The sequence below is a fragment of the Clostridium sp. genome, assembly GCF_036646415.1.
Taxonomy (GTDB): Bacteria; Bacillota; Clostridia; order Clostridiales; family Clostridiaceae; genus Clostridium_J.
Window position 1 is genome coordinate 1 of sequence record NZ_JAVXMF010000002.1, and the last position, 57,671, is coordinate 57,671.

A 57,671-nucleotide genomic window follows, 5' to 3' on the forward strand; every position below is an offset into this window, starting at 1 on the left:
CTTTATCAAACTCAAAGCTTGTGGAATATGATTTGCCTGCTATATAGTTTTCTTTCTTACTGGTTTTATTAGTTTTATCATAATCATATTTAAACCAGTTCCCATTAGAATCCTCTGTTTTCACTAATCTATCTGATAAATCATAGGTATATTTATGAGTAATTCCACTTCTTGAATCTACTAATTTAGCTAAATTACCCACATTATCATATACATATCTTGCTGATACTATTTCCTTAGTATAATTATTACTCGTAGCATCTATATTGTTATTACTTGGTTCATCATTTTCTAATTCTAATGACATGGCTTCTATTGGTGGTTCTACTGGATCAAGTGGTATTCCTGGTTTTACTGGTCCTGGATCAATTATTTTTGGTGGTAATGGTGGCTTTTCTGGGTGTGGTTCAGTTATTATTGGTGGTTTTTCTGGGTCTGGCTTTGGATTTGGATCTACTACTGGTGGTTTTTCCGGATCAGGATTAGGCTCAGGCTCAGGTTCTGGCTCTGGCTCTGGATTTTGAGTGCCTGTATCTACATAGTCAGATATATTACTTTCTAACCTCTTCATAGTTACTCGGTTTAAATTATCATAGGTGTAAGCTACTGTATTTCCATTACCATAGATTGCATTTTTTAATACTCCAGATACATTATCGTAGTCATTAGTTATAAGTGTGCTACTTCCCACTTTTACAGATTTCTGATTTCCATTTCCATCATAAGTAAAGTTATAACTTGCACTATTACTAGAAACCTTTAATAATCTATCATTACTATCTTTTACTGGAGTAGCTCCTAATCCAATAGATCTACTTCCTAAATCTCCAGTACTGTTACCATTTATAAGGAATGTTTCTCCAGTCTTTGGAGCTCCATACGGCTTATATCCAGTTGTATTTCCTTTTGGATCGTATATATTTGACGTATATTACTCTAAGTTTTGAAGAAATATAAAAAAGCCAGTTAAAGTGACTTAAATCACTCCAACTGGTACATGAATAACTCTATAATTATTTATTATTTAAATTCTTATCTACTTTTTCTAGATAATTTGTCTCACTTACGATATTTTCTTCGAAGTTTTTCACGGCATTTCTTGTATAATTACCAAGAGCCTTTGCATTTATTCCATAGAAATCATTACTATTAGAGTTTTGTAAATTATTGTTATTGACGTTATTATTATTGAGTTTATTATTTTCACCCATTAATATCACCTCCCGAAATTATTGTTAGTAATTAAAATAAATTTATTCATTAACGTTAAGTTTGCTTGTAAAAATTCACAAAGGTATATATATTCTTATATTATCTCTATTTACTTAAAATATAATAAATAGTTCATTTATATATTTTTATTAAGATTATCATAGATAATTGTAGATTTATGTTGACATTTATGAATTTTTTTTATAGAATCAAATAAACAAATCTACTTTTAAGTTGGTCCAGAGAGGCCAAGAAGGGAGAGCTAATGATGGCTATAACTATAATTATTTTAGAGAGAAACCCATAGGATAATGATTAAAACAACAGTTCGTTTGTTTTATTTATTATCCTTTTTGTTATGAATTTATAATTTTGATTGGAGGGTTTTTCTTGAACACAAAGAATATTAAGGCAAAACTTATATTAGAAAATGGAATTGAATTTGAAGGCAATGCTTTTGGGTACATTGAGGATACTGTTGGTGAAGTGGTTTTTAATACTTCAATGACAGGATACCAAGAAACGCTTACAGACCCATCTTATTATGGTCAAATAGTAACTATGACCTATCCCTTAGTTGGTAATTATGGAATTAACCTAGAAGATTTAGAATCTTTATCACCTAAGGTTAAAGGATTTATAGTAAAAGAAAAATCAAATAATCCTTCTAATTTTAGATGTGAGATGGAACTTGATGGTTATCTACTAGAGAATAAGATTATGGGCCTTGAAGGCATTGATACAAGAGCGCTTACAAAAATACTAAGAAATCATGGTTCAATGAAGGGATTTATAACTATTAAAGATTTATCTTTAAATGATGTTAAAGACCGATTAGAAAAGTTTCATAATGATTATGCAGTATATCAAGTATCTACAAAAGAAGTTTATGAAATTAAAGGAATTGGTCCAAGAGTTGCAGTTATGGATTTCGGTGTTAAATCAAATATACTGAGAAGTTTTAAAGAAAGAAACTGTAACCTAACAGTATTCCCAGCTACAGCAAAGGCAGAAGAAGTATTAGCTTCTAATCCTGATTTAATCTTTCTATCAAATGGACCTGGAGATCCTATGACTTTAGGTAATATAATTGAGGAAATTAAAAAGCTGGTTGATAAAAAGCCAGTATGCGGAATTTGTCTTGGACATCAGCTTCTAGCATGGGTTTTTGGTGGTAAAACAGGCAAGCTTAAATTTGGTCATAGAGGATCAAATCACCCAGTAAAAGATATAATAGGTGATAAAGTATATATAACTAGTCAAAATCATGGATACTACGTAAGTGAGTTACCATCTGATATGGAAGTTACTCATGTTAGTGTTAATGATGGCACGCTTGAGGGTATGAGACATAAAACACTACCTATTGCAAGTGTTCAGTATCATCCTGAGGCATCCCCTGGTCCTAAAGAAAATGCGGTTATATTTGATAAATTTTTAGAATTAATAAAATAAAAATACATTAAGAAAGACAGAGAGCTTTCATGTAGGAGGAATAATTAATGAGTAAAAGAAATGACATAAAAAAGGTATTAATAATAGGGTCTGGTCCAATCGTAATAGGACAATCTGCTGAATTTGACTATTCAGGAACACAAGCTTGTAGAGCACTTATGGAGGAAGGAATAGAAACTATATTAATAAATTCTAATCCAGCAACTATAATGACCGATAAAGAAGTAGCAGATAAAATATACATAGAGCCACTAACCACAGAATTTATTGAGAAGATAATAATAAAGGATAAACCAGATAGTATTTTATCTGGAATGGGTGGACAAACTGGTCTAAACCTAACAATTGAACTTGAGGAAAAAGGTATTCTTGAAAAATATGGTGTTAAGATTATAGGGACCTCTGTAGAATCTATAAAAAAAGGTGAAGATAGAGACCTATTTAAGGCATTAATGGAAAGAATAAATGAACCAGTTATTGAATCAGAAATAATTAATGATATAGAATCTGGAATTAAGTTTGCAAATAAAATTGGTTACCCTGTTATTGTAAGACCAGCATATACACTAGGTGGAACTGGTGGTGGTATTGCAGATGATGAAGAATCACTTATTGAAACATTAGACAGTGGTCTTTCACTTAGCCCAGTAAATCAAGTACTTCTAGAGAAGAGTATTAAAGGTTGGAAGGAAGTAGAATACGAGGTAATGCGTGATTCTAAAGGAAACTGCATTACAGTGTGTAATATGGAAAACATAGATCCAGTTGGTGTTCATACTGGAGATTCTATAGTTGTAGCCCCTTCTCAAACCTTATCAGACAAAGAGTATCAAATGCTTAGAACTTCTGCTTTAAAGATTATAGATGAAGTAGGAATTATAGGTGGATGTAACGTTCAATTTGCACTAAACCCTCATAGCTTCGACTATGCTGTAATTGAAATAAATCCTAGAGTTTCTCGTTCTTCTGCATTAGCTTCAAAGGCGACAGGATACCCTATAGCAAAGGTTGCTGCTAAAATTGGTCTTGGATATACCTTAGATGAAATAGTAAATTCAGTTACCGGCAAGACTATGGCATCCTTTGAACCAGCTCTTGACTATGTTGTAGTTAAAATTCCAAAATGGCCTTTTGATAAATTTAAAAGTGCCACTAAAGCTCTTGGAACTAAAATGATGGCAACTGGGGAAATTATGGCTATAGGTTCAAACTTCGAAGCTGCTTTTCTTAAAGGAATTAGATCCCTTGAAATCGGAAAGTATGTACTAGATCATAAACCATCTCAAGAAAAAACTTTATCAGAACTTAAAAGCAGTGTAATGGTACCTGATGACGAGAGAATATTTGACCTAGCTGAAATGCTTAGAAGAAAATATATTGTTGAAAAACTATCAGAAATTACAGGAATAGATACCTTCTTTATAAATAAGCTCAAGTGGATAGTAGAGCAAGAGGAATTCTTGAAAACTGCTAAGGTAGACGACCTTCATAGAGACTACCTTAAATTATTAAAGAAAAAAGGGTTCTCTGACAAAGGTATTGCAGATTTAATGAATATCAGTCCTGTAGAATTATATACTCTTAGAAAACTTTACAATATTATGCCAACATATAAGATGGTAGATACTTGTGCTGGTGAATTTGATGCTATATCTGCATACTATTACTCTACCTATGAACAATTTGATGAAGTTGTAGTATCAGATAAGAGAAAAGTAATTGTTATCGGTTCAGGACCTATCAGAATTGGACAAGGAATAGAATTTGATTATTGCTCTGTTCATGCAGTTAGAGCTCTTAAGAAAAAAGGCATAGAAACAATAATTGTAAATAATAATCCTGAAACTGTATCTACAGATTTTGATATATCTGATAAACTGTACTTTGAGCCATTGACCGAAGAGGATGTTTTAAACATCATAGATAAGGAAAAGCCAGAAGGTGTAATACTGCAATTTGGTGGTCAAACTGCAATAAAATTATCTAAACTTCTAAGAGAAAATGGTATTAAAATTCTAGGTACTGATGCAGATGGTATTGATAGAGCTGAAGATAGAGAAAGATTTGAAGCAATGCTTGAGGAACTTGATATCAATAGACCTAAAGGTATGGCTGTATGGAATGTTGAAGATGGTATACTTGGCGCTGAAAAGCTTGGATACCCTGTTCTTGTAAGACCTTCTTATGTACTTGGTGGTCAAGGTATGGAAATTACTTATAGAGAAAAAGAACTTAAGAGATATCTAGAAAATGCATTTAAAAGAGATAGTAAAAATCCAGTTTTAATAGATAGATATTTAGTTGGTAAAGAAATAGAAGTAGATGCAATTTGCGATGGTAAGGAAATATTAGTTCCTGGTATAATGGAACACCTTGAGAGAGCTGGAGTTCACTCTGGAGATTCTATAAGTATATACCCTTCTCAAAATGTATCAGAAAAATCTAAGCGTACTATTTTTGAGTATACAAGAAGAATTGCTTTAGAACTTAAAGTTATTGGTATGATAAATATTCAATTCATTGAATTTGAAGGAGAAATCTATATTATAGAAGTAAACCCTAGAGCTTCTCGTACAGTTCCATATATAACAAAAGTTACTAATGTTCCGATAGTGTCTTTAGCTACTCGTGCTATGCTTGGAGAATCCTTAAAAGACATGGGTTATGAAGAAGGAATTTGTCCTGAACCTAACTTTGTAACTGTAAAAGTACCTATATTTTCAACTGAAAAACTGCCAAAGGTTGAGGTAAGTCTTGGGCCTGAAATGAGATCTACAGGAGAAGTACTTGGAATAGGACATACTTTTGACGAGGCTATGATGAAGGGTTTTATTGCAGCTAAAAGACCAATTCTTAAATCAGGAGATAAACTATTAGTTACAATAAACAGTAGTGATAAGGATGAATTTTTAATTTTAGCAAAAGAAATGAACTTATTCGGCTGTAAAATGGTTGCTACTAAGGGAACTGCAAAAATGCTTAAAGCTGAAGGAATAGAAACAGAAATAGTTAATAAAATTGGTGAAGATAAACCTAATATAGTTGATGCTATTAGAAGTAAATCTATTAACCTGATAGTAAACACTCCAACAAAAGGAAACGATTCTCAACGTGACGGCTTTAAGTTAAGAAGAACTGCTGTTGAATCTGGGGTATCTATTATGACATCACTAGATACTCTAAGAGCTATGGTAACAGTTATGAAGCGAGGACTTAAAGTTAAAGATTTAGATGTATTTAACCTTGGAAAATAGTTTATTTACCTTTAAACTGTGATATAAGAAAAAGCAATAGATTAATGCAATCTATTGCTTTTTCTTAATTAAGATAATTATATTTTTCTATAATTCCCTTAGCAAATTTTATAACCTCAATTGGATTTCTTCCAACTCCAACCTCTCCTGCTAACATAACTCCGTCAACTTTGTTTTTAATAAAGTTATATATATCGTCAGCTTCAGGAATTTTAGGATTAAATGAATTTCTCATAGAATCTAGTACATAAGTTGCAATTATAAGTTCTTTTTTCTTTAATTTCATCTTTTCTATAATTTCATCCTGTACAAAAGGAATTTCCATTATATCAATCTCTGAAAGTAAATCTCCCCTACCTAACATTACTCCATCAACATTATTTAGAATCTCATCAAAGTTATCAATTCCTTCTCTGCACTCTATTTTAGCCCAAATTTTCGGTATATTGACATTAGGATTATACTTATTAACTTTCTCTATATATTCCTTTAAATCAATTATATCAGTTTCCCTAGTAACATATGAAAGACATATTACGTCTACTCCATTTAAAAGGCCAAACTCAATGTCCTTTTTATCCTTCATAGTTAGCCCCATACCCGTTCTATCCATACCAGGAGCATTTAATCCTTTTTCTCCCCTGACCATTCCACCAATTACAACCTCTGCCTTTATAGCATCTTTATCTTTAAGCTTTCCAATAATCTTAAATTTCATGGTTCCATCCTTCATTAAGATAGTTTTAGCCTTATTCAGCCATGAAAACTCACCTTGAAATGCAACGGGAATAAGTATGTGTTTAGTACTATGTCTAACATTCTCTTTATAGAAATCTTCACTACAAAAGTATACTGTCTCACCAAAGTTTACTCTTAATTGCCCATTAAATAAAGAAGATACTCTAAGCTTATTACCTTGTAAATCTTGTATAATTGTAATATTGGGATATTTATATTTCATATATTGGATTTGGTCCTTGGCCTTCTCATACTCAATATGAGAAAAATTTAATCTCATAGAATCCATTCCTGCATCTATGAATTTATCTAGGTCACTTAATGACTTAACATTTGGACCTATTGAACATACTACTTTCATTTCATCACCTAAATCATTTATTTGCTTTAACTGTATATTATCTACTTAAATGTTTTTAACATTTATTGTTTTATAGATATATTTAATTATGCATTAGGGTCGCTATACATGAACCTTTAAGTTTTCTTTTCTTATATTCATTATACACCAAAAAGAAATTATTAATTCCCTTTTCATACCTAATATGTCTTAGTATAAATCTATCATTTTTAACAGTAACAAACAAGAGGGTTGCTGAATAATCTTTAATTTCAACCTCTTCAATTTTAGTATGATTATATAACTAAATTCTTATTTGTTAAGATACCATACTACATTAAATATATTAATATGATAATCTTAATTGGTTTAGGTACTTAAACTTAACAATCTAAAATAAAAACTACCGCAATAGATTTATCTATTAACAGTAGTTTTCTAATTTTAAATTATGCCTAGTGCTTCTTCTGGAGTGATGTATTTTCTGTCTTGTTTTAAGCCTGTCTCCTCTAAAGTTAAGCTTCCAAGATAAAAACAAAGTCCTTTTCTAAGGTGCGGATTTTCTACAAGAGCTTTCTTGGCACCTTTGTTTGCAATTTCTAAAGCATATGGTACTGTAGCTGAGCAGATAGAACAAGTTGCAGTTCTTGAATATGCCGATGGAATATTATCTACACAGTAGTGCAATATTTCCTCTTCAAAATAAACAGGCTCATTATGAGTTGTTGCATGACAAGTTTCCACTGCCCCACCAATATCACAAGCTACATCAATTATAATTGTATCCTTCTTCATAGTTTTAAGCATATCTCTAGTAATAATATGATCCTTTCTCCATTTAGGCCATGACACACAGTTCATTAACACGTCTGTATCTTTAATTACTTCATTTATAGTTGAAGGATTAGAGTGTAAAAACTCTACATTCAATGGCAATTTTCCCTTTGCATTTTCTAATATGTCATAATCTATGTCTAGTACAGTTACTCTATTCCCAAATCCAGCTGCAAGTTCAGCAGCGCCTATGCCAGCAGATCCAGCTCCTAATATAGTTATATGTGGAGTTTTAATTCCATTAACTCTTGCCAACATCTTTCCACTACCTTGATTTATCTTTTGACTATAGTTACATGCGGCAATAAATCCACCCTTACCACCAATCTCACTCATTGGCCTTAATAATGGGAAATTGCCGTATTTATCTTGAACATCTTCGCAAGCTATTCCAATAATTTTCTTATTTAGGCAAGCATCTGTTTCATCTCTATAAGCATTTGAATGAAAGTATGTCATAATTATTAACCCTTCTCTTAAGTATTCAAACTCAGATGGCAGTAGTTCCTTTACTTTGAAAACCATATCAGATCCATTATACACTGTAGTTTTATCTGTTATTATAGCTCCATTAGCTACATACTCCTCATCATAAAATCCACTTCCTACTCCTGCACTCTCCTCTATTAGTACTACGTGTCCATTACTTACAAATTCAGCAACTCCCGATGGTGAAATAGCTACAGTATATTCACTAGTTTTTATCTCCTTTGGAATACCTATAATCATATACTACCTCCTAAATAATTTATTTAATTAATTGACAACTTAACCCCTTAAATATTAATAAAAGTGATTTAAAAAATCCTAGGTATTGTTTAAAAAGCTTAAAGTAATCTTACTTTAAGCTTAGATTAAGAAATTGGAATATAGTTCCTTAGGTTAATGATGTAATGTCATTATAGTTAGTGTTATTATTAATAGAATTATCTATTATAGCATTGTAAAAATTTAAAAGTGTTGTGTTTATATATGGTATAAGCCATAGAAATCCTATGCCTAAGGAAAGAATGCATAATAAACTCCATCCAATAAAACTAAGATGCAACACAAATAAACTCCATACATTACCATTCATTAGTTTGAAGCTATATTTAATACTTTCCCATATGCCTCTATTGTTATTTTCACATATAAGTATTAGAGCTGGGAAAAAATATAGACTTAAAATTATGATTGGAATAAATATTATTAATGTTATTATAGACATTACGATATAAAAGGATGTAAGAGATGGATTAGTGGCATTAAACAACCCACTGTAGATTATAGAATTCAAATATTTAATCCCAATTACTGCTATAATTATACCGCAAATAATGGCAACAGGTAACATTAAAATTTCCATTAAAAGTTGAATCCCTAATCCCTTTGAATAAGTTTTACCGCTCACAAAAACATCAGAAAAACTAACTTTTGTGCCTCTTGAGAGTTTAAGATAAAATGAGTTTATCATAATAGAAATACTAAATGCTATAAAGGTATTTATAATAGTAGACAAAAAATTTCTAGATAAATCTTCATTAATCTTGAAATTGATAAACACAAGTATTATTTGAACTATTACAACAAATAATGTTATAAGTACAGGTGTAGTCCACTGTCCCCTAAGTTGTTCTTTTGATAGTTTTTTTAAAGACTTTCGATTAATCATTTCATTCCTCCTTCAATTTTTGATAAATAAATATCACTAGCTAGAACCTTAGTATTAATTAACTAAACTTTTGGGATAAGTTTTCCTCTTATACTACTATAAATATTAGTTTTACAGCTATTATATTCCTAAAATTCTGATAATGAGTTGTGTTAAATGATATTATATTTTTTCAACATACTTTTTATGTTTTAATTGTCCATGATTATTTAGTAGTGAAATTTCAGCCATAATACCTAAAGCTATATCTTCTGGTGTTTCTCCCCCTAAATCTATACCTATTGGTGAATAAACCTTATCTAAGATTTCCTTACTATATCCTTCATCTATAAGCTTGTTCATAAGACTATTAATCTTTGTTTTACTACCAATCATACCAATATAATTAGCAGCTGTCATTAAAACTGCCTTTAAAGCAATCTCATCATGAACATGACCTCTTGTTACAATTACTACACTACACTGATTATTTATTGGATACTTTTCAAGGTTTTCTTTTATATCTCCCACAATAAGTTCACTGGCAACCTTAAATCTATTATTATTACAATAATCTTCCCTATCTTCAAAAACCACCACATCATATAATAATGTATGGGCTATATGATGTAATGGCAGAGCTATATGACCTCCTCCAACTATAAGAAGTTTATTTTTTGGTGTTAAAACTTTTATATATACCTCCACATCACCACCACAAGTCATCCCTAAATCTTTATCAGATTTACTTAAGTTAAAATTGAATCTTCCACTCTTTTTTGACTTAATACATTTAATACTTTCTACTTTAATCGCATTTTCAAGAGCACCACCACCAATAGTCCCTAAAATAGTTCCGTCACTTAGAACACCCATCATAGTTCCTTCGCCTCGAGGCGAAGACCCACACGCCTTTGTAATAATCGAAAGAGCCACTTCCTTACCTCTTTTCACTTCATTGCTTATTTCTTCTAAAAGTGTATATTTCATATGAATTAATACCTCCTATTTACAAAATGGACAAACCGGATAATGACAAATATCACATCTTAAGCATAATCCACCATGAGACATTTCACTAATTTCTCTTCTCGTAATTTTATCATCTGCCATTATTCTAGGGAGCAAAGCATCAAATACGGTTATATTAAAAAACATGCCACAAGCGGGAACTCCTATTATAGGTATATTGTTATTATATGCTAGCATAAACATAGCTCCTGGTATAACTGGTGATCCATAGGTTACAACTTCAGAAGAAACCTGCTCAATAGCAATTGGTGTAACATCATCTGCATCCACCGACATACCTCCACTACATATTATCAAATCACATCCCCTAGAATTAAATACTTCTATTGCCGCAGTTATTTTATCTAAATTATCAGGTACAAATGTTATCCCCTCAACACTAGCTCCATAATTTGTTACTTTATTTTTAATTAAAGGTGCAAATTTATCTGTTATAACACCCTCATAAACCTCAGTCCCCGTAATTACAATTCCTACACTCTTTTCCACAAAAGGTTTTATATTAATAATTCCTGATTTATTAATAAGTATATCTTTTACTTCTTGGATATATTTCTTTTCTATAACCAGTGGTGTTACCTTTATAGCAGCAACTATATCTCCTCTTTTTACTACTGTGTTATTATGAAGTGTACTAACAACTATATCCTTTATACTATTAATCTCGTATAATAATTCTAAGTTTATCTTCAAAAGACCAGTCTCTGATGCTAAAAGATTAATCTTTCCCTCATTGGGCGCTTTAAAGAAAGTGTTCAATCCTTGTACTGCTTGTACAATTTCTTTTGCTGCATCATCCTCATGTAGACTTTCAGAATTCATTTCCAAAACATAAATATGATTTTTACCCATAGCTTTCATTTCTACTATGTCTTCGGCTTTAATTATATGCCCCTTTTTGAAACGTGCCCCCTTAAACTCCTTAGGAACTATCTTTGTTAAATCATGAGCAACTACCATTCCTAGAGCATCTTCCACTTTTATACTTTTCATTAAAACACCCCCATGTTATTTTACATTAGATTATACCATCTTATGTAAAATAGTACCACCTATTACAAAATCATTGTAATAGGTGGTACTAACATTATGTGATCAACAATTTAAGCTACATTCTTCTCTTGATTTTTTTCTTTTATATCTTTGAAGTTAAATATTATATTTAAGATAACTCCTAGAAGTGCAGCAAGACTTACTCCAGTTATATTAACAGATTCTCCTATAGGAATTCCTAAAGATATCCCTGTATATTTTTCTAAGTTTGTAGTACCAATCCCGATTAGAATTATTACTACTACAATACATATGTTTTTCCAATTAAAGTTTACTTTTCCACTTTTAAGTGTTTTGAATCCTATTAATGAAATCATTCCAAATAGCATGATACTTATACCACCCATAACCGAGTTAGGTATAGATAAAAGTAATCCACCTAATTTTGCAACAAATCCTAATATAATTGCAAATATTGCTGTTATTCTTATGATTGATGGATCATAATTTTTAGTTATTGCTAAAACACCAGTATTCTCTCCATAAGTTGTATTTGCTGGCCCACCGATAAATGAAGAAAACATAGTTGCAAGTCCATCTCCAAGTAAAGTTCTATTAAGACCTGGATCTTCAATAAAATTCTTGCCTACAACTTGGCCATTTGTAATCATATCACCTACATGCTCCATTAGTACAGCTAGTACTACTGGTACTATTATCAATATAGATGCAGTATCAAATTTTGGTAATGTAAAGTTTGGAATTGCCAATAGTGTTGCATCTTTTATCGTACTCGTATCTACCATACCTATTACTAAACAAACTACATATCCTGTAGATACAGCAATTAATATAGCAAGTTGCTTTGAAAACCCTTTTCCAAAGAAGTTTATTGAAAGGGCTATGGCTAAAGTTATTCCTGCAATTAAAAAGTTATCACTAGCCATACCAATTGCAGTAGGAACGAGATTTAATCCGATAACTATTATCATTGGTCCTACTACTTGAGCCGGTAAATATTTTTTTATAGTTGAAACTCCTATTTTTTTAACTATAAAAGATATAAACACATAAATAAGTCCTGCAACTAAAAGTCCCCCCTGTGCATAGGCTAAATCTCCACCATTAAGTTCCGCTGCTGATATTATAACAGGTATGAATGCAAATGATGATCCAAGAAACACTGGAACTTTTCCTTTTGTGCACAGATGAAATATAAGAGTACCACATCCTGCTGCTATAAGTGCTACAGATGGATCAAGCCCTGTAAGTACAGGAACAAGAACTGTTGCTCCAAACATAGCAATCAAGTGTTGCATCGCAAGCACCATTCTTATTAACTGTTCTTTTACTGATCTTTTGCTTAAAGCATTTTTTCTTTCTTTAGTAAATGATATTTCTGACATATAACATCCTCCTTAATATTGACAATATCAGGAGAAATTTCTTTCTCCCCTTTCAGTCTCTCAGTACTGATTAAAAGGTATATAAAATAAAAAACTTCTTACATAAATGCAAGAAGTTATAGATACACAAAGTCATATTATATTACTATAATATATATGTAACTTCTTGTCAGTCTCTCTGGACTGATTTAAAGAAATATTTTATTAATGTAATTATACTATTAATTGTTATTAATAGCAACAGTTTTTTTATAACATCAAATTTCACACTTTAGTAGAACATCTTGAAAAAATTTGTAAATAGGTTATAATAAAAACATAGTACATAGGGTAAATAATTATGGCTATTTTTATTTAATTAATTATGGGGGTGTATGTATGAATGCATGTTACGCAAACAGAACGTCAAATCTAAAAGCTTCTGAAATCAGAGAACTTTTAAAACTAACTGAAAAACCAGAGATTATTTCTTTTGCTGGAGGATTACCAGCGCCTGAACTTTTCCCTTTAGAAAAAATAAATGAAGTAATGACAAAAGTAATACAAGAAAAGGGACAAATGGCTCTTCAATATGCTTCTACTGATGGATATATTCCACTTAGAGAAATTATTGTAAAAGAAAGAGTTGCACCTACTGGAGTAAAATGCGATATATCTAATATAATGTTAACTAATGGATCTCAGCAAGGTTTAGAGTTTTCTGCAAAGCTTTTCATAAACGAAGGTGACACTATTGTTTGTGAAAGTCCAAGCTATTTAGGAGCAATAAATGCTTTTGCAGCCTATCGTCCTAAGTTTTTAGAAATACCTATGGATGAAAATGGAATGATTGTTGACGAGTTAGAAAAAGCATTAGAATATGATAAAAATATAAAAATGATCTATACTATCCCTGACTTTCAAAATCCAAGTGGAATAACTATGAACCTTGAAAGAAGAAAGCGTATAGCAAAATTAGCTGCTAAGTATGAAATTCCTGTTATTGAGGATAGTCCTTATGGAGAATTAAGATTTGAAGGTGAAAAACTACCTTCAATTAAATCCTTTGATGAAGCAGGATATGTAATTAATTTAGGTACCTTTTCCAAAACATTCTGTCCCGGGTTAAGACTTGGTTGGATTTTAGCAGAAAAAGAAATAATTCAAAAATATATATTAATTAAACAAGGTGCTGACCTACAATGTAATACGCTTTCTCAAGTTGTTACATCAGAATTTATGAAAACTTATAGTCTAGATGAACATATAAGTAGTATAATTAAAATCTATAGAATAAGACGAGATTTAATGTTAAATACTATGAAAGAATGTTTCCCTGAAGGTGTTAAATATACTTATCCATCTGGTGGGTTGTTTACTTGGGTTGAACTAAGGGAAGATTTAGATGCAGCTGTTATAATGGAAGATGCGCTTAAAGAGAATGTTGCCTATGTACCAGGAAGCTCTTTCTTTGCTAATGGAGGAAGAAAAAATTTCTTTAGATTAAACTACTCTAATATGCCGGAAGATAAGATTGTAGAAGGTATTAAGAGATTAGGTAAAGTTCTTCATAAATATTATATGCAATAAAAGTATCTTCATGTTCTATTGCAAATATTATTATAAGAAATTCATAAACAAATAAATTTCACTTAATTTAGGAGGATTTACAATGGAATTTTCAAAAAGAATACTAGCAATGGGATACTCACCCATTCGCAAACTTGCACCATACGGAGCAGAAGCTGTGAGTAAAGGAATAAAAATATATCATCTTAATATTGGTCAACCAGACATAGAAACTCCAAAAGAATTCTTAGAGGGAATAAACGGCTATAGTGAAAAAGTGCTTAAGTATGCACAATCTCAAGGTATAAATGAAGCAATAGACAGCTTCATTAAATATTATAAAGAGTGGAATATTGATTTTGACAAAGATGAAATTCTTGTTACTAATGGAGGATCTGAGGCTATTTCTTTAGCACTAACAACTATATGTGATGTAGATGATGAAGTAATAATTCCAGAACCTTTTTATACAAACTATACAGGTTTTGCTCAAGGAGCAGGTGTAAGAGTAGTTCCATTTATAACTAAGGCAGAAGATGGGTTTCATTTACCTTCAAAAGAAGTTATAACCTCTAAAATAACACCTAAAACAAAAGCAATCATGGTTTCAAACCCTGGAAATCCTACAGGAGTTGTGTATACAGAAAAAGAGATCAGAATGCTTGCGGATATATGCAAGGAACACAATATATTCTTTATTGCAGATGAGGTTTATAGAGAATTTGTATACGATGATTTAAAATATACTTCCGCACTTTACATGGAAGATATTGAAGATAGAGTAATACTTATTGATAGTATATCTAAACGCTACAGTGCTTGTGGTGCTAGAATTGGATTAGTTGCATCTAAGAATAAGGAGCTAATTAGTCAAATTATGAAGATGTGTCAAGTTAGACTCTGTGTTCCTACTATAGAGCAATTAGCTGCAGCAAATTTAATCAATACTCCTAAAGAATATTTTGTTAATGTAAAAAAAGAATATGAAGATCGAAGAAATATTATGTTTGATAAACTTTCAAAGATGCCAGGGGTTATTTGTAAGAAGCCAACAGGTGCATTTTATATAATAGCAAAGCTACCAATAAAAAGTGGAGAACATTTTGCAAAATGGATGTTAACAGATTATAACTATAATAACAAAACTGTTATGATGGCTCCTGCAGAAGGTTTTTATGCCACTGAAGGACTTGGACTTGATGAAATAAGATTATCATACTGCTTAAATACTGAAGCTCTCGAAGATGCTATGAATATTCTAGAAAGAGGTTTAGCTCAGTATATTACAATTGAAAAATAATTATAAAGAAATAGAAATTAAGGTAATCGCCTTAATTTCTTTTTCTTTATTTATAGAAATAGTATAACTTTTTATAAGAAGTCAACAATTAATATTTAATTTGCTTCTTTTGTACTCATAACATGTTTCTAAACTATTAAATCCTTCTGATTTATATAATTTTACTGCATTAACATTGTTACTATCACATTTGAGATAGATTTCATTAAATCCCAAACTGCAAGCAATATTTAACATGTGTCTAAGTAACAGCTTTCCATATCCTCTACGTCTATATTGAGGTAATATACCAAAATTAGCTATATATATTTTATTATCTTTCTTTATAAGTTGGCCATAACCTACAGGTATGTGGTAATACTTAATAAAAATGCATCCCTCAGGAATATAATGTTTTTGATATTTTTCATATATTATATCCTCTTCATTAATTTCTTGCCTATTAATAGAGTCAAACACTAAATTTTGAATTGAACACCTATACCCTTCATCCTTTCCTTCTGTAAATGTAGAAAAAGAAATCCCTCCATCATCAACTACCTCTTTTACTACATCTATATTATTTTTCATTTCAGCTATAGTTTTTTCTACAACAAACCCTAAATTTACTAGCAAATTCTTATCAAGGTTATTATTATCACTTATAGCTATTGAATCATAATCATTAAAAAACTTAAATAACTCTTTATAATACTCTATAGTGCTATATTCAGAAATTATTTTTATACAATGAATCTTATATGATTGATGTTGTAATTTAGTAAACCACATAAAGCCAATGTATTTATCATATAATTTAATAAACTTAATATTCTTACCAAATAAGAGTTTTTTAAATATATTTTTGTTATTACATATCTCTATAAGTTCTTCCTTATACTCATTAGTTATATTGAAATTGTGTATTAAATTTAAATTTGAATTATTTAAAGTCTCCAATTTATACATAAATCCATCTACCTTTACTCTTGAATCTATATATATTATAATCTAAAATTACATATTATAACCATTTTTTATATATTTGTGTAAGTATTTTTTTAAATTATATTTTAAAGAATTATATTCATAAGTATAAAAAATAAGGTATATTCTATAACTTAATTTATAGAATATACCTTAATAAATTTTACTCTGCGTCTACTTCTTTGATGCTAAGACCTATTTTTCTGCTATCTCCATCAACTTGAGTTATAACAGCTTTAACTGTTTCTCCTACTGTTAGAACATTTTCTATTTTTTCAACTCTCTCTTTAGTAATTTGAGATATATGAACAAGACCATCGATTCCAGCCTCTAACTCAACAAAAGCTCCAAAAGGTGCAAATCTTACTACTTTTCCTACAACAACATTTCCTACTGGATATTTATCTACTATATTGTTCCATGGATCTTCATTTAACATTTTAACACTTAATCCAAGTTTATTATTTTCTTTATCTGATTCTAGAACTATCGCTTTAACAACATCTCCAACTTTGAAAAGTTTAGATGGATTGTTAACTTTGTTCCAAGACATTTCAGAACTGTGAAGTAAACCATCAATTCCGCCCACTTCAACGAAAGCTCCAAATGCAGCTATTCTTTTAACTACACCCTCTACAACGTTGCCTTTTTCTAAAGAAGTCCATGTAGCTTCCTTTTTAGCTTCATTATCTTTAGCTAGTATTTCTCTTCTTGAACCAACTATTTTCACTCTATTTCTCTCTCTTGCAAATTCAATGATTTTAACTTCTAAAGTTTCACCTATATATTTAGCTAAATCATTTACTCTATTTAGTTCAATATGAGATGCAGGTATGAATACTCTTTCGCCCTTAAATAGTGCTACAAGTCCACCTTTTACTTCTTGTTTAACTTCTACTTTTATCACATCTCCATTATCAAATGCAGCTTTAAGTTCTTGTTGTTGTTCTACTCTTAATATTTCGACTCTAGATAATACAACTAAACCATCAGTATTTTTTCTATTAATTACTTTTGCTTTAATAATATCTCCAACATTAATTTGCTCATTTAAAGGAGTTTTTACATCTCTTGAATATTCTTCAACAGTCATTATAGCTTCTGTTTTTGCTCCTATTGTTAAGTAAGCTTCTTTTGCATTAACTTTAAATACTTCACCTTCTAATATTCCACCTACTGATATGTTACTAGTGTCGTTAGAATATTTATCATAAAGGTCCATATCCTCTTTGCTTATATCGTTTTGTTTTTTCATTTTATTAATAGCCTCCTCAATTATATACTCTGGAGTTGAGGCTCCAGCAGTAATTCCTATTTTATTTATATTTTCTTTTCCTAACATACATAAAAATGTTGAATCTACTTTTTCAGCATGATAAGTATTTTTACAATTTGTTTTGCAAATCTCGTAAAGTTTTGTGGTATTTGAACTATTATATCCACCTAAAACCAACATTAGGTCAACTTCCTTTGAAATCTTGTCAGCAGACGCCTGTCTTTCCTCTGTGGCATTACAAATAGTATTAAAGGCTACAATCTCTTTAGCAATAGAAACAACTTTATTTAGAACCTTTTCCCAATTGCTTTGTGTTTCTGTAGTCTGCGAAACCACACATACTTTACCACGAACTATTTTTATATTTTCTCCATTTTTAGATATAATTGCTGAGTTATTACACCAACCATTTATGCCTATAACTTCTGGATGATTTTCATCCCCAACAATAATTATATTATATCCTCTGTTATAATACTCCTCAACCTTTTGTTGTATATTTTTAACGTAAGGACAAGTTCCATTTTCTATTATAACACTATTTGAACATAAATGTTCAAGTACATTTTTTCCTACTCCATGAGAACGTATTACAACGATTTCTTGTGGTTGAAGATTATATGCTTCTTCAATTTCAATTGCATGTATGCCCTTTTCTTCTAAGTTCTTAACTACATCGCTATTATGTATCAAAGGTCCTAATGTATATATCGGTTTATTGTACTTTTCTCTTAGTCTTATAGTTTCATCGACTGCCCTTCTAACTCCAAAACAAAATCCTGCCTTATCTGCAAGAATTACCTCTGGCATAATATCACCTCTGTCTCACTATTAACTATACAATATTTCATTTCAAAAACCTAGCTATTATTTAACTAATAGAGAAAAATCTTTAAATTATTACTTTTATTTTTTAATATACTTAGATATTTCTTCTACAACTTCTTCTATATTCATTAAAGAAGAATCTATCTCAATTGCATCATCAGCTTTCCTTAATGGGTCAATTTCCCTATGTGAATCTATGTAGTCTCTTTTCTTTATATCTTCTAATATATTATTATAATCTACTTTTATATTCTTAGCTATAAGCTCATCATATCTACGTTTAGCTCTTTCTTCTGCTCTTGCAGTTAAAAATATCTTCAAAGTTGCATTTTCAAGTACAACTGTACCAATATCTCTACCATCCATAATTACATCATAATCTTTAGCTATTTCCTGCTGCATGCGAACTAAATTTCGCCTTACTTCTAGTACAGATGCATATTTAGAAACATTATTTGTAACTTCAATATCAGTTAAATTCTTAGTGACATCAACTCCATTCACTATCAAATTATCATTATGAAAATGCATATTTAACGTTTCAATAAGATTGCATAATTTATCCACTTCAGTTGAATCAATTCCTTTTTTCATAGCAAATAAAGTAACTGCTCTATACATTGAACCTGTATTTATATACATCAATTTATATTTTTCACCTAATAATTTTGCAATAGTGCTTTTACCAGCCCCTGCAGGACCATCAATCGCTATTGATGTTTGCATAGTATCACCCCTTGTTTAAATTATATTTTACAGCTTACTTCCAGCTATAAATCCAGTGGATAGGGCTATTTGAACATTATACCCACCTGTGTATGCATCTACATCTATAACTTCACCGGCAAAGCTAAGATTTTCAATGAGCTTTGATTTCATTGTTGACGGATCTATCTCTTTAGTATCTATTCCACCTGAAGTAATTATAGCCTCTGATACTGGCCTTAGTCCTTTTACATTTAATGTGAAATTAGAAATGAGATTAACAAAATTCTTACGTTGATCTTTAGTTATAGTATTTACCTTTTGATCTTCTGAAATTCCACTTAGCTTAACCATAATAGGTATTAATTTTTGGGGAAATAAGTCATCTAAGGCATTTTTAAAATCCTTATTATTATACTTTAAAAAATCCTTTTGTATTCGTAAGTCCAATTCTTTGTCACTAAGTGCAGGTTTAAGATTTAATTCCACAGTATACTTATTTCTAGGCATTATAATACTGCTGGCACTAAGCACTAAAGGTCCAGATATCCCAAAGTGAGTGAATAACATTTCTCCCTGTTCTTTAAATACTATCTTACCAGATTTATTCCTAACGGTTAACTGTATATTTCTTAAAGATAGACCTTGGATGTCAGTTACCCATGGTTCTATAATTTCTAAAGGAACCAAGGAAGGCTTAATCTCTACAATATTATGACCTAACTTCTTACTAAATCTAAAACCATCACCATTAGAGCCTGTTTGAGGATAAGAAGCACCACCTGTAGCCAATATTACATAATCACAACTTATAAATTCACCATTTTCAAGAAGTATAGAAGTTATTCTATTGTCATGTGACTTTATCTCTTTAACTGCAACCCCTAACCTTACTTCTATATCTTTTTCTCTTATGTCATTTTCAAAAGCTCTTATAATATCAGAAGATTTATCTGACTCTGGGAAAACTCTGTCTCCTCTTTCAATCTTAAGTTTTACTCCACGTTCATTAAAAAACTTAATGGCATCTTCATTTGTAAAGCTGTAAAGTGAACTATATAAAAAATAAGGGTTAGTTGGTATATACTCAAAAAATTCACTAATATCTTTTCCATTAGTAACATTACATCGACCTTTACCAGTAATGAATAATTTTTTGCCAAGCTTATTATTCTTTTCTAGTAATATGACCTGGTTTTTTTCGCTAGCTGTTATTGCAGCCATCATTCCACCAGGCCCTCCACCTATAACTACTACCTTTGCCAAAAAATCACCACCTGTGTCTTATTTTGCATTATAAAAATATCTCTATACTATAATTTAATATAAATCCCATGATTATTCAATGTATTTATTTAGTGAAATAAAATATTTTCATTTTTTCACATAGAAAAGGAGAGAATTTTAAAATTCTCTCCTTTTAATATTAAAAGCAAATTAATTTAATATTAAAAATTTCCTTGAGCATACATCGCTTCAGCAACTTTCATGAAACCAGCAATATTTGCACCAGCAACAAGGTTATAGCCATGTCCACATTGTTCTGCAGCTTCCATAGCATTTTTATGAATTGTTACCATGATATGATGAAGTTTTGCATCTACTTCTTCTGCTGTCCAAGCAATTCTCATACTGTTTTGTGCCATTTCAAGTGCAGAAGTAGCAACTCCACCAGCATTTGCAGCTTTAGAAGGTCCAACTATTAATCCCTTCTCTAAGAAGTATTCAACAGCTTCATTTGTACAAGGCATATTAGCAGCCTCACATACAAATTTAACTCCATTATCAACGATTTGTTTTGCGTGCTCAAGATGAATATCATTTTGAGTTGCACAAGGCATTATGATATCAACTTTAACTCCCCATGGTTTTTGTCCAGCGAAGAATTCACATCCAAACTTATCTGCATAATCTTGAACTTTATCTCTTCCTGAATTTCTCATTTCAACTAAGAAATTAATTTTCTCTTTTGTAGTTATTCCTTCTTTATCATAGATGTATCCATCTGGTCCTGATAAAGTAACAACTTTTCCACCTAAGTCAGCAACTTTTATACATGCTCCCCAAGCAACGTTTCCAAATCCAGAAACCGCAACTGTTTTACCAGTAAAATCAGTTCCTTCATGTTTAAGCATTTCTTCACAGAAGTAAGTAACTCCAAATCCTGTTGCTTCTGGTCTTATTAAACTTCCACCATAAGTTAAACCTTTTCCAGTTAAAACTCCATTTTCGAAAGCTCCTCTAATTCTTCTATATTGACCGTATAGGTATCCGATTTCTCTTCCACCAACACCGATATCTCCAGCTGGAACGTCTACATCTGGTCCTATATGTCTATAAAGTTCAGTCATAAAGGCTTGGCAGAATCTCATGATTTCAGCATCAGATTTTCCTCTTGGATCAAAGTCAGATCCACCTTTACCTCCACCTATAGGAAGTCCAGTTAATGCATTTTTAAGTATTTGTTCAAATCCTAAGAATTTTACAATTCCTAAATAAACTGATGGGTGGAATCTTAAACCACCTTTGTAAGGTCCTATAGCTCCGTTAAATTGTACTCTATATCCTCTGTTTACTTGAGTCTTACCATTATCATCGGTCCAAGACACTCTAAACATTATTTGTCTTTCAGGCTCACAGAATCTTTCTAGTAGGTTTGACTCCATATACTCTGGGTGATTTTCAAGAACAGGACCTATAGAGTTTAAAACCTCTTCTACAGCTTGTATAAATTCTGGTTCTCCATTGTTTCTCTTTTTAACGTTTTCTAGCACTTGTCCAATATAAGCTTTAGTATCCATAGTAATATTACCTCCTAAAATTTAAACAATATTGATATTTATTTAATTTACCTTTGATAAATTTTTCAAAAATCTCAAGTAAATCTTTACAATTATATATATTCGTCGTAAACGTTTTTTTTCCTTCTTTTTAAAAATATTTTAACAGATTTATTGCAAAAATTAAAAACGATTACATACCTTTATTTACATAATAGAATATTTTCATTTATAAATCAACATATATTTTGAAATTTTAAAATTTACTGATATCTTTATTGTTTTTATAAGAGTAAATTTGATACTCTTGCCATACTTGTTCAAGATCTGTGAATGTTTTCGAAATCTTATCCTTTTCTTTTAATCCAACAGCTATAATAAGAGCATTAATAACGCTTAACGGCGCAACAAGTGAATCTACAAACGAAGCCATATTGCTTTCTGCTATAAGTACGTAATCCGCTTTTGTTGCTAATGGTGATAAAACACTATCTGTAATTGCAACTACATCTGCTCCTCGTGCCTTTGCATAATTCAGTGCCTCAACAGTTCTCATTGCATAACGTGGAAATCCTATTCCTATAACACAATCCCCTTCACCTAAGGTTAGCATTTGCTCAAAAATATCACTCATTCCATAGGAAACGATTTTCACGTTATCAAGTATTAAATTCAAATAAAATCCTAAAAAGTCAGCAAGAGCTGCAGAACTTCTTAATCCTACAATATAAATTTTCTTAGATTTTAATACACTGTCTACAGTATTCTCGAATGCATCATAATTAATTTTTTCCATAGTAGATCTTATATTTTCTATATCTGATTTTAAAACTCCCTTTAAAGCATTATTAGGAATAATAAAGTCATTAGATAACTCAATTCTCTGTGCAGTAGTAAGTTTATTTTTAATTAATTCTTGTAGAGCATTTTGAAGTTCTGGATATCCTTCATATCCAAGTTGGTTTGCGAATCTAACAACTGTGGACTCACTAACACCTACACTTACCCCAAGTTTAGCAGCAGTCATAAATGCAGCTTTATCATAATGTTTTAATATGTATTCAGCAATAAGCTTTTGTCCTTTACTTAGTCTTGAAAATTTAGTCTGTATCAGTCTCATTAAGTCTATGTTATTATTTTCCATGCGCAACTCCTTTTTTAAAAGATTTTTAAATCTATAATTCATTTTTCAGTAAAATGAATTATACACTTCATATTAACATATGATAACATATCCTTCAACCTTAAAATTTTATAATTTTATTCTCCAAAAATAATCACCCCTTAAGAGGTAATTATAACCATGTTATATGATTTATTAATCCACATTAAACCTTGTTATATCATAGTGTGCATGCCATATTACTTTTTTTCTATAACTAATAAATATGGTGCGTTTTCACTTCTATTAATCACCCTATGAAGCATAACACCAAAACTATTTTTAGGCAGAGAACTTGCATATTTAAGCAATTCTTCACTTTCACGCTGTCCCTCATTGTGACCAACATATACAGCTATTAATGCAAATCCACCATTTTTTAATATTTTCAAAGTTTCTTTAATACTTTTCAAAGTTGACTCTGCTAGAGTTGTAATTTCCTTATCTCCCCCAGGAAGAAATCCTAAATTATAAATTGCAACATCAATTTCTTCCTTAATATATTCTTTTATGTTTTCATGAGAATCTAAAATAAGTGTTACATTATCTTTATTTTTCTTTCTATAATTTTCAATTGCAGAAAGTTGAATATCAAAAGCATACACTTTTTGAAAATTTTCACTTAGAAAATCACAATCTCCTCCATTACCTAATGTCTCATCTATGGCAACTCCATTATATTTTACAAAATTCTTTATAATATAATGTGATAAGTCTGTAATATTTCCTAAATATTTAAACACTTCCTATTTCCCCACCTTTTAAATATTGAACTTCTTCTATGGTTAAATGTCTCCATTGTCCTTCCTTTAAATTATCACCTAATGATAGTTTACCTATGGATACACGCTTTAGCATAAGCACTTTATGGCCTACCGCTTCACACATTCTTCTTACTTGTCTATTCTTACCTTCATGAATTGAAATAGCAATTTCACAGCTTTCTTTATATACGTTGAGTAAAGTACATTTTCCAGGAGCTGTAACATAGTCTCCAATATCTATTCCCTTTTCAAATTTAAACTTTACTTCATCATCTATTAATCCTTCTACTATAGCTATATAAGTTTTATCAATTGCTACTCTAGGATGAATTATATTGTTATAAACCTCTCCATCATTAGTAAGCAATATAAGTCCAGAGGTATCATAATCCAATCTTCCAACTGGATAAATCCTTTCATTTACATTAACTAAATCTAATAGTGTCTTACGACCTCTATCATCTTTAACAGCAGAAATATACCCTGTAGGCTTATTAAGTGCTATATATACCTTGTTTTCTTCTGGTGTTATTAATTTATTATCTAACTCAACTATATTAGTAGACGGATCAACTTTTGCTCCTAATTCATTTATTATAATTCCATCAATCTTAACTCTACCTGATAATATTATTTCTTCGCATTTACGTCTTGATGCAACACCACATCTAGCCATGTACTTTTGTAATCTTTCTTCCATTGTAAACTTCCCTTCATATCCTATTAAAATGAATTATAATTTTAATTTGTAAAAAAATCAATAAATGATACAAATATTTATTATAAATAAGACATTAACATTGCATATAAACATACAATGTTAATGTCTTATAAGAAAGATATGAACTATAGGTAAATTAATCCTATTTTAATTGATTAAGTTTTGAATCCGGTTGTTGCTCCATATAGCCTGTCTTTGAATTTCTACTTTCATTTGATTTATCATTCATAGAAGTAAGCTCACCATTCATCTTAGGCGCTTTTTTAGGTTTGTTTTGTTTATTTTTAGCCAACTCTCTCACCTCCCATTAAATATTATTTTCAAAATTCCAAGAAATATACGACCTGATTCTATTTTATTAGATTTAACATATACTCTTTATCTATTAGTATTACACTTGGTATTATAATTTGTCATAATTAATAAATAATTTTACATAATAAGCTTTATTGAGAAAGTTAGCAATAAGTGATATATTAGAAATATAGTTATGAATAAGTTTGAGAAAATAAAATAGATAATTATTTAAGGGGGAATTATGTTGAACAATCCTATATTTTTCATGCCTACAAGGGTAATTTGTGAAAAAAATGCAGTACTAACCCATGGTCATATTATGAATACCTTAGGAAGTACTGCTTTAATAGTAACTGGGAAAAATTCATCTAAGCTAAATGGATCTTTAAGTCACGTACTAAACTGCTTAAAAAACAACAATATAGAAAGTCATATTTTTGACGAAGTCGAAGAAAACCCTTCTACAGAGACAATAGAAAAAATTAAATCTTTTAGTAAAAACAAAAATATAGATTTTATAATAGGAATAGGTGGAGGCTCTCCAATAGATGCTTCTAAGGCAGTTGGAATACTGATTAACAATCCAAATATTAAGGTATCGGAATTATTTTCAAATGAAAACCTTAATTCTCTTCCTATCGTTGCAGTTCCAACTACTGCTGGTACCGGAACTGAAACTACTCCCTATTCTATACTTACAGATCATAGTGTTAAAAATAAAAGAGGAGTTCTATCAAAGATTTTCCCAGTTATTTCCTTTGTAGATGCCTCGTATTTAATGGATACGCCTAAAAATGTAACAATAAATACTGCAATAGATGCACTTTCTCATTTAATCGAGGGATATTTATCTGCTGCTTCTAATCACTTTAGTAATGCTCTTGCTGAGAGTGGTATGAGCATATTTAAAAATTGTATTCCACATCTTTCAAAAAATGATATTTCCTTTGAAATACGTGAGAACCTAATTATAGCATCATCTATAGCTGGTATGGTTATTTCCCAAAGTGGAACATCTATACCTCATGGTATGGGATATCCTTTAACTTATTATCATAATGTGCCACATGGAAAAGCAAATGGAATACTATTAAAAGAATATCTTTCAGTATATAATGAAAATAACTCAAATAAGGTTAATAGAATACTTACTCTATTAGACTTTGCAAATATTAATGAATTTGGGGAATTTGTAAGTGAACTACTTGGTGATAAAATAAATATTTCCGTAAAAGATTTGGAAAACTATTCTACTTATATGAGTTCTAACGAAGCTAAGTTGAAGAATCACCCATATAAATTAACATATGAAGATATATTAACAATTTATAAAAATAGTATAAAATAAAAACAAACAAAAACAACTAAGAATAATTACCTTCTTAGTTGTTTTTGTTTATTATATTAAATTAAAGTTTCTTACTAACACCTTGCATTATATTTTATGGTAAATGCTCTGTACTAACTTACTCGTCCATTTTATTTCATTTAATAGACATATTATAAGTACCGCTACAATATATTACTCATTAGATTTCATTACCCACAATCTCTTTGTAGGTAATTTCAAGTTGAGCTAGGATAGCCTTTGCAATTGCAGTTCCAAAGTTTTTTTGTTTCTCCATTGAATTTATAATTATATTATTATTTTCATTGTCTAAAAAAGCACATCCTATTATTATAGCATCCATCTTTGTTTCTCTTATAACCGCAAAATAATCTTCTCCTCTACTCCCCATTTTATTATAAGTTTTAACTGCACGTTGACCAATTTTCATCATTTCGCTACTTATTTTATTCGTAAGCTCTAATCCTTTACCATTATATATAGAATAAATAACCTCACCTCTATCACCACCACCTATATTGCAATGGATAGAAACAAAATAATCTGATTCATTATTATTAGCCATTCTAGCTCTCTCAGAAAGTCCAAGATACTTATCTGTAATTCTCGTCATTTGTACCTCAACTCCATGACGAGAAAGCTCTTCGCCACACATTTGAGCTATAACTAAAACTATATTTTTTTCTATTAGATTTCCATAAACAGCTCCGGGATCGGCACCACCATGCCCTGGATCTAAGGTTATCTTATACATATCACTTCTCCTTTTCACCAATATATTAATTTCATATATAATATTCTTAGAATATTATATATGTGATTAATATATTGGTAAAGAACATTTAAAATTTAAGTTACACTTACTATACATATAAAGTTTACATTACTTTTTGCTATAAATTTTATCAATTACACTGTTATATATTGAAATATTGTATTGTATAGCATCCAGGTAATCTGGCTTTATTCTATTATAATGATCTATACCTTCATCTGTGATTTTATAGAGACGTTTATTTTTTCTATCAAAGTCTTCCCATTTAGCTGTAAGATATAAATTTTCTTCTAAATCTCTGAGTAACGGATATACTAAACCATTAGATACCTTAGTAAAGTTAGAATTTATATAATTTACTATTTCCAATCCATACTCTTCCTTTTTTTCATATATTAAATAATGAAGAATGTATAATTTAACAAGTTTTGTAGTATTAATCCTATTATCTAAAGTTGCAACTCTTTTTCTACTTTCGCCTTTCATATCTAGTCCTCCTTTTTAATTATATTTTTATTATACTTTACTATTTCAATTATGACAATTATTATTATGATAATATTCTTTGTATATGATTATAAAGAATATATAAACATAGTTACATATAAGTTATTGCCTATATGTAACTATGTTTTATTATAGATATTCCATTAAATCTTCTATAACCTTTTCCAGTTTCTCTTCAATATGAATCTTTTTCTCATAATATTTATTAAGTTCTTCATAATTATCAGCTAGTTCATTCATTTTATTTGTAATTTCTTGTATCTCATTTTCTAATTTAATCATTTCATCTTCAAGATTTTTTCTTAACTTCTCTTTTTTCTTGGAAGGATCAACTTGTTTTTCTCTCCTTACATTTACCTCTTTAATCACTTTTGGAAGAGTCTTTTCCTTATTTCTCTCATCATATTTAAGCCTATAGTAATCATAATCACCTAAATAATTTATAAACTCATTACCTTCAATTGAAATTATTCTGTTACTAATCTTATTTATAAAGTATCTGTCATGAGACACAAAAAATATAGTTCCTTTAAATTCCTCTAATGCAGATTCTAAAATTTCTATAGAATCTATATCTAAATGATTAGTAGGCTCATCTAAAATCAACAAATTTACATCCTCATAAATAAGTTTACTAAGCTTTAATCTAGTTTTTTCCCCTCCAGAAAGATTTTCTACTTTTTTAAATACATTTTCACCAAAGAACATGAACTTTGCTAAATACTCTCTCGCCTTACCCTCTAAAATTTCAATATTGTCCCTAAAACATTCAATAACTGTCATAGTCTCATCATTGAATGTTATGTCTTGGGGTAAATATCCTATCCTTACATTGGCTCCAACTTCAATCTTTCCATGATCTACTTTTTCTTCTCCTAGTAATATTTTTATAAAAGTAGACTTTCCACTTCCATTTGGACCAATTAAAGCTATCTTCTCTTTAAATCTAACTAAAAAACTACCATTATTAATCAAAGTTTTATCCTTAAATCTCTTATATGCTGATTCAACCTTAATAACATCCACACCTGAACGTTCTCCCTCTATAAAAGTCAACTTTATATTTTCTTTTTCAAGTTTAGGCTTATCAACTCTTTCTACTTTATCTAAGCGTTTTTGCATACTCTGGGCTCTTTTTATAAATTTAACATTATCGGCTCGATTTCCCCAATCCATTAATTGTTTTATTGTATTTTCCATAGCTTTAATCTTCTTTTCCTGTTCCTTAAATGCTTCAAATTGCAACATCATATTTTCTTCCTTTTGTTTAATGTAATAGGAATAATTTCCTTTGTATATAGTGCATTCTTTATCTTCTACTTCTACAGTTTTAGTCGTAACATTATCAAGAAAGTAACGATCATGTGATACCACAATAACAGTCCCTTTATAACTCTTAAGATATTCTTCAAGCCATTCTAAAGACTCCATGTCAAGATGATTTGTTGGTTCATCAAGCAATAATATATCTGGATTTTCTAAAAGAATTTTACCAAGTATAACTCTAGTTTTCTCTCCTCCACTTAATACCTCAAAAGGTTTTTTAATAAATTCTTCATTAAATTTTAATCCCATGCATACTTTACTAAGCTTTTCTTCCATATTGTAGCCACCAACAGCTTCATACATTCCTTGAATATAACTATATTGTCTTAAGAGTTTATCCAACAATTCTCCATTCTGATCTCTCATTTTATCCTCTAAAACTTTCATGTCTTTCTCTAGGATATAAATATTTTTAAACGCAGAATGAAGTACATCTTTAACTAAACTGCTTTTTTCGTAAGTAGGAATCTGTTGAAGATATCCAACTGTAGATCCCCTACTTATATCTATTGATCCTCCATCAATATTCTCTTCTCCGGATATTAGTTTTAAAATTGTGCTTTTCCCACTTCCATTTCTACCAACTAATCCAAGTCTATCTCTATTATTAACCTGAAATGTTATATTGCTTAAAACCTCATTGGATCCAAAGTACTTTACAATACCATTTAATGATAATTCAACCATTATAAACGTCCCCCTTTAAACAATCTTATGTAACTTAAGAATTTAAATTTACTCTCATAAATTCAAATTCTTATTATAAAACAAACCATCCTATAAAAAATCCGGGCAAGTATTCTTGTCCGGTGTAAATTTACAAATAACATATTAAAATTATAATTCAAACCATAGTTAATATCAATAATATTCCAAATTTTTAGTCTTTCCATAACTTTATAACGAAATTGATTACACTAGTCAAATGCTAATATAACTTATTAATAATAATTTTAAATTATGAATTTTCATTGTATAGTTTCACATTGAAGAATAAATTATATTAATAATAATCTACCTGATATATAATATAATTATATTAATTTCTATATACGATTATATACATAAAAATTACAAATTCAAACAATATATAAACGTGAATGTATTTTAGATTATTTTGAACTTTCTTTTAAATAATGTCAGTAATTATTTAAAATATGGTCATAAATTCAGATAAATCATTTTGTAAATTACTTAGGAAGAGGTGTTTTTATGAATATATCAGCAGAGTTTCATTGCCATACTACAGCATCTGATGGAAGACTTACTCCATCTCAAGTTGTAGAATTAGCTAAGGAACGGAATGTAAAACTACTTGCCATAACTGACCATGACACTACTGAAGGTATTGAAGAAGCTTTATCTAAAGGTAAAGAACTTTCTCTTACTATTATTCCTGGCATTGAGTTAAGCTGTAATCATAATGGTGAAAGTATTCATATACTAGGCTACTTTAAAGACGATGGCTACAAAAATAAAGACTTATTAGATTTACTTCATAACCTAAAAGTAAATAGGGAAACAAGGGCTATAGCTATTGTTGATAATCTTGAAAAATATTTTAATATAAAGATTGAAGCAGAAAATATACTTAAATTAAGCAATGGAGTAATTGCAAGACCTCATATAGCACAAGCCATAATTCAAGCAGGCTATGATTATGACTTTCAATACATATTTAATAGATTTATAGGCAACGATAGTCCTGCATATGTTCCCAATAAGCATATATCAATAGATGAAGGTATTGATATGTTAAAAAAATATAACTGTGTAGTAGTACTTGCGCATCCAAAGCTTATACGTAAAACTCCTATTAGAGAAATTTTAAAATATGGTTTTCATGGTATTGAAGCTGTATACTATCAAAACTTTAAGAGAGAGACTGATGAATTTACATCTCTTGCTAGAGTGAACAATATGATTATAACTTGTGGATCTGACTTCCATGGAATATCTCCAGATGACACAAAGCATGGAAATATTGGAGATATGAACCTTTGTGAAGATGCCTTCAATAAATTTATTGCTTTGTATAAAAGTTAAGATAATTATGTATACTAAAGTAAAATCCATTTCGGAGGAGATAAAATGGTTTTTCTTGAGTGTTCAGTTCAAAGTTGTGCAAATAATAGTTGTAATCATTGCAGTTTAAATGAAATTACCATAAGTAGTACTAACACTTATGAATCTAAAGGTATAACTTGCGAAAATTTTATAAATAAATATAAAGTTCTTACAAATTCAATAAATAAAAGTAATCCATATACCCATATAAATTGCAGAGCTAAACATTGTATTTATAATACTAATTTTAAGTGTATTGCTTATTCTATTGATGTTTCTAGCTATACATCAAAAAAAATAGAAGATACTCAGTGCTCTAGCTTTTTCTATAGAACAACCTAATAAAAAAGGTGAAATAGCATGCTATTTCACCTTTTTTATGAACTTATGTATATTTATAGAAAGTTTAAATTGTAATTCATGTATTAAATTAACTGCAAAAACTTAGTTTCACAATAAACTCAATAATTGAATTTAATTTCATTGTTGCATTTTATACACGAACTATGTATAATCATACAAGTCGTAGAAAAATATCGAAAGGATGTGTTTCTTAATGGAAACTAGCAAGGTAATCGTATCATCCAAAAATAATAAAGATTTAGTAACAATATTAAAATTTATACTACTATCTGCTTTAGGGATATTTTTATTTATGATTCCTATTAATAAAGGCGGAGAAATTATCATTCCTGTTGCAACATTATCAAATTTACTACAATTAACACTTGGAAATTTAATTTTTTATGTAATAACAGCAATTATAATAATTACTGCAATTGTTACATCTGCAACAAAACTTTTTAAACCTAAATTTATATTAAAAAATAAATTTTTAAATGCTCTATTCAATGTAAATAACATATGGTCTACTATAAGAATTTTAAGTGGAATATTCATTGTATGCGCCATGTTTAAAATTGGACCTGAACCCATATGGTCAGAAAGTACTGGTGGAATGGTTTTATCTGAATTACTACCTATATTATTTTCTGTATTTCTATTTGCTGGTTTATTCCTTCCACTACTTTTAAGCTTTGGACTTTTAGAATTTGTTGGTTCATTATTAGTAAACGTGATGAGACCGTTATTTAACCTACCTGGAGCCTCTGCTATAGACTGTATAGCTTCATGGCTTGGTGATGGAACTATAGGCGTACTTTTAACTAGTAATCAATATGAAGATGGTTATTATACAGAAAGAGAAGCATGTGTTATTGGGACAACCTTTTCACTTGTATCAATTACCTTTAGCTTAGTAATTGTTGATACTATAGGTCTTAGTCATATGTTCATTCCATTCTACTTAACTGTTACTTTAGCTGGATTAATTGCAGCAATATTAGTACCTAAACTACCACCACTTTCAAAAAAGAAAGATGTATATCATAATAATATTGATAACACTAAAAATGATTCACTTCCTGATGGATATACTCCATTTAAATATGGTTTGGAAAACGCTCTTGAAAAAGCTAATAAATCATCAATAAAAAAAGATGTTTTTGAAAAAGGTATTTTAAATGTTTTAGATGTGTGGTTTGGCGTGATTCCTGTGGTAATGGCTGTAGGAACATTAGCATTAATAATTGCTGAATACACTCCTATATTCCAAATCTTAGGACTACCGTTTATACCAATTTTAAACCTTCTTCAAATCCCAGAAGCTACTATGGCATCAAGTACTCTAATTGCTGGTTTTGCTGATATGCTTCTACCTTCAATAATGTCAAGTGGAATTCAAAGTGAAATGACAAGATTTATAATAGCTGCAACTTCAATAACTCAGTTAATATATCTTTCAGAGGTTGGCGCACTACTTCTTGGGTCAAAAATCCCTGTAAACTTTAAAGATTTATTTATAATTTTCATTGAAAGAACCTTAATAACTTTACCAATAATCTCGATCATAGCTCATTTTATATTTTAGTAAAATTACAATATAATCTTTAAATTTAACTATCACAAATTCTTTCCACATATATATACTTCACCACTCATTTATATAGCTAAAATCCTAATAGATATACTCTTGTCTATTAGGATTTTAGCTTAATTTTATATAATTAATACTTTCAACTTTTTAATATTTTCAGTATAATCAAATTTATAATCAAATTTATAACATTTAAAATCAATTATTCTTATTTACTATCTAGAGTATTAGTACTTGTATTTTAAAATTTTATAGGAGGTATACCCTTATGTGGATTGATAACTTAATTAATATAGAAGATATAAAAATAAGAGATATTTCTACTCTTATAATTTATCCTAAAAATTCCCCCCCCAAAAACCCCTGTAATCTTTTTTTACCATGGATGGAGTTCAAATAAAAATGTTCATAAAAACCTAGGTAATTTTTTAGCTTGTAATGGATATATTGTTGTTATTCCCGATTCTATAAATCATGGTTATCGTGGAACTCTTGACTACTGGGAGAGTGAGAGTGATACTGTTATAGTACAATTTTGGCCTACAATAATAAATTCAGTACAAGAATTCCCTATTCTATTAAATTATATTAAAGATAATTACAATATTGATGAAGATAGAATAGGTGTAGCAGGCCATTCAATGGTTTAACAAATACCTGTAGTTTATATGATTTAGAATTATATAAACTAGAAAAAGCGTGAATAAATTTATATTCAACGCTTTTAGTTTATATCCATACATTACAATGTATAATTAACTTTTTCATACCTAGCTAAACTTGTTATTTAATATCATTATGTTAAATAGTATATTACTTTTTCCTTTTAAACTTCATAACACTTTTAGTAACCTTATATCCAATTCCTATGGCTCCAATAATCATGCCTACTACTAATGCTGAGGATAATTTTTCATTATGCTTCTCTAGTTGTTTTAACTCTATATTTTTAAATTTTTTCTTAATATCATCTTCATTAAAATCCATATGACTCACCCCTTCTTATACTAGGTCTTATAATGGTATTATACCACTTTTTATATATTATTACACAATATTTATATAGTAAACAACCCTTATGAATTTTATTCTTTATTAAATTACTACTATATATTATAATTATTAGTATACATTATTATAATGGAGGAATTATTATGTTTAGAACAATTATATGGTTTGGTCATTTTGCCATAAGTCTTGGCGTTAAAGCTATAAATATATTTAAAGTTAAATCTTTAGACAAAAAAGGTAAAATAGAAGAAAAAGAATCCTATATTCATGAGGTAACTTCAAAATGGGCTCTGTCTCAATTAAAGTACAGTGGTGCTAGAGTTAAAGTATACGGTGAAGAAAACATTCCCAAAAATATTCCTGTAGTTTTTATCAGCAATCATCAAGGTAATTTTGATATACCTCTACTTATGAGCTACATAAATAAACCTAAAGGCTTCATTGCTAAAATAGAAACCTTAAAAATACCAATAGTAAGAACTTGGATGAAATATATTCATTGTGTTTTTATGGATAGAAGCAATCTCAGAAAATCAGCTGCTGCTATTATCGAAGGTGTGAAAATAGTTAAAGATGGACATTCTCTAGTTATATTTCCAGAGGGGACAAGAAGTAAAGGTGGTCCACTTGGCGAATTTAAATCAGGTAGTTTTAAACTTGCAACAAAATCTAATGCACCTATTGTTCCTATAACAATTAATGGTTCCTATAAACTTATGGAAGCTAACGGTAACAAAATTAAAGCTGCAGATGTAAATATATTTATACATCCACCTATAGAAACTAAAAATCTTACAAAGCAAGAACAGGAAAATCTTCCAGGTATGGTTAAAGAAATTATAGAAAGCAAACTCCATAATAAAGTAATTTAATCTCTATAAAGTTTTAATTTTATGCCAATAAAATCTATAGCACCTATTATTGAACTGAATAGGTACTACCAAAACTTGAAATTAACACTAAATTAAAGTATTATCATAGAGTATATTAGTTTACTTAGGAGGTATGAAGGAATGAAATATGTTACTTCAGGAGTTTGTTCAAAGGAAATTACCTTTGATGTAGTTGATGATAAGATCAAAAATGTAAGCTTTGTAAGAGGTTGTGCTGGAAACCTTTTAGGAATAGGTAGCCTTGTAGAGGGTATGGATATAAATGAAGCTATATCTAGACTTAAAGGAATTACTTGCGGTTCTAAGGACACATCATGTCCAGATCAATTAGCAAAAGCATTAGAAGAATATAAATCTCAAAACTAAAAAAGGCTATCTTAGGTTAATCTAAGATAGCCTTTTCTTTTGTCTAATTACTTTTATCTAAGACTAAATCACCCATTACAATTCCAATAATTTCATTCATAGAATTCATTATTGGTACTGATAATGCTATACAATACCCATCTGTATCTGTAGATATATAAGGATCTGATTTGTAGTTTTTTCCTCTTATTCCTTCTTTGAAATAAGGTCTATGAGAATAATTGCAGTATAATTCTTCTTTACTACCATCTAGTGTTATACCTTTAGTGTCACCATTTATATTCATCACAGAAAATAGATAGAAGAATGGATATTTTTTTATAAACTCATCTAAAACCTTATTACAATTGTTTTTATCCAAAGACTTTACTCTCTTATCACTTGCAATATCAGTTAGTATATTAGTTGCGTTTCTTATATACTTCTCAGTATCATCATCTACGATATAATTTTTAGCAAAAGTAGAAATTGTATTTTTAATATCTTTATTCATAATAACTAATTCATCAATATTGCTTGATACTTCCTTCATTTCTCTCAATTGTAACCTAGAACGATCTGCAGTGTTTTGAACATGAATTGTAGTATTTGATACAAAGTCTGAAATTCCATTTATCGTGGACTCTATGCTTTTTAAGTTATTATTTTGATCCTCAATTGCCTTGTTTATTTCTTGAATTGATTCTAGCGTATCCATACTCTTTTCAGATATTTTTTTAAAGTTTTCACTGGTACTTTTAGAGTATAGAATAGATTCATTCATAACACTTAAATCTTCCTCCATAGTTGCTGCAATATCAAAAATATCCTTCTGAACCTTATCTGTAATTTTTTGAATTTCATTTGCTTGCACAGATGACATTTCAGCTAATTTCCTTATTTCCTCTGCAACTACTGCAAACCCTCTTCCTGCATCTCCTGCACGAGCTGCTTCAATTGATGCATTTAATGATAAAAGATTAGTTGTATTACTTATATCTTTTACTGTATCTGATATGGCTTGTATTTTTTGAGCACCTACTTCTAACTCCTTTAATCTTAGAGATAAATTTGTTTCTAAACTTAACGACTTCTCCATTTTTCTAATGAGAATATCAAATTTACTCTTACTCTCGTTTACTGATTCCTTCATTTCCAAAGCAATTCCTTCAACATTACTAGAGTTCTTAACTATTTTTTCATGATAGATAACAATATCTTCAATATCTGACCTTGTTGACATTACCTTATGAACCTGGTTATTCATCTCTTCAGAAATAGTTGTTATAGAATCAACATTCTCTACTGCATTCAACTCCATGTTCTTCATGCTTTTGTCTAGTGAGTCACAACAAATTATTATTCTGTCACTAATATCTGTAGACTTCCCTATAAGTCTTCTAACCTTAATGATGAAATTATTTGTATACTCAATTAACGTACTTACTACCTTAATTTTCCCTACGGATAATTCCTTTGTCAAATCTCCCTCTGAAATTCCTTCCATATCAATAATCAATTTCTTAATAGAATTCTTAGTTCTTCTTTCAAATAAAAAACCACTAATACTGATTAAAATAAACAGTAATATTATTCCCCCCAATATTACATATTCCCTCAATAGTATACCCCCTTATAATTAAAAACTGAATATTTTACATTATACTTAATTATACATTGTCATATCAATTTTTCATATAGATTAAATGGTTTTATTTTCTTATTTTTCTATTTTTTAAACTTATAGATTTTTGTTGAATTCCACCTACTATATTCCCTAATATTGTACTTGGTAAAATCCTAGACATTCCTATAGCAACCTTATTTACAACTCCAGGAATAATTAGCTTCTTTCCCTTGATAAGACCCCTATATCCCATATTGGCAACTTTTTCTGCACTCATAGAATTATTAAGTTCTCCTTTACCTGCATTAACATGAAACTCAGTACTTGTGGTTCCAGGGCAAAGAGCACTAACCTTGATATTAAAGGGCTTCAATTCAACTCTTAATGCTTCTGTAAGAGATAGCACATATGCTTTAGAAGCGTAATAAACTGCAATAAATGGACCCGGTTGATATGCCCCTGTAGAAACAACATTTAATATTCTACCTCCATGATTTTTTATCATCTCATTAGAAATCAAGTGTGTAAGTTCTGTTAATGCTCTCATATTCACTTCTATTACCCTTCTATGATCTTCCATAGAAATCTCATGAAACAATCCGCAATTCCCTACTCCAGCATTATTAATAAGAATATCTACCTTAATACCTAATATGTTAATTTCATTCATTATCTCTGTACAACTACTACTTTGATATAAATCTTTTTCTATTGTAATAACTTCTATTCCATATTTATTAGTAAGCTCCTCTTTAATAGAATTAAGCAAAATAACTCTACGTGCAACTAAGATAAGATTATAATTATTTTTTGCAAATATTTTACTAAACTCGTATCCAATGCCTGAGGATGCACCTGTTATCAATACCCATTGTCCTTGACCTTTCATATACTTCTCATCCTCCTTATATAAATAGCTATTATCATCATCTCTTTTTAAATCCCATGCTTTTTTAATTTTTTCTATATTAAGCCCATAATATTAATCAATGAATAGGAATTTATAACTAATATTTTATTCTCCTAGAATCCACGTTTATAGCATTCTGGGATAATACATTCTTCACCTAGTTCATTTGCCCAGCTAAGCGGTGTATATGGACTTCTTAGTAATAATCTTCCTAAAAATACTAAATCTGCTCTATCATTCATTATAATTTCATTTGCCATATCTAAAGAAGTTATTAATCCTCCTGCTATAACAGGAATTTCTGTTGATTTTCTTATTATTTCAGCTGAAGATATTTGATATCCATTAAAAGTATTTATTCTTGCATTTACCACAGCTCCAGTGCTAACATCTACTACATCTACGCCTAAATCCTTAACATTGTTTAGAATATCTGCTAAATCCTTTTCACCATTCCCACCTTCTACATAATCCTTAGCAGATATTCTCACAAATAATGGGCAACTAATATCATAGTACTTTCTAACTTCCTCTATAACTTCTCTTAAAATTCTAGCTCTATTTTCAATACTTCCACCGTACTCATCTTCTCTTTTATTTGTAAGTGGAGATAAAAACTCATTTAGTAAATATCCATGAGCTCCATGAATCTCCACAAAGTCAAACCCAGCTTCTTTTGCTCTTCTTGCACCCTCACCAAAGCTTTTTACAACTTCCTTAATTTCTTCTTTTGTAAGCTCTTTAGGTATTTTATACGTTTCGTCAAATCTGATAGAAGATGGTGCAACTATTTCTCCACTATAAGTTGATTTTCTTCCACCATGCCCAAGTTGTATTCCCATAGCAGTGCCATATGATTTACATCCACGAACTATTCTTCTTAGCCCTTCTATATGGTCATCACTCCAAATACCTAAGTCTTTTTCCGTAAGAACTCCATTTGGTGTTACCGCTGTGGCTTCAACTATGATTGTTCCTACTCCACCCATTGCACGAGTAATATAGTGATTGACATAGAAGTCATTAACCACACCTTCTTTATTTGTATTATACATGCACATTGGTGGCATAACTATTCTATTTTTCAACTCCAAATTTTTAATTTTGAAATTTGAAAATATATTTTTCATAATAATCCTCCTAATTTACTTCTATTTAATTTATTATTCTATATTTTAGTAAACTTTTAATAATTATATCATAACATTACCATTTATTTGTATTTGTTTTTATATCATTTCATCTATTCTTAATATTTTATTATTTAATATTTTTACTTTTGTAAATATTCCTTTATATCAACTCTTTTTATATAAAGGGATACAACCTACTAGATAATTTATCAATATAAGATTAAAATTATTTATATTAAATACACAGTTATTATACATTTCCCCTACTAATAACTTGTAAACTATTGAATGATTACTTATACTAATAAAATATAGCTTATAGGCATAACCACTTTTCATAAATAATTTCTTTAACCCATGAATTAAATATGAAAATTACAACTTAAAAATATGGAGGATTAGATATGAATTTAAAACCCCTTAATCTAGAATTTCTTCAAAGAGATGCACGAGTTGTTAGCCAAGATCTTCTCGGAAAACTTTTAGTTAGAAAGTATAATGGAAATACTCTTACAGGCAGAATTGTAGAAACTGAAGCCTATATAGGAAGAATAGACAAAGCATCTCATGCCTATGGAAATAAAAAAACTCCTCGGGTAATGCCCCTTTATGAATCTCCTGGTATTTCCTATATTTATACAATCTATGGTATGTATAATTGCATGAACATAGTAACTGGAGAAAAAGGAGATCCTCAAGGAGTTCTAATACGAGCTTTAGAACCTGTAGAAGGCTTAGAAATTATGAGCCTAAACAGGTTTAAAAAACCTTTATCCCAGTTAAAACCTAAAGACGTATTTAATCTTACCTCTGGACCAGGAAAATTATGCATTGCATTAAACATTGATAAAAGCTTAAATACACACTCTATATTTAGTGAGGAGTTATTCCTATATGATGATGGATTTGAAGATTTTAGCACTGTTTGCGCTAAAAGAATAGGCATTGATTATGCAGAAGAATCAATAGACTTTTTATGGAGGTATTATATTAAAGATAATAAATATGTTTCTATAATCGAAAAGAAATCCCCCTTACTATAAATAGTAAGGGGGATTTTTTCAATCCATAATTTTATTATATTTTTATGTCATTTTAAAATCTATATTTATTATAGATCTAAAAACTTATTAAATCTTTCTCTAACTGTTTCTTCACCCATGATTTGCATAATAGTATAAAGATCAGGAGTATTACTTCTGTGAGTTAGTGATGTTCTTACGCATCCAGCCACATCTGAAACCATTCCTTTAAAGCTTTCAGGGTCTTTCTTAAAGGCCTTTCTATCTGTTGCATAGCCCAGTTCTACCGCTACAGCCTTTAAATCTTCAAACCAAGTGTCTTTGTCAGTATTAAAGTTGTACGCTTTAGCATAAGCTTCTATAACTCTCTTAGCTTCTGCTAAATCCATATTCTTTGGAAACTCAATTTCATTAACATTAGTATTTGTAAATAACTCATTAAAGAAGAAGAATACTTTTTCTTTAACATCGTTCCATTTTCCGAAGTCTTTTCTAGGCTTTGGACCTTCTTTATCTATATTAAATATTTCCTTAGACATAGCTTCATTTTTAGTTACTAAATCATACATTTCTTCATCATACTCTTTAGCCCATTTAGTATAATAATTATAAACTGCATCAGCTTTTAATCTACAGATAACATTTTTGCTTACATCATTTAATTTAATTATGTCAAATAGTGCCCCACTCTTACTCATTTTATCTAATGATACATTAAACTCATGATAATCTACTGTTGGATTTTCTTCTCTCCACTCTTCAAAGGCAGAGTTTATTATGTTAAGCAGATATTCTATAACAGATATCATTGGATACCCTTCTTCATCGTAGTAGCTTACTGCACTCTCTGGATCTTTTCTCTTAGAAAGTTTTCTTTTTGATCCACCATCTAATTTCATTATTGTTGGAGTATGGGCATAATCCGGTCTATTGAATCCAAGAATATCAAATAATTGAACGTGGATTGGAAGTGATGATAACCACTCTTCTCCTCTAATTACTGTAGTAGTTCCCATTAGTGCATCATCGATGGCATGAGCAAAGTGATAAGTTGGAAGTCCATCAGACTTAATTATAACTATATCTTGATTACTTTCTGGGAATGATATATCTCCTTTTACTAAATCATGAAACTCTACTCTATTTTCAGAGCTACCAGGTGATTTTAACCTTATTATATACTTCTCACCATTGCTTATTCTTACTAGTGCATCTTCAGCTGATAAATTTCTACAACTTGCATACTCTCCATAGTATCCCGGAGTTAACTTTTCACTAATTTGTCTTTCTCTTAGCTTCTCTAAATCCTCTGAAGTACAGAAACATGGATAAGCTAGGCCTTTTTTAATTATACTTTTTGCAAAAGTCTTGTATATTTCAGCTCTCTCACTTTGTCTATATGGACCATATTCACCTTTAAAAGTGTTATCTCCTGTCATACCTTCTGTAAAATCTAACCCAAACTTATGCATTGTATTTATTGTATCTTCTATAGCACCTGCAACTTCTCTTTTTTGATCTGTATCTTCAATTCTTAAATAGAAAACACCACCACTCTGTGTAGCTATTCTTTCATCGATTAAAGCAGAAAATATTCCCCCTATATGTTGAAACCCTGTTGGACTTGGAGCATATCTAGTAACCTTTTGACCATCTTTAAGATTTCTTTTAGGATACTTTTCTATATAATACAGCGGCTCCTTGTCAATATCTGGGAAAATCGTATTTGCTAATATTTCGTAGTTCATTTCTTTCACCTTACCTTAACATATTTATTTAACATCATACCCAATTTATGTATTTTCAATAAACCATCTTTATATTAAGAAATATTTATGTTTTTATGAATATCATTGGATATATAATGATTTGCTCTACTACTTTGTATGAAATCAAGACCTTTATACTTATTTAGTTAATATATAAGTTACATATAAATTTATACCTAAACTCTAAATACAGTATTCAATTTTTGTGTAATTTATTTATTAAAACCTTATATAAACACAACTTTGATTATAACTTTAAGAATTAATATTGTAAATATAGTATTTATTATTTATCTATTTTACTTCTACTAAAACAACTTGTTTTTTATGGTCTATTTTAATAATCTTAGGAGTAACATCTTCATAGGCTGTGAATAAATTCACATTTTCATTGTTTTCCACAATTATTCCCGAAGAAAAAATGCTATAAACCTTATCCTTAAAATACTTTTCACAACCATTTTCATGAGCTTCATGTCCTCTAATTAGCAAATCAACTCCTAGTAGCTCACTAAACGTCACAAACTCATCTTCCTTAAATCTAAATCTTCCTGAATCCTCACGTAGACTAAGATTGCCTCTTAAAGGGTCACTCCAAATCATATTATGAACTATACTTCTATTCATTCCATCAACTATAGATTCATTAGTTAAATCCTTAATTGATGAAATATATCCATAAACATTCTCTTTACTTCTATCAGGTCTTGGTAGTCCTCCATGGACTCCTAGAATAGTATTTTCCTTAGAGTTCACAACAGCAATAATAGCCATACTGTAAAATAACTTTAAATATTCTATTATTAACTTCCTAGAAAAACTTCCATTTGTTTTTGATAAATTATCTAGATACAATAAAAAATAATCTTCATCTTCATCCTCTTCAGGCTTTCTAACACAAAGCTTTACCACATCATTTTCTATAGTTCCACCATCATGATTTCCTCTTAATAGGAATATATTTCCTGGGAAAATATATTTTAAAATCAGTATTTTCTCTATTAATTTAAGGTGTGATTTTCCTCTATCTACATAATCGCCTAAAAATATTAATCTAGTTTTTTTCTCTTTAACTATATTTTCAAAGAAGTTAACTGAATTTAGTATCTTATCTATAATAAAATCATCTGAATGTATATCTCCAATAAAATAATATTCATAACTAGAATCATTAAACAAATATATTTTTGAGGACATCTTCCCATCCTTAATTTTCTCATATATATCTTTTAAGTTTATATTTTCTTCTATAAGCTTATTATTAATTTCATTTTCTTCTGTGCTATGCATTTTACATACTTCATTAATTAAAAACTTATGAATCTTGCACATATTTCCTAAGTATGAAGTTTCTACTCTTTCTATATCACTCCATAGATCTTCACTTATGTCTTCTATCGATTTGTGTAATTCTAATCCACTATGATAGTTAATTTCTTCAACCCTTTGTTTAACTTTTTTTATTTCATTAATTATATTTTTATAATTTGATATATTTGATTTACTTGTTTTATTTTTACAACAGTCTTCACAACCAATGATTAACACATCATTATCCATAAAGATTCCCCCTTACCAGTTGTTATAACTACTATAATTTATTCTTTCCATATTCATTGGAATGAGTAAGTTCGAGGATCCAAATATAAAGTTTGGACTCTATCCTTCGGACACTCCTTCTCATATTCATTCGAATGAGTAAGTTCGAGGACCCAAATATAAAATTTGGACTCTCACTTATATCTTAAAAAGCAGATTCATTTTACCTTCTTTGCCAGCTGCATTAAGTATTTTTACGTTTTGGAACTTATCATAATTCTCTTTAATTCCATTATCTATATTAAGGCTTATCTTCTCATTAGCCATATGTGAAACAACTTGGTCATACTTTATAAGCTCTTCTATTTGAGTCTTAATTCTATCACTTTTTTTCTTAGCTGTTGATTTTTCTTTTGCTCCATACTCTTCTGATTCACCTATTAATACAAGTCTATTTAATTCACTGTCGTACTTACGTTGAATAAGGTGTAGATATTCTGTTCTTACCCTTGCTATAGTTGACTCATCATATCTATGAATGTAAATTAAAGCTTTAAATCCATCATTCTTTCCTGAATCAAATAACCAATATATAGGTTTCTTTGAATATATTTTTAAGTGATCCTTATAAAAATCTTTTACAAAGTATCTTCTAATACCTTGTCTTGAAGTTTCACTTTCTTTTTTTCCTAAGGCCTGGGCAATAAAATCTAAGTTTTCCTCTAGTGTATATCTTCCATATGCTACTTCTACAAATTGAATGAATTTAGACATAATATCTTCTTCGAAATACTCATCCTCCGTAATCGGAATAATATTATCTTCTTTTGGCATAAATTTCCCATCAATCCATGTCTCTGATACTATATCGCCCTTAGGATTTCTCTCCACTTTTTTAACTTGCTTTTTATAAATATCCCATTTGCCTTTAAAGTTACCACCACCATAAATCAAACCATCTATATCAATAGAATATCTCCCCATAATACATCCCACTGCATAGGATACAAAGGATTTCACTTCTTTTTCTACATTTGCTCTTCTTAATGTAATATCTTTATCCTTAACCTCTGGAGATAATTCATTATTTAATCCGTAAATATCTATAAATATTTCATTTAGTTTTTCTTCATTTGACTTTAATCTTTTAACAGTTTCTATATTTTCCTCTTGCCATTGTTTAAATCTATCCTTCATTCTTATAGATTTTTCCTCAATTAATTTTAAATCCTTTAACAGTGGATGAACATTAAAGTTCCATGAGGTTTCAAAGGAATCCCATTCTCTCTTACTAATTTCTATATTCTCTTCTACAATTTTATCAATTATTTCTTTAGTTTCTTCTTCAAATATTTTATTATTAACTGGAATGTTTTTAATGTCTCCTACTTGAATATTATAGGTTGGATTCATAATATCTAAGAACATATTTGCAACCTTACTACATAAAAAAGCTAAAACTATCTTTTCTACACTTTTATCATTTAAAAATATAGATGACCCAGCCACATCAAAGATAAATCCTTGTGGAGAATACCTTACACCCATATCTTCTGAAATAAAGGTATATGTAAGACCACTCTTAAAGTAGAATTCTTCATTTTTTACTGTTCTGCTATAGGATTTATATAGTTTTGCTGCATATTCCTTTACCTCTGATCCATTATTCTCCCAATTAATAATAAATCTATTGTTTCCAAACCACTTTCTAAACTCGCCCCCTTTATTGTAAGGAAACCACTTCTTTTTACTTTTTAATGCCTCCTCACTATCTTCCGCCATAAAATTAATCCTATCTATATCTACCTCATACCACTCTCTTAAAAATCTCTTATTATCCGAGGTTGCCATTCCCTGTCTTGGTTTAGCCATGATTTCGAATTTATCTAGGTTAGAAAATAGATTTAAGATATTATCATTTACCCAGTATGCAAAAGGTTTAGTTGGAATTGTCATCAATTTTTCAAGCCATATATCATAAGTTATCTCTTTCTTAACTCCTCTACAAACAGCTTTAATTTTTTCATCTTTTTCGTTACCGCTCATTTCTTTAGTCACATCTATAACCTTAGTTTTATATTTTGATATTTTAATTTTCTGATTTACAAATGCGACATTTTGAACTATAGTTCCAACATTATCTTCAAAGGCTCGTGGTCCTAAATGTACCATATTTATAAATGTCGTTTCTTCAACAAACTTACTTCTTAGAGCTAAGAAACTACTTAAAAACATCCATGAATGTTGATTTACCATAGCAAAGAGACCATTTTCCGTTATATAACTGTTGCATACTTCCATATAAACTGAAAACAAATCATGCTTTGAATCAGGATAGTTATCGGCTAAATACTTAGCAAGTATATCATTAGTACCCCTTAATCCCATGTATGGTGGATTTGTTACGCAAACCTCATACTTTCTGCTCATTATTCTACCTTGTTTTATAAGCGATGGTAGCTTATCCATTAACACCACCTTGTAATCATTAAAGATAAAGTTATTTACTTCTTTTATTTCATGAAGCCTTTCTTCTAATGCCTTAAAATCAACATTATGTGTTTTAAGAATTGAACCATATTCCTTTCCATCCTTAAAGTTATTCACTAAATAAGATAATTCTCCTCTTAACACTTGATCTTCATTTGAAAAATACTCTATAACATCCTCCGTTATACCATTACTTTCTTCAATAACTGCTATATTAAGAGTCAATGGATTTCTTTCTAGTTCTCTAAATAACCTTCTATTATATCCTCTTGCCTTCATAATAAGAGAAAAAGCTGCTAACTGAGTTGCTCTAACATCTATATCTAATCCAAAAATATTATTTTGAAGAATTTTTCTTGGTATCTCTCTCTCAGAATAACCAAAATCTTTATAAATATCATATAACACATCGAAGGCATAAAGTAATATATGACCTGATCCCATGCAAGGGTCAAGTACTGTTATATCCTCTGGAGAAAGCCTACTACGTTGCTCCTTTATCTCTTCTAACACTGCTTCTACTTCTAACTCCTGGGATGTATCCCCTATATAATATTCTAGTTTTTCTTGAATATCCTCATTTGGATGACCCTGTAACCACAAAATTCCTATAGAGTTCTCTACCAAATATTTCACTATCCACTTAGGAGTAAATAGTTGAGTAGCTGCTGGTATATCCTCCTTAGTTATCTTTATATTTTTCTTTAAACCATCAAATACCATATCCTTTTTGTCAGAAATATAGTATTGATATATCCATCCTATTATTTCTACTTCTGCCTTCCAATCCTTCTCCTCTATACCATTAACCATAGTTCTTATTATCGACCCATCTTCTAGCAGATTGTCAGGAAGTAATAATTCTGTATAGTCTGCAATTTTCTCAAATAAGTCAGGTATAATCCTTCCAAGTTCATTACACTGTCTTACTAAAATATATTTATATAATTTTTCTCTATCCATATTTTTACCACTGTCTAGCAGTGCATATACATAAGTTGAATCAAGATTAAGTTCTGCTATAACTTCTCCAACTCTAGATAAAATATCTGGTTCCACCTTTCCAGTTATCTCAGATGAAACAATTCTTATGCCCGTAGGAAGATAGTCATTTACCTCCATATATCTGAGAGCAATAAATCTATTAAACCAAGTATATGCAACTTCTTCCATAACTTGTTCAAAACCTCGTGCTTCTATTTCTTTAACTAAAGTTCTTCTATGGCTAGAGGAAATGTTGAATATCTCTTCATTTCCTTCTAATTTAAATCCACCTTGAACTTCTTCTATATTCTTAATTTTTTTATTTTCTATTCCAATTTTATATGCCCTATCCTTAACTCCCTGAATAAGATTATTTCTTGCCCATATAGCAAAAGCTTTAACTTTATTTTTATCCATAGTTTTATTACTCCTTGTAATTATGTATAAATTTTATAATTTATTATAACATATGAACAAGTAAATCAGGTAATTGTCATTTTCAAGTACACTGACATATTGCACATTATTAAAGCCTTCATCCTATAAATACTTGGATAAAGGCTTTAATAAATTTAAGTTACAATCTTTAGAATCCTTTTTTCTTTGCTATTATTCCGCTTTCATTTGTACCTGGCTCTTCTATTGTAGTATTAAAACTACTTTGAGCATATTGACCTTGAGTCTTAGTTCCATTTTGAATATAATTTTCTTTATTAAATTCTCTTTTTTCTTTTTTCTTCATAATAATCTCCTTTTATTTAAAAATATTTTTTCAATATTTATTATTTGTTAAATCTATTTAACTATACCCATTAATAATTACCTACTTAATAAAATATATTTTTATATAAAATAAAGCTCGTAATACTTACAAAAGTACTACGAGCTTTGGTGCGCCATCAGGGGTTCGAACCCTGGACCCCCTGATTAAGAGTCAGGTGCTCTGCCAACTGAGCTAATGACACATGATATCCTACGAATCTTATTATACATTATATTTAATTTATTGTAAATACTGTATTGTATTTTTTTATATTAAAGTATTTTTTACACAAATAACAAACATAATACCAATAACACTATAGGAATTATCGGTATTTGGTGCGCCATCAGGGGTTCGAACCCTGGACCCCCTGATTAAGAGTCAGGTGCTCTACCAACTGAGCTAATGACACATATCCTTGCTACAAATATTATTATACGAATATTTTTTCTATTTGTAAATAATTATAGGCAAACGAAATAGATCCATTAAAATCTATTCCACTTGCCTATAATTGTATAATAATGTATTTAAGTTATTAAATTCTATAATTCTTAAACAAAAACCTTCTTAACATCCTTAGACCCACAAAGATAAAGTAAATGAGGATAATATATATTGAATTCTAAAATATCCCCCACTTTATACCCTTTACTACAATTTTCTATATCAATAATTAAATGATCACTACTGCCACCTATTACTTCTATATCTTTATCCACAGGGATAAGAGTATCTACAGAAACAAAATCCTGTTTTCCTATGGCAAGTAATGCTCTTTTTCTTATCCCCCTATCTTTATAAGTTGGCACATTCCCAAATGCATCTATAAATCTTTCACCTACAGGATGAGTAGGTTTATTTTTAACTTCTATAATTTGAGCCTTAAGAACAAAAGAATCTTGATATAGCATGGACATATCATATTTCCAAAAATCATCTAAATCTTTTGCTACTAATATACCTTCTCCTACTCTTAAATTATTTATCTTACTCGGCATTTTACCATCCCATAATAAGGTTAAAGATGAAGTTGCTCCACCAGATATCATATCCAATTCCCTATTTATTAAACCTTCTATCCTCTCTGCAATATCACAAAGTTTACCTAAATTACTTTCCGTAGGTTTAATTGAACCATAGCATCCTAAGTTTGTCCCAATTCCATATAACTTAACATTTTCTAAATTATTTTCTACATAAAGAGCTAATTGAACAAATTCTTCTTCATCCATAATCCCTTCTCTTAGATCTCCTAAATCAACCATAAGTACAACCTTATGAACTTTTTCTTGTAACTTACATTCTTCGTTTATTCTATCTAATGTTTCCTTCTCCGAATTTAAACTTATGTCCACATACCTTACTAAATCTTTTATTTCATTAAACATGGGTATTCTTATAAGCATAATTGGTTTTGTTACCCCTTGTTTTTTCATATCTACAACCTGATTCATTCTAGATGTAGCAAGATATTTGCAGCCTGCCTTATCCATTTCATTTACTACTTGCGGCATACTTTGAACTACCTTAACAACCCCGGAAACCGATATATTCTCTTTATTACATAGATCTACCACATACTTTGTATTTTCATAAATCTTTCTCAAATTTATCTCCAATAATGGAAATCCGTCTTCACTATCTATACTCTTGATTTTAATTTGATTTTCCAGAATACTTTTTGTCATTTTAAATCCCCCTTTGAATGTTTATTGTAATATCTAATAAGTAAAATTTGTTTTTTTATTCATAACCCTATTATAGGAAGATTCAATCAATTTTTCTCCATCCATATTAATTAAAATAAACCCAACCATAAAAAGTAATAATTACTTATTCTAAGTAGTATATAATTCTTTTACCCAACCAATCGCATTCATATCCCCCTAAAAAAACACCTAAACTTTATAAATTTATATTTACTTTCAGTATATAAATTAATTTTACACATATGAAAACCCAGTATCTAGTGTTTAACTAGATACTGGGTTTTGTCATATATATGTTTAAAATATTATTGTTTAGCACTTCTATATAACTCTTTTATTAGTATTGATAGTTTGTATAGTCCTTGCCTTATTTCATTAATTGGGGCGTATGAAAATGATATTCGTAAAGAATAATTTAAATTTGCATCATATATGTATCCTGGATATAATAAGATTCCTATCTTGCATGCTTCATCAAAAAGCTTGTACATGCCTATTTTATATTTTAATGTAATCCATACATAGTATCCTCCTGATGGAATACTCCATGTAGCAATGTCTGAAAAGTATTTACTTAGAGCATCAATAGTAACTTCTCTTCTTATGTATAGTTGTTTTCTCAAATTCTCTAAATGTTCTTCATATAATCCCATTTCCATCCATTTTGCTACAGTTAGCTGTGACAAGGAGCTTGATCCATAATCTGTTTGCATTTTCAAATCGCCTAATCTCTCAATTACCGGCTCCGGTCCTACAATCCAACCAATTCTAAGCCCTGGACATAACGTCTTTGATACACTTCCAACATATAATACTAAACCATTAACATCAATACTTTTAAGTGGCATTGGTGGTGGTGAATCAATCCATAGCTCTCTATAAACATCATCCTCAATTATGGGTAGTTTTTCTCTTTGACAAACATTTATTAACTCACTACGTCTATTTTCTGACATTACTATAGATGTTGGATTTTGAAAATTAGGTATGGTATATAAAATAGAAGGAACATGTTTCTTTATGTAATCTGGAATTAGGTCTGCTCTAACTCCTTGTTCATCCATAGGTATACCACTTCTTCTCATGCCTAGAGACTGGAATATCTGTAATGAATACATATAGGATGGATTCTCAAGGAGAACTGTAGACCCCTTTTGTAACAACCCCATAGATATTAACTGTATAGCTTGAAGCGCCCCAGAAACAATAAGTACTGATGATGGTGATGCATTTACTCCATAAGATTTTAAATATTTACTAACCTCTTCTCTAAGATAGAGTATACCATTAGGACTTTCATATCCTAAATTGTCCATATCCTTCGAAACTTCATTAAGAACTTTTTTCATGGTTTCTCTTGGAAATAATTCTGCAGAAGGTTCCCCAGTACTTAACCTAATATACTCACCTTCAAATTCAAGAGTGTTAATCTGTTTAATAGTTTTAAAATTAGGCATATGTATTCCCTCAGTAATATATGTTTTCCAGTCTGGCTGTATACTTGCAAGTAGTGGAGACACGTTGTTAACTATCTTTGTTCCACCTTTTCCTTTCCCCTCAAGTATCCCTTCAGACTTTAACTCATCTAAAGCAGCCACAATGGTACTTCTATTTACATCGAAGATTTTTGCCAATTCCCTTTGCGTGGGAATCATAAATCCTATTTGCCATTCTCCACTAACAATTTTTGATTTAAAGTACTCTACTATTTGAAGATATATAGGCTTTGTAGACCCCTTTATGGGTTTCCAATCTATATTCACTATATGACCCCCTTTTTTTATTCCATTTTTTCATAATTAGTTTTAAAGTCACGCAGTATTTTTATTATAATACTATTTCATCTCTTTTATATTAACTCATAAAGTCATAGTTTTCATAGTGAATTTATTTAATTTTTATTACAAGCCTCTTTTCTGTTTTCATAATTATATAATAAAGATATTAAAACTTCACCTCATTTACGTTCCGCAATATAACTTCCACAACTATCCCAATCATAAATTCCTAGTATTACTTAAGATTTCGAAGCGTCTTAATGGTAATAATATAAATCCACTTTTAATAGGGATTTAAAACATAATTTATAAAAAAACAGGACTTGCTATTTTAATAGTAGCAAATCCTCATTATAATCTTAACAAATTTCTTTCTTTAATGTTGATATTGTTTCTTCTTCACTTGCTTCTAAGTAGTCACATATAGCTCTAAAATCATCAATCCAATGTATCTTTGCAAGTTCGCGAAGGTCTATTATTATACCAGTACTTTTTTGTTTAATGTACTCCATATTGTAAATTTCAGTTTCTACAAATTTATCAGTGTATTCATAGATACAAGGAACAAATTTATCCCAATTTTTCTCAAAATATTTGGTCTTAGCATAACAGAGTCTATTTATATGAAATATTATACCAATAGTAGAACTTTTCATAGCTAGTTTATGACTAAAGTATTCCTGTGTTGGATACTTATCCTCCACACGTTGCCAATATAATTTTTCATTAGGGTGTAGATTAAATTTATCTAGTATTTTGCACTTTTCTTCCCCTAATTCCTCTCTCATAATTTTCTCTCTAGTAATGGAATCTATATCCCTCAAATATTCTAAATTCAAAATGATCCCTCCATGCTTAAATAATATTAGCTATGTGATTTTAGAAATTACTTCTTAATATATATTTTATTGGTTTTTGATAGAATTTTCCAATACTTATTATTAATAAATGCAATTGATTCCATAGGTAAATATAATACATCTAATATTTCCCTATAAAAACACTAGATTTCATACAATAAATTTACATATTATAAAATAAAAAGTAGTAATAAACTACTTATTACTACTTTTTACTTTATGTTATTTTATTCCATTACACTTTATACTGGTATACTACCTCTCTTTATTAAAACTCCTACATTTTCTTTTGCAAAGACTGTAATTATTGCAGAGGTACCTACAAATAGCATTCCAATTTGTGGAGCAATAATTGTAAAGTCTATAACCCCATGAACTAGAATAATTACCTGTATTGAAATTAAAAGAGCCACACTTCCATAATCTTCCATGTAAAGGTATATTAAATTCTTAAATATATTTGCCCTTATAAATAAATAAATTGAAAGTCCCACGATCCCTATAGATGTTAACAATGATAGCCAAATATTATGAGAGTGATTTATAACTTTACTATATCTAGAATATTGATTTCCAAATTCTATGGTACCTACAAGCCCCCATCCAGTGATAGGCTTTTCATCTACCATTTTAATAGAACCTATCCAAATTTCTTCTCGTGTATCAAATGACCTTTCTATTTCGTGCCCAGTCATTTCTTGAGATATATCTGATATTTTTTCTGGTGTAAATCCAACTACAGCTATTATTAAAAGAATGCAACAAAAAATAATTCTGTCACTTTTATTTTTCTTTAATAAGAATAAAGATACCAATCCAAATACCAATCCTACAAATGCGCCTCTTGAGCCCGTTAAACAAAGATTTATTAAGAATAAAACCGTTGCTCCATAATAGAGTGTCTTACATTTCTTATCTTTAGATATGCTTGCATAATATAGGGTAACTATAATCATAATTGCAAACCAATCCCCAGCTACATTAGGATTTCCAAAAGTACTATAAATTCTATGATTACTAGTAACCTCTAATGGCACCTCTAGAATTTTTTTCCATAGTTCCATTGGAAAGTATGCAAATGTCAATTTTTCTATAATACCAATTATACCAGAAAAAATTGAAAACTTGATAAGATATTCTGATATCTTATCTAACTTATCTTCAGTTTTACAATAACTTTGAAGATAGATACTTAAAGCAAAATATAAAATAAATATAAATGAAGCGCATATTGACATAATACTTTTATTTACAATTCCAACAATTAAAGACCACCCAAACAATAGTAGCAATCCTATATTCCAGGAATTTTTCTGTATCTCATCTCTCATTTTCACCATCTTATAAGTGGCATAAACCCCTACAAATAATGCTGTGTACGGAGATAAAACCAGTAACAATATTAAATTAAACATATTTTTCACCTTTTTTCTTCTATTAAAGATGATCTTATCTAAGGTAGTTATCTTTAATAGAAATTTTTTTCTGCATATAATAACAAATATTTTATCCTCTTGCTAAATTGTTACATAAAAAAATGTGCTCTTAGCACCTTTAAATTATTATATACTTACATTGCACTATTTTCCTTATTTGGTTAATAGGTTTTTATATTAAATAATTTCCATTAACCTTTACAACACATATTTTTTATAATACAGTATGTATTTATTTATTGCAACAAAAAAATGATTTTTTAAGAAAATCGTAAGAAAATCATAAAATTCTCAAGTAAAATTTTACTTTTTTTAAAAATAGTTTACTAATTTTGGATTAGTTTATAAAAATCAAAATTTTCTTTTTATTAATATATAAACTTTACTAATTTGTGATAATATAAGATTAGTAATTTCACTTTGGAGGATGTTTGTAATGGCTAGTGATTCTAATATTAAAAATTACAAAACAGCTATTTTTGCCGGTGGTTGCTTTTGGTGTATGGTATCACCATTTGATATTCTAGATGGAATAATAAGTGTTACATCAGGATATATTGGAGGAAATTCAGAAAATCCTACCTACAAGGATGTAAAATCCCAAGAAACAGGTCATTATGAGGCAATTAAAGTCATCTACGATGACACGATAATGACTTACGATAAACTATTAGATGCTTTTTGGAGACAAATTGATCCTACTGATGATGAAGGTCAATTTCAAGATAGAGGACCTTCATATATATCAGCTATTTTCTATGGTAATGAAGAAGAAAAATCCAAAGCACAAATGTCAAAGCAGAAACTTAATTCATCTGGAAGATTTCCACTTCCTGTAGTAACTCGAATACTTCCAGCAACAACCTTCTATACCGCAGAGGAATATCATCAAAACTTTTATAAAACTAACCCTGTTGAATACAAAAATGACCGAAATAAGTCTGGCCGGGATGAGTTCATAAATAAATACTGGGGTGAAGATTTCTTTAAAATTTATGAAGAATAATAAAATTATTTCACAATATGTATGGTTATTTATGTAGATTTATTTTAAAATTTAAATAAATTTCTGAATAGTTGCTCTATAAAATAGCAATAATAAACATAATTATATCCCCATAAATAGTATAATAATATTTTAAGTTAGAATTGGATGTGTTTTTATGAATAGTAATAATAGCGAACTTTTTAAATTATTGATAAAGTCCCACGATAACAATACCTTGGATGAAACTATTACAAATCTACTTAACGATGAAAAAACAGACGTAAATATGTTAGCAGCTGAGATATCATCACTTTGTGGTGTTAATGTAAGTTTTAGTAATAATTATATAGCTGAATTAAATCTAGCTCTTAGTAATTATAAAAGTGATCACAAAGTTGTTAATAAAGTAAAAAAGTGTAACGTAGGTTGTAAACTAAATGATGATGGTAAGACTAAATGTCAAGAAAGTTGTCCCTTCGATGCCATATTATATGATAAATATGAAAACACCACTTATATAGACAACTATAGATGCACCGACTGTGGTCTTTGCATTGACGCATGTCCAACTGATAGTATATTGGATACTGTAGAATTTCTTCCTTTAGCAAATCTTATAAAAGAAGATGTTCCTGTTATAGCTGCTGTAGCTCCTGCCATCATGGGCCAATTTGGTGATAATACTACTATGGATCAACTGAGAACTGCATTTAAAGCTATAGGTTTTACTGACATGGTTGAGGTTGCCTTCTTTGCAGATATGCTTACTTTAAAAGAAACTATTGAATTTGATGCCCATGTTAAAAACAGTGATGACTTTATGATAACCTCTTGCTGCTGTCCAATATGGGTAGCTATGGTAAAAAAAGTTTATAAAAATTTAGTTACCCATGTATCGCCCACTGTGTCTCCTATGATTGCAGCAGGAAGAGTATTGAAAAAACTTAATCCTAAAGTTAAAGTTGTATTCATTGGACCATGTGTAGCTAAAAAAGCTGAAATAAAAGAATCTGATTTAGTAGGTGATATTGACTTCGTTCTCACCTTTGCAGAACTAAAAAAAATATTTGAAGCTTTTAATGTAATTCCTGAAAATCTTCATAGTACACCTTCACTTGAGTATGCCTCTCGTGGTGGAAGGCTTTATGGACGTACTGGAGGCGTTTCAATAGCCATTAGCGAATGCATTGAGAGAATGTTCCCTATAAAATATAAATCTCTTAAAGCCGTACAAGGAAATGGAATTAAGGAATGTAAGATTCTCCTAGGAAATCTTCAGAATGGGATTGCAGACGGAAACTTCATAGAAGGCATGGGTTGTGCTGGTGGATGTGTTGGTGGTCCTAAAGCCATCGTTCCAAAGGAAGCTTCAAAGAAGGCTTTAGATGAGTTTGCCAATAATTCTAAAATTAAAGTTGCCTATGATAGTCCTGTAATGAATGGCATGTTAGATACTTTAGGAATATACACCATAGAGGATTATAAAGATGAAGAAAAGACAAAAATATTCCATAGAGATTTTTAATTCAATATATTTGTAAACTCACACTAGAATTTAACACTCTGTGTATATCACTAAAAATAAACTTAAATTCACTTTTTACCAACAACAAAACCAGGGCATAAAGCCCTGGTTTTATTATTTCAACTTAAAATTCAAAATTATCAACCATAGAAATATCAATGTTAAATGGTATTCTATCATAATCTCCGTTTGTATCTTCTTCGTCTTGCATTACTAAAAAACATTGCTTAGTTTTATCATAAGCCATGGTCTTTAATACAAACTTTTTTCTATAAGTTCTTTCCACTGGATTTTCTGATCTAGAGTCCCCAATAATAATATTCTCATTAGATATTCTATTTCCTTCTTCATCTTCAAAATAACACTTAATTCTTGTAGAAATAACCTTATCTTGAATCTTCTCATCTTGGAAGAATTCTAAATAGGTTATTATATTAGTTATTTTTCTTGTGATACTAGTTAAAGATATCTTAACTTTTCTAATATCATTTACCGATGATGTACTTCTATCGTTCTTAAACTTAATAACTGGTACTACTATTTCTTGAAGCATTGCTCCACCATGGACATAATTAGCACCCGCTCCTTGAACTTTAAATCTTGAAGTTCCTCTTGGTGTAATAACATATTTGTTTGAATCTTTTCCTAATAGATAATCCATACCAAAGGTTACTGTCCCCTCAACATCTTCATTCTTTGATGTTAATAAGAATCTTCTATTATCCTCACCATCTTCAAGTTTAACTCCTGATAATTTGTTACTCTCCACCATAGCACTCCTTTTATAAAGACATCCATGATCTGCTGTAATAATAATACTTGAGGCACTAACTCTATTAACTAATTTATTTACTAAGGTAATTATTTCATTAAACGCTTCTTCTGTAGCCTTAAATACTTCTCTTTCTGTACTGGCATGGTCTCCTCTAGCATCAATTGTATTATGATAAATATATACAACATCTAGTCCTGCAAAAGATTTTCTTATTTCAGCATCCTTCATGTCCATAACTTTATCATAAGTAATGGCAAGAGATTTCTCATTTTCCATCTTTAAGATAGTATTTCTATTATCAGTTCCACTACTGTTAATACCATTTACTAACACATCATACTTATCATTTATACCTATAGTGTTATTAGGTAAAAGTGCTGCCATACCTAGTTTTGTATAGGAAGGTAATACCCCTTGCATATAACTGAGCTCTACCTTACCCTTTCTTTCATTGGTGAGTAAGGTATTAAGTTCCTCTGCACTCTCATATCTTAAGCCATCTGATATGATTACAAAAACTCTTTCTTTAGTCTTAAACTTAATATTTTCTCTATAGAATCTATCCTGTTGTTTTAAGCCTTCTATTCTCCAAGAGTCACCACTTGTAATAGCATCATTCCATTTGATAGATAACTCCTGCAAATACCAATTGTTATATGTATTTTCAACAGTATCCTTTAGATCATTCAGTTCTTCCTTTGATTCACAATTATCAAAATGATAGTAGAACTTTCTATAAGCTTTGTCTATATAATAGTAATCCTTTGAATAGGATTTAACCATATCATAGGAGTTTTCCGTCTTGATTGTGGAATTTAACTCTTTCTTCTTATTTAGTAGATTTATTACCCACTTTATAGCCTTATATTCACTTACATACTTCTTATAATAATGTAATGTTCTTCTTG

General features: G+C 29.7%; 46 protein-coding genes and 2 tRNA genes (1 of these 48 running past the window's edge). 13 read left to right on the forward strand and 35 right to left on the reverse strand.

The window, feature by feature from the left end:
* Positions 1-691 (reverse strand): RHS repeat domain-containing protein (locus tag RSD37_RS01315; protein WP_346944893.1); only part of this gene is annotated, 691 nt, incomplete at its 3' end.
* Positions 692-1,013: 322 nt separating this feature from the next.
* Entirely contained in the window at positions 1,014-1,211 is a 198-nt protein-coding gene (locus tag RSD37_RS01320; protein ID WP_346945148.1) for a hypothetical protein, read from the reverse strand.
* 406 nt (positions 1,212-1,617) lie between these two features.
* On the opposite strand from RSD37_RS01320, the gene RSD37_RS01325 reads away from it, so the two are divergent.
* Together RSD37_RS01325 and carB are read left to right on the forward strand one after the other, a co-directional pair.
* Positions 1,618-2,667, forward strand: coding sequence for a carbamoyl phosphate synthase small subunit (locus RSD37_RS01325; protein WP_346945139.1), 1,050 nt, complete (start codon positions 1,618-1,620; stop codon positions 2,665-2,667).
* A 47-nt stretch (positions 2,668-2,714) separates the two neighbouring features.
* The gene (carB, locus tag RSD37_RS01330) at positions 2,715-5,921 is read left to right on the forward strand and encodes a carbamoyl-phosphate synthase large subunit (protein WP_346944894.1); all 3,207 of its coding nucleotides are present in this window, start codon (positions 2,715-2,717) and stop codon (positions 5,919-5,921) included.
* Positions 5,922-5,985: 64 nt separating this feature from the next.
* Here carB and RSD37_RS01335 read toward each other — a convergent pair whose 3' ends face one another.
* From RSD37_RS01335 to RSD37_RS01360, 6 genes are all read right to left on the reverse strand, one after another.
* On the reverse strand, positions 5,986-7,020 hold the full coding sequence (locus tag RSD37_RS01335) for a pyruvate kinase (protein WP_346944895.1): 1,035 nt from the start codon (positions 7,018-7,020) through the stop codon (positions 5,986-5,988).
* Between the two features lie 423 nt (positions 7,021-7,443).
* A complete protein-coding gene (locus tag RSD37_RS01340; protein ID WP_346944896.1) occupies positions 7,444-8,562 on the reverse strand; it encodes an alanine dehydrogenase in 1,119 nt (372 codons plus the stop codon).
* A gap of 148 nt (positions 8,563-8,710) precedes the next feature.
* A complete protein-coding gene (locus RSD37_RS01345) occupies positions 8,711-9,487 on the reverse strand; it encodes a DUF975 family protein (RefSeq protein ID WP_346944897.1) in 777 nt (258 codons plus the stop codon).
* A gap of 162 nt (positions 9,488-9,649) precedes the next feature.
* Positions 9,650-10,456, reverse strand: a complete 807-nt coding sequence (locus RSD37_RS01350) for an XdhC family protein (RefSeq protein WP_346944898.1) — start codon at positions 10,454-10,456, stop codon at positions 9,650-9,652.
* A gap of 15 nt (positions 10,457-10,471) precedes the next feature.
* On the reverse strand, positions 10,472-11,491 hold the full coding sequence (locus tag RSD37_RS01355; RefSeq protein ID WP_346944899.1) for a molybdopterin-binding protein: 1,020 nt from the start codon (positions 11,489-11,491) through the stop codon (positions 10,472-10,474).
* Positions 11,492-11,601: 110 nt separating this feature from the next.
* A complete protein-coding gene (locus RSD37_RS01360; RefSeq protein ID WP_346944900.1) occupies positions 11,602-12,897 on the reverse strand; it encodes a uracil-xanthine permease family protein in 1,296 nt (431 codons plus the stop codon).
* Positions 12,898-13,275: 378 nt separating this feature from the next.
* Here RSD37_RS01360 and RSD37_RS01365 point away from each other — a divergent pair, with 378 nt between their 5' ends.
* Complete coding sequence (locus RSD37_RS01365; protein WP_346944901.1) at positions 13,276-14,466, forward strand: PLP-dependent aminotransferase family protein; 1,191 nt, start codon at positions 13,276-13,278, stop codon at positions 14,464-14,466.
* An 82-nt stretch (positions 14,467-14,548) separates the two neighbouring features.
* Positions 14,549-15,745: a pyridoxal phosphate-dependent aminotransferase gene (locus RSD37_RS01370; RefSeq protein WP_346944902.1), complete on the forward strand. Its 1,197-nt coding sequence runs from the start codon at positions 14,549-14,551 to the stop codon at positions 15,743-15,745.
* A gap of 81 nt (positions 15,746-15,826) precedes the next feature.
* On the opposite strand, the gene RSD37_RS01375 is transcribed toward RSD37_RS01370, so the two are convergent.
* The 9 genes from RSD37_RS01375 to RSD37_RS01415 all read right to left on the reverse strand — a co-directional run bounded on the left by RSD37_RS01375 (position 15,827) and on the right by RSD37_RS01415 (position 25,239).
* Positions 15,827-16,693: a GNAT family N-acetyltransferase gene (locus tag RSD37_RS01375; protein WP_346944903.1), complete on the reverse strand. Its 867-nt coding sequence runs from the start codon at positions 16,691-16,693 to the stop codon at positions 15,827-15,829.
* 181 nt (positions 16,694-16,874) lie between these two features.
* On the reverse strand, positions 16,875-18,797 hold the full coding sequence (locus RSD37_RS01380; protein WP_346944904.1) for a bifunctional 4-hydroxy-3-methylbut-2-enyl diphosphate reductase/30S ribosomal protein S1: 1,923 nt from the start codon (positions 18,795-18,797) through the stop codon (positions 16,875-16,877).
* 96 nt (positions 18,798-18,893) lie between these two features.
* Positions 18,894-19,541 (reverse strand): (d)CMP kinase, encoded by a 648-nt coding sequence (gene cmk, locus RSD37_RS01385; protein ID WP_346944905.1) that lies wholly within the window; start codon positions 19,539-19,541, stop codon positions 18,894-18,896.
* A 27-nt stretch (positions 19,542-19,568) separates the two neighbouring features.
* Positions 19,569-20,786, reverse strand: a complete 1,218-nt coding sequence (locus RSD37_RS01390) for an NAD(P)/FAD-dependent oxidoreductase (protein ID WP_346944906.1) — start codon at positions 20,784-20,786, stop codon at positions 19,569-19,571.
* Between the two features lie 182 nt (positions 20,787-20,968).
* On the reverse strand, positions 20,969-22,321 hold the full coding sequence (gdhA, locus tag RSD37_RS01395; protein ID WP_346944907.1) for an NADP-specific glutamate dehydrogenase: 1,353 nt from the start codon (positions 22,319-22,321) through the stop codon (positions 20,969-20,971).
* A gap of 235 nt (positions 22,322-22,556) precedes the next feature.
* Positions 22,557-23,444 (reverse strand): MurR/RpiR family transcriptional regulator, encoded by an 888-nt coding sequence (locus tag RSD37_RS01400; RefSeq protein WP_346944908.1) that lies wholly within the window; start codon positions 23,442-23,444, stop codon positions 22,557-22,559.
* A 218-nt stretch (positions 23,445-23,662) separates the two neighbouring features.
* Complete coding sequence (locus tag RSD37_RS01405) at positions 23,663-24,205, reverse strand: class I SAM-dependent methyltransferase (protein WP_346944909.1); 543 nt, start codon at positions 24,203-24,205, stop codon at positions 23,663-23,665.
* On the reverse strand, positions 24,198-24,926 hold the full coding sequence (locus RSD37_RS01410; protein WP_346944910.1) for a pseudouridine synthase: 729 nt from the start codon (positions 24,924-24,926) through the stop codon (positions 24,198-24,200). The genes RSD37_RS01405 and RSD37_RS01410 overlap by 8 nt, the downstream gene beginning before the upstream one ends.
* Positions 24,927-25,089: 163 nt before the next feature.
* Positions 25,090-25,239, reverse strand: a complete 150-nt coding sequence (locus RSD37_RS01415) for a hypothetical protein (RefSeq protein ID WP_346944911.1) — start codon at positions 25,237-25,239, stop codon at positions 25,090-25,092.
* Positions 25,240-25,485: 246 nt separating this feature from the next.
* On the opposite strand from RSD37_RS01415, the gene RSD37_RS01420 reads away from it, so the two are divergent.
* Positions 25,486-26,592: an iron-containing alcohol dehydrogenase family protein gene (locus RSD37_RS01420; protein ID WP_346944912.1), complete on the forward strand. Its 1,107-nt coding sequence runs from the start codon at positions 25,486-25,488 to the stop codon at positions 26,590-26,592.
* Positions 26,593-26,773: 181 nt separating this feature from the next.
* On the opposite strand, the gene RSD37_RS01425 is transcribed toward RSD37_RS01420, so the two are convergent.
* The 3 genes from RSD37_RS01425 to abc-f all read right to left on the reverse strand — a co-directional run bounded on the left by RSD37_RS01425 (position 26,774) and on the right by abc-f (position 29,887).
* Positions 26,774-27,346 (reverse strand): N-acetylmuramoyl-L-alanine amidase, encoded by a 573-nt coding sequence (locus RSD37_RS01425; protein WP_346944913.1) that lies wholly within the window; start codon positions 27,344-27,346, stop codon positions 26,774-26,776.
* Positions 27,347-27,475: 129 nt separating this feature from the next.
* Positions 27,476-27,853, reverse strand: a complete 378-nt coding sequence (locus RSD37_RS01430) for a PadR family transcriptional regulator (protein WP_346944914.1) — start codon at positions 27,851-27,853, stop codon at positions 27,476-27,478.
* A gap of 150 nt (positions 27,854-28,003) precedes the next feature.
* Positions 28,004-29,887 (reverse strand): ribosomal protection-like ABC-F family protein, encoded by a 1,884-nt coding sequence (gene abc-f / locus RSD37_RS01435; RefSeq protein ID WP_346944915.1) that lies wholly within the window; start codon positions 29,885-29,887, stop codon positions 28,004-28,006.
* 525 nt (positions 29,888-30,412) lie between these two features.
* Between abc-f and RSD37_RS01440 the strand changes: the two genes are divergently transcribed.
* The 3 genes from RSD37_RS01440 to RSD37_RS01450 all read left to right on the forward strand — a co-directional run bounded on the left by RSD37_RS01440 (position 30,413) and on the right by RSD37_RS01450 (position 33,197).
* Complete coding sequence (locus RSD37_RS01440) at positions 30,413-31,246, forward strand: PHP domain-containing protein (RefSeq protein ID WP_346944916.1); 834 nt, start codon at positions 30,413-30,415, stop codon at positions 31,244-31,246.
* A 45-nt stretch (positions 31,247-31,291) separates the two neighbouring features.
* Positions 31,292-31,609: a DUF1540 domain-containing protein gene (locus RSD37_RS01445; RefSeq protein ID WP_346944917.1), complete on the forward strand. Its 318-nt coding sequence runs from the start codon at positions 31,292-31,294 to the stop codon at positions 31,607-31,609.
* A gap of 214 nt (positions 31,610-31,823) precedes the next feature.
* A complete protein-coding gene (locus tag RSD37_RS01450; protein WP_346944918.1) occupies positions 31,824-33,197 on the forward strand; it encodes a YjiH family protein in 1,374 nt (457 codons plus the stop codon).
* Positions 33,198-34,016: 819 nt separating this feature from the next.
* On the opposite strand, the gene RSD37_RS01455 is transcribed toward RSD37_RS01450, so the two are convergent.
* Positions 34,017-34,190, reverse strand: a complete 174-nt coding sequence (locus RSD37_RS01455; RefSeq protein ID WP_346944919.1) for a hypothetical protein — start codon at positions 34,188-34,190, stop codon at positions 34,017-34,019.
* Between the two features lie 167 nt (positions 34,191-34,357).
* Here RSD37_RS01455 and RSD37_RS01460 point away from each other — a divergent pair, with 167 nt between their 5' ends.
* Positions 34,358-35,086, forward strand: a complete 729-nt coding sequence (locus RSD37_RS01460; RefSeq protein WP_346944920.1) for a lysophospholipid acyltransferase family protein — start codon at positions 34,358-34,360, stop codon at positions 35,084-35,086.
* 141 nt (positions 35,087-35,227) lie between these two features.
* Positions 35,228-35,473 (forward strand): TIGR03905 family TSCPD domain-containing protein, encoded by a 246-nt coding sequence (locus tag RSD37_RS01465; RefSeq protein ID WP_346944921.1) that lies wholly within the window; start codon positions 35,228-35,230, stop codon positions 35,471-35,473.
* Positions 35,474-35,516: 43 nt separating this feature from the next.
* Here the strand turns inward: RSD37_RS01465 and RSD37_RS01470 are convergent, their stop codons facing one another.
* The 3 genes from RSD37_RS01470 to namA form a co-directional block, all read right to left on the reverse strand.
* On the reverse strand, positions 35,517-37,073 hold the full coding sequence (locus RSD37_RS01470; protein WP_346944922.1) for a methyl-accepting chemotaxis protein: 1,557 nt from the start codon (positions 37,071-37,073) through the stop codon (positions 35,517-35,519).
* Between the two features lie 91 nt (positions 37,074-37,164).
* Positions 37,165-37,968: an SDR family oxidoreductase gene (locus RSD37_RS01475; RefSeq protein ID WP_346944923.1), complete on the reverse strand. Its 804-nt coding sequence runs from the start codon at positions 37,966-37,968 to the stop codon at positions 37,165-37,167.
* Positions 37,969-38,102: 134 nt separating this feature from the next.
* Positions 38,103-39,119 (reverse strand): NADPH dehydrogenase NamA, encoded by a 1,017-nt coding sequence (gene namA, locus RSD37_RS01480; protein ID WP_346944924.1) that lies wholly within the window; start codon positions 39,117-39,119, stop codon positions 38,103-38,105.
* A gap of 407 nt (positions 39,120-39,526) precedes the next feature.
* Here namA and RSD37_RS01485 point away from each other — a divergent pair, with 407 nt between their 5' ends.
* The gene (locus RSD37_RS01485; protein WP_346944925.1) at positions 39,527-40,165 is read left to right on the forward strand and encodes a DNA-3-methyladenine glycosylase; all 639 of its coding nucleotides are present in this window, start codon (positions 39,527-39,529) and stop codon (positions 40,163-40,165) included.
* A gap of 68 nt (positions 40,166-40,233) precedes the next feature.
* Here the strand turns inward: RSD37_RS01485 and gltX are convergent, their stop codons facing one another.
* From gltX to RSD37_RS01535, 10 genes are all read right to left on the reverse strand, one after another.
* The gene (gene gltX, locus RSD37_RS01490) at positions 40,234-41,892 is read right to left on the reverse strand and encodes a glutamate--tRNA ligase (protein ID WP_346944926.1); all 1,659 of its coding nucleotides are present in this window, start codon (positions 41,890-41,892) and stop codon (positions 40,234-40,236) included.
* A 315-nt stretch (positions 41,893-42,207) separates the two neighbouring features.
* On the reverse strand, positions 42,208-43,473 hold the full coding sequence (locus tag RSD37_RS01495) for a metallophosphoesterase family protein (protein WP_346944927.1): 1,266 nt from the start codon (positions 43,471-43,473) through the stop codon (positions 42,208-42,210).
* Between the two features lie 177 nt (positions 43,474-43,650).
* Positions 43,651-47,343, reverse strand: a complete 3,693-nt coding sequence (gene pglX / locus RSD37_RS01500) for a BREX-1 system adenine-specific DNA-methyltransferase PglX (RefSeq protein ID WP_346944928.1) — start codon at positions 47,341-47,343, stop codon at positions 43,651-43,653.
* A 169-nt stretch (positions 47,344-47,512) separates the two neighbouring features.
* Positions 47,513-47,668, reverse strand: a complete 156-nt coding sequence (locus RSD37_RS01505) for a hypothetical protein (protein WP_346944929.1) — start codon at positions 47,666-47,668, stop codon at positions 47,513-47,515.
* A 147-nt stretch (positions 47,669-47,815) separates the two neighbouring features.
* Positions 47,816-47,891, reverse strand: a tRNA-Lys gene (locus RSD37_RS01510).
* Between the two features lie 134 nt (positions 47,892-48,025).
* A tRNA-Lys gene (locus RSD37_RS01515) sits at positions 48,026-48,101 on the reverse strand.
* Positions 48,102-48,243: 142 nt separating this feature from the next.
* Entirely contained in the window at positions 48,244-49,380 is a 1,137-nt protein-coding gene (locus tag RSD37_RS01520) for an alanine/ornithine racemase family PLP-dependent enzyme (protein WP_346944930.1), read from the reverse strand.
* A 326-nt stretch (positions 49,381-49,706) separates the two neighbouring features.
* Positions 49,707-51,164 (reverse strand): PLP-dependent aminotransferase family protein, encoded by a 1,458-nt coding sequence (locus tag RSD37_RS01525; RefSeq protein ID WP_346944931.1) that lies wholly within the window; start codon positions 51,162-51,164, stop codon positions 49,707-49,709.
* A 374-nt stretch (positions 51,165-51,538) separates the two neighbouring features.
* Complete coding sequence (locus RSD37_RS01530) at positions 51,539-52,018, reverse strand: hypothetical protein (protein WP_346944932.1); 480 nt, start codon at positions 52,016-52,018, stop codon at positions 51,539-51,541.
* Between the two features lie 263 nt (positions 52,019-52,281).
* Positions 52,282-53,454, reverse strand: coding sequence for an O-antigen ligase family protein (locus RSD37_RS01535; protein WP_346944933.1), 1,173 nt, complete (start codon positions 53,452-53,454; stop codon positions 52,282-52,284).
* A 457-nt stretch (positions 53,455-53,911) separates the two neighbouring features.
* Here RSD37_RS01535 and msrA point away from each other — a divergent pair, with 457 nt between their 5' ends.
* The gene (msrA, locus tag RSD37_RS01540; RefSeq protein ID WP_346944934.1) at positions 53,912-54,481 is read left to right on the forward strand and encodes a peptide-methionine (S)-S-oxide reductase MsrA; all 570 of its coding nucleotides are present in this window, start codon (positions 53,912-53,914) and stop codon (positions 54,479-54,481) included.
* Positions 54,482-54,638: 157 nt separating this feature from the next.
* Positions 54,639-55,988: a [Fe-Fe] hydrogenase large subunit C-terminal domain-containing protein gene (locus RSD37_RS01545; RefSeq protein WP_346944935.1), complete on the forward strand. Its 1,350-nt coding sequence runs from the start codon at positions 54,639-54,641 to the stop codon at positions 55,986-55,988.
* 124 nt (positions 55,989-56,112) lie between these two features.
* On the opposite strand, the gene pglZ is transcribed toward RSD37_RS01545, so the two are convergent.
* On the reverse strand, positions 56,113-57,671 hold the 3' portion of the coding sequence (gene pglZ / locus RSD37_RS01550) for a BREX-1 system phosphatase PglZ type A (protein ID WP_346944936.1). The gene runs 988 nt beyond the window's last position; 1,559 of the gene's 2,547 nt are visible here — the last part of the coding sequence; its start codon lies off the right edge, out of view; it ends in the stop codon at positions 56,113-56,115.

Coding starts and splice junctions, on each gene's coding strand:
- RSD37_RS01320 (WP_346945148.1), bottom strand. CDS start 1,211: ATGGGTGAAAATAATAAACTCAATAATAATAACGTCAATAACAATAAT.
- carB (WP_346944894.1), top strand. CDS start 2,715: ATGAGTAAAAGAAATGACATAAAAAAGGTATTAATAATAGGGTCTGGT.
- RSD37_RS01335 (WP_346944895.1), bottom strand. CDS start 7,020: ATGAAAGTAGTATGTTCAATAGGTCCAAATGTTAAGTCATTAAGTGAC.
- RSD37_RS01340 (WP_346944896.1), bottom strand. CDS start 8,562: ATGATTATAGGTATTCCAAAGGAGATAAAAACTAGTGAATATACTGTA.
- RSD37_RS01345 (WP_346944897.1), bottom strand. CDS start 9,487: ATGATTAATCGAAAGTCTTTAAAAAAACTATCAAAAGAACAACTTAGG.
- RSD37_RS01350 (WP_346944898.1), bottom strand. CDS start 10,456: ATGAAATATACACTTTTAGAAGAAATAAGCAATGAAGTGAAAAGAGGT.
- RSD37_RS01355 (WP_346944899.1), bottom strand. CDS start 11,491: ATGAAAAGTATAAAAGTGGAAGATGCTCTAGGAATGGTAGTTGCTCAT.
- RSD37_RS01360 (WP_346944900.1), bottom strand. CDS start 12,897: ATGTCAGAAATATCATTTACTAAAGAAAGAAAAAATGCTTTAAGCAAA.
- RSD37_RS01365 (WP_346944901.1), top strand. CDS start 13,276: ATGAATGCATGTTACGCAAACAGAACGTCAAATCTAAAAGCTTCTGAA.
- RSD37_RS01370 (WP_346944902.1), top strand. CDS start 14,549: ATGGAATTTTCAAAAAGAATACTAGCAATGGGATACTCACCCATTCGC.
- RSD37_RS01375 (WP_346944903.1), bottom strand. CDS start 16,693: ATGTATAAATTGGAGACTTTAAATAATTCAAATTTAAATTTAATACAC.
- RSD37_RS01380 (WP_346944904.1), bottom strand. CDS start 18,797: ATGCCAGAGGTAATTCTTGCAGATAAGGCAGGATTTTGTTTTGGAGTT.
- cmk (WP_346944905.1), bottom strand. CDS start 19,541: ATGCAAACATCAATAGCGATTGATGGTCCTGCAGGGGCTGGTAAAAGC.
- gdhA (WP_346944907.1), bottom strand. CDS start 22,321: ATGGATACTAAAGCTTATATTGGACAAGTGCTAGAAAACGTTAAAAAG.
- RSD37_RS01400 (WP_346944908.1), bottom strand. CDS start 23,444: ATGGAAAATAATAACATAGACTTAATGAGACTGATACAGACTAAATTT.
- RSD37_RS01410 (WP_346944910.1), bottom strand. CDS start 24,926: ATGGAAGAAAGATTACAAAAGTACATGGCTAGATGTGGTGTTGCATCA.
- RSD37_RS01420 (WP_346944912.1), top strand. CDS start 25,486: ATGTTGAACAATCCTATATTTTTCATGCCTACAAGGGTAATTTGTGAA.
- RSD37_RS01425 (WP_346944913.1), bottom strand. CDS start 27,346: ATGTATAAGATAACCTTAGATCCAGGGCATGGTGGTGCCGATCCCGGA.
- RSD37_RS01430 (WP_346944914.1), bottom strand. CDS start 27,853: ATGAAAGGCGAAAGTAGAAAAAGAGTTGCAACTTTAGATAATAGGATT.
- abc-f (WP_346944915.1), bottom strand. CDS start 29,887: ATGGTTGAATTATCATTAAATGGTATTGTAAAGTACTTTGGATCCAAT.
- RSD37_RS01440 (WP_346944916.1), top strand. CDS start 30,413: ATGAATATATCAGCAGAGTTTCATTGCCATACTACAGCATCTGATGGA.
- RSD37_RS01445 (WP_346944917.1), top strand. CDS start 31,292: ATGGTTTTTCTTGAGTGTTCAGTTCAAAGTTGTGCAAATAATAGTTGT.
- RSD37_RS01450 (WP_346944918.1), top strand. CDS start 31,824: ATGGAAACTAGCAAGGTAATCGTATCATCCAAAAATAATAAAGATTTA.
- RSD37_RS01455 (WP_346944919.1), bottom strand. CDS start 34,190: ATGGATTTTAATGAAGATGATATTAAGAAAAAATTTAAAAATATAGAG.
- RSD37_RS01460 (WP_346944920.1), top strand. CDS start 34,358: ATGTTTAGAACAATTATATGGTTTGGTCATTTTGCCATAAGTCTTGGC.
- RSD37_RS01465 (WP_346944921.1), top strand. CDS start 35,228: ATGAAATATGTTACTTCAGGAGTTTGTTCAAAGGAAATTACCTTTGAT.
- RSD37_RS01475 (WP_346944923.1), bottom strand. CDS start 37,968: ATGAAAGGTCAAGGACAATGGGTATTGATAACAGGTGCATCCTCAGGC.
- namA (WP_346944924.1), bottom strand. CDS start 39,119: ATGAAAAATATATTTTCAAATTTCAAAATTAAAAATTTGGAGTTGAAA.
- RSD37_RS01485 (WP_346944925.1), top strand. CDS start 39,527: ATGAATTTAAAACCCCTTAATCTAGAATTTCTTCAAAGAGATGCACGA.
- gltX (WP_346944926.1), bottom strand. CDS start 41,892: ATGAACTACGAAATATTAGCAAATACGATTTTCCCAGATATTGACAAG.
- RSD37_RS01495 (WP_346944927.1), bottom strand. CDS start 43,473: ATGGATAATGATGTGTTAATCATTGGTTGTGAAGACTGTTGTAAAAAT.
- pglX (WP_346944928.1), bottom strand. CDS start 47,343: ATGGATAAAAATAAAGTTAAAGCTTTTGCTATATGGGCAAGAAATAAT.
- RSD37_RS01505 (WP_346944929.1), bottom strand. CDS start 47,668: ATGAAGAAAAAAGAAAAAAGAGAATTTAATAAAGAAAATTATATTCAA.
- RSD37_RS01520 (WP_346944930.1), bottom strand. CDS start 49,380: ATGACAAAAAGTATTCTGGAAAATCAAATTAAAATCAAGAGTATAGAT.
- RSD37_RS01535 (WP_346944933.1), bottom strand. CDS start 53,454: ATGTTTAATTTAATATTGTTACTGGTTTTATCTCCGTACACAGCATTA.
- msrA (WP_346944934.1), top strand. CDS start 53,912: ATGGCTAGTGATTCTAATATTAAAAATTACAAAACAGCTATTTTTGCC.
- RSD37_RS01545 (WP_346944935.1), top strand. CDS start 54,639: ATGAATAGTAATAATAGCGAACTTTTTAAATTATTGATAAAGTCCCAC.